Genomic DNA, 54554 nt, shown 5'->3' on the forward strand with positions numbered 1-54554 from the left:
CCTGCCGTCCTGGCTCACCCCTCGGCCTGCCTGCTACGCCGACACCGAGGACGGCGGCTACGTCGAAGACCCCGGACACGTCGAGATCCTCTCGATGCTCGCGGACCTGAACGCCACCGACAACACGTTCTTCGTGATCTACCCCGAGGACGAAGACATCGACTGGTCGATCTCGGTCCACACCCGCCCCGGAGCGTTCGGCGGCTACGAGATCGAGCACCGCGACCCCGCCACCGGCGAGCAAGCCACCACCGTCGAAGCCGACCACGCCACCATCGCCACCCACGTCCTGGACTGGCTCAGCCACCGCTGACCACTTCCGAAACACGCCCTAGAGCCGGCCTTCGGCACGGTCCAGAAGGACCTTCATAAGCCCTGCTACCGATGCCGCGCCGACGATCTGCCCGGACTCGATCAGTCCCGGGACCTCGGCGAGCGGGATCCACCGGATCTCCTCCGCCTCGTTGATATCGGGGGCAGCACCTGTGTCATGCCCGCCGCGGGCGAGGTAGATGATGTTGGGCTGGTCCACGGTGCCGACCATCGGCTGGAAGCGCAGGTACTCGCGGACCTCGCGAGGTCGCCACCCGGTCTCTTCCTCGGCCTCGCGGAAAGCAGCGGCCTGGGGTCCCTCGTTCGGGTCGAGGTAGCCACCAGGCAGCTCCCAGACCCAGGAGTCGATGATGAACCGGTGCCGCCACATCATCAGGACCCGGTCCTGGTCGTCCAGCATCAAGACCATGATCGCGGCCGGGACCCGGAGCACCCACTGCTCGAACTCCACGCCGTCGGGCAGACGCACGCTGGCGATGCTCACGTTCGCCCGACGGGTGTCATCCACCAGTCGCTCGCCCAGGATCTCCCATTGCGTCGGCCTGCTCGGCGTCACGGCGGCCTGTGCGGAAACCGCTGGGGTCGGCGTGCTGGGCGTCGAGTTGCTCGGCTGAGTGCTCACGCTCGGCAGCGTACGGCCTGCTCGTACGGAACCGCCACGGGCGGGAACCCTCATCGGCGTACGCCAGCCGTCGTTTACTCAGCGGTGTACTCCGAAGCAGGCAGTTGTCTGCTGACAACGGCTGACGCGCCGCTCCTACCAGCGAACACCCCGCCCCGGCCAGAGTTTCGGCAAAGAGCACGACACCCCGACACCTGCCGAGGACGCACCGTGAGCACTACACCCCTCAAGCCCCAGACGTTTGCTCGCTCTTCGATGCTCGTCGCATGCGATATCGACGGAACACTCCTGGAACGAGGCGGGAAGATCCCGGCGGAGACCGTGACGGCTCTGGATCTGGTGCGTGCGGCCGGACACGAGGTGGTGCTGGCGACTGGTCGGTCGTTGGTCGGATTGCTCCCCGTTGCGACAAGGCTCGGCCTGACCGAAGGATTCGCTGTCTGCTCCAACGGGGCTATGACCGTTCGCCTGGAGCGCGGTGCGGCCTCGGGCTACTCAGTTCACGAAGCCCGACGCTTCGATCCGAGCGCACTGATCGACCGGGTCCTTGGTCTAGTGCCCGGTGCGTACGTCGGGGTGGAAGAGATCGGCTGGGGCTGGCGAGTGAACGCCCTGTTCGAGCGAGGGCTGCTCAACGGGGAACAGAAGCAGGTACCTGTCGCTGACTTGTGCGCGGTGCCGGCAACCCGCGTCGCTCTACATGGTCCTGGTATCGCACAGCATGCCCAGGCCTTGGCCGAGTCCGGTGTGACGGTGACGCCGGCGGGCGCCGACTGGCTGGATGTCACCGCGCCGGAAACCAACAAAGCCTCAGCGCTCGAGCGACTGCGAGTGCACAGGAATATCCGCCCCGACGCCACGGTGGCCGTGGGGGACGGTGTCAACGACATCGACATGCTCGCCTGGGCCGATCGAGGTGTCGCGATGGGGCACGCACCAGAGGTTGTCCGGGCCGCGGCACGCGAGATCACCGGCACGATCGGTCAGCGCGGAGCAGTGGCTGTTCTGCGCTCACTACTACCGCTCAATGTCGAGACGGCCACGCTGTCGCGGCTCGCGGGCCAGCTTGCCATGGCGGTACACACTGCGTCGGGCCCGACGACATTGCGCGTCTGGCACGAGCACCACTCAGAGATAGCGCGTTGCGACACCTGGACTCTTCGCGACGGCGTACGGGAGCGGCATGGTCCGATCCCCTCCGGCTCGGGCGCAACGATGCGCGCGCTCGAACTCGCCGCTCGTGAAGCCGGTCTCGAATATCCACGAGGTGACATCGGCCGACGCCGCGCGCACTGGCGCAGCGTGCACGACGGCCGAGGCCGGGCCGGGTTTGAGCTGCCCCTGTACATGCGGCTGGATGCTCTTACTCGGACGGCCGGACAACCCGGACCCAACCCCGAGCGGCCGCCTGCGAACTCCCATTGACCAATGTGTTGCACACTGCCAACAGTCCGGGGATGATCGCCATGCACAAAGAAGTCCGTAAAGCAGTCGACGAGGCACGACGGGCCGGCTTCACCGTGCGCGAGCTGAGCGGCCATACCTGGGGTCATATCGAGTGCTCGTGCGGAGCACACGTCAAGGTGTTCTCCACCGGCCGCAACCCCGAGAACGGCGCACGGCTGATCCGCAGATTCGTCGAACAGCACAGGAAGCACGTGTGATGACCGAATACGAGTTCTCCCTAGTTCTGGAACGCGATCCCGACGACGCCCAGACCGAAGCCATCGCGGGCAACGTGCCGTCCGTGACGGGCCTGGAGGGCGGCGGACCCGTCCCACTGGCACACGTGGTCATCGACGCGGCGAACTTCGCGACAGCAGTCAACTCGACCGTGCAGCAGATCGAAGCTTGCGGCGCGCTCGTCGTGGGGCTGCAGACCGACGACCTGATCTCGATCAAGGAGATCGCCACCCGCACAGGCCGCAGCCGCGAGTCTGCGCGCCTGCTTGCGACCGGGAAGCGTGGCCCGGGAGGATTCCCCTCCCCCGTCTCCCCTGAGCCATGGAGCCTGTACTCCTGGACCGAGGTTGGAGGTTGGTTCTCCGAACACTTCCCGGAGCAGGACTTCGACCTGGACCGGCAGGCCACCGCCGCCGATCACTTCCTGCGTGGAAGGCACATCATCCGCAAGGAGCCGAACGCGGACGCCTGGGCGCAACTCTTATCCATCTGAGCAGGACGAAGCCGTGCAAGCACCACCCGACTTCTTGGAGCCGACCATCAACACGATCGCCCCGGATCTGTGGCTGACCCACGACGACATCGGCCTCGGCCCGCTCCGCGCCGACCTGGCCGAGACCTACTGGCGCTGGGAGAACTCGCTACCGGTCATGGCCGGCTACGCCCGCCAGACCCCCGAGTCCCTCACTGAACGCACCGCCGGGCTTGAAGCCCAGCTCGAAGGCAGCGCCGACCAGACCCGGTTCACCATCTACCGCCACCACGACGACGCCTGGACACCGGTCGGGATGACGTCCCTGCTCATCGACGACCGCTACCGCACCGCCGAGTTCTTCATCTACATCGGCGAACCCGACCACCGCGGGCGCGGCACCGGCACGATCGCTACCACGATGGTGCTGGACTGGGCCTTCCACGTCACCGCGCTGCGCTGCGTCTATCTTGAGGTCCTGGCGAACAACACCGCCGCCATCCGCGCCTACGAGAAGGCCGGATTCCGCACCGTCGGTACCCGACGCCGCACCGGCTCATGGCTCGGCCAACCCGCAGACGAGCTCATCATGGACGCCGTCCCTGAGGAGTACAGCGGACCGCGACTCGTCGAAGCCGCCGTCCTCGGTACCCCGCGAGCCCATCCATGACGGGTACCTCTCGGGACGCTCTGAGCGCAGTCCTACCGACATTCGGATTGCGGGTCCGTTGGGATGACCTGGAGCTCCGCCTGCCCGACGACATCGAGCTACTCGCACTCGCCGGCCTCGCCGCCGATGGTGTGCACAACCCCGAGGTCGCCCCGTTCTCCTGGCCATGGACCCGGGGCACCCACGAAGAGGTCAAGCGGAATGTCCTCGCTCACCAGTGGAAGAACCGGGGCCGGACCGCCGCCGACGACTGGGCACTGTCGCTTGCCGTGTTCCGCGACGGCGCGATCGTCGGGGAGCAACAGATCTCCGCGAAGTACTTCCGGGTCACCCGCTCGGGACTCACCGGCTCCTGGCTCGGGCTTCGACACCATGGCCAGGGCATCGGCACCCGGATGCGACTCATGGTGCTACACCTCGCCTTCGAAGGGCTCGACGCAGCAGAGATGATCAGCGAGGCGTACGACGACAATCCCGCCTCGAACGCGGTGTCCCGCCGTCTGGGATACATGGCGAACGGGTCGCGGGTCACCGCCCGCGAAGGACAGTCGGTCATCGAGCACAGCTACCGCTTGACCCGAGAGCTGTGGGACGCCCGCCCGGACGACCTGCGTGCCGAGATCGCAATCGAGGGAGGCTCGTCGGTCCGCCAGCTGTTCGGAATCGATCAACCGAAGCGATCGACTTACAGGGGGAATGCATGATCCAGAGCGATGCGCAGACCGACATCGAGGCCGACCCGACGTTGAGTCCCGAGGCCTTGCGTGAGCGGATGATCGCTGAGCTCATCGACTCGGGTGTGCTCTCGGACCCGAAGATTGAGGCAGCGTTCCGTGCAGTAGCGCGCGAGGTGTTCGCACCCACTGGCACCCCGGCAGACCTGCCATACGGGATCCACAATGCCTTGCAGACGCGGTTCGCCGACGACGGCAAGGCGCTGTCCTCGCTGTCCGCACCAACGATGCACGCGGGCAACCTGGCCCAGGCCCATGTCGAGGACGGCCAGCGCGTGCTGGAGATCGGGTCCGGCGGCCCGAACGCGGCAATGCTTGCCCACCTCGTCGGACCCACCGGCCAGGTGGTGAGTGTCGATATCGACGCAGGAGTCACCGCCCGTACACGCACCGGGCTCGCACAGCTCGGCCTCACCGACCGGGTCGAGGTCATCACCGCCGACGCCGCCGAACCCCTCGGGCGCGGTGTGTTCGATCGGATCATGGTCACCGTCTCCCCCTGGTCCCTCCCGGACACCTGGATCGAGCAGCTCGCGCCCGACGGGATCCTGGTCGTCCCCCTCCAGGTCGCCCCAGGGCTCCAGCGCATCATCGGCTTCCGCAAGAAAGACGGGCGGCTCGTCTCGGAGTCAACCGTGCCGGGCGGGTTCGTGCCGCTGCAGGGCGCGGAACTGTTCAACCCCGCCTCTGCCCAGCTGACAGGACCGTCAGGCAAGCCGGTCACGTTCACGTTCCCCGGCATCGGGATCCCTGAGCGGTTCGGAGTGTCAGACGACGTACTGGCGTCCGACCCGACCGAGGCCTGGTCCGGCGTGATCTACAAGAACCGCACCATCTGGCTCGACCTGCTCACCTACCTCCTGGTCCAGCCAGGCGCCTTCGCGATGGAAGCCGAGGACCCGGCGGACCGCGGCTCAAACATGTCGTTCTACCCGGCCCGGGTCGACGGGGCGTCGTTCGCGGCCTTGCACCGCCGCCCCGCCTCAGAGACCACGGTTGAAGTCGGCGCGATCGGCAAGGGCCCCGACGCGGCACCGCTCACCCGACGGCTCGCCGACACGATCGCCCGCTACGGCGCCGAATACCGCGGCGCCGAACCGCTGTTCCAGTGGTGGCCGACCGGCACCGAGCTCGAAGAGGTCCCGCCGCACGTGGCGCATCTGCCACGCGCGCACGGCACGCTGACCATCAGCTGGCCTGTGACGGGATGCCATATGTAGTCGCCCCGGGATGGGCGGGTAACGCGCCCTTCGCGCCCTTCAGAAGCGGAGCTCGGAGATCGCAGACAGGTCGATGCCGTACCTGCCGTAGACCTTGATCGTGTTCTCCCCGGTGAGGTCATCAGCACCGTAGCCGAGCACGCCGGCGATACGGATTACTTCCTCGGCTGACCCGGCTTCGATCTCCAGGTAAGTGGGAATCCGCGGCCAGCTGTCTATCTCGATCTCGGCGCCGTCGAGAAGGAAGCTCACCCGCTTGTTCTCCTGGTACGACTTCGCGGTGAAACCGAGTATCCCGAGCAGCACGTTGGTCTCCTCGAAGCTGTTGACGACGACCTCGGTCTCATGGGTGCCGTCGATCGCGTCGCTCTTGATCTCCTTGACCGTGAGCGTCGTTTCCTTGCCGGTGTCCCGCAGCCGGATCCACTTGGACATGTCGCCGGGCACGATGTCGTAGACATACCGGCGCATGAGCTTTTCGCCCAGTTTCTGCCCGCCCTTGTCGAGGATCGTCCGCTCGACGGCGGCTGGGTCGATGTCGAGGATCTTGCCCTCGTGCTCGATCGGCACAACAGGTCCTTTCGGTTGGTGTTCTGTGTCAGCCAGCGGCGCTGGCGGTCAACTCGCGGTACTCGGCATCCCGCAACGCCAGGATCTCCTCGCGGAGACCACTGGACAGGAACTCGTCGACGGGCTGGCACAGGTCCATGCGCTGGATGCAGACGCCTACCTGGTACTGACCGTCGCGATCGTAGTAAAGCCGGACGCCGTAGAAGCCCTCCTCGCAGTCGGTGTCGTTGTTGAACTTGCACCCGGCACACGTCTCGGGCAGGCGGACCCGTCTGATCTGCTTGAAGTACACGCGACGCCCGTCAGGCAGCCTGTACGAGGTGCGCGAACCGGAGACACCCGCGGTGACGTAGTTCGCCTCGGGAACAGCACCACGCTCGGCCAGGACTCGCTCGATCGCGTCCACCGAGGCGGACCCGTGGTCGAGCGAGTTGAGCAGGCGGACGGTCAGGTGCGGCGAGTACTCGTCGAGCAGCCGGTGCACGCGAGGCGCGTGGCTGTCGTCCAGGACGACGATGTTCGCGCTGGCCTTGACTCCGCGATCCGCACAGACGCTGATCGAGCGGTGGAGCTCCTTGATCTTCCGTTCAGCGAGCTTGGGGTTCCGGTACTTCGCGTGCTGGACCTCGGCGAGCTCGTTCGCGGTCGTCCCGAAGATCGAAAAGTTGACCCGATCAAGCCCAGCCTCCGCACAGTCCGACAGGACGTTGCCGCCGTTCTCCCCGTTGGAGGTCATGCCGACCTGGTAGCCGGCACCGGTGGCGATCTTGGTCAGTCGCGCGACGTCCCGGTGCAACGTCGGCTCGCCGCCGGTCAGGTGCACCTCGGTCAGCTCGAGCGCATCGCGCAGGTCCGCGAGCACCCGACCGAATCGCTCGTCGGCGGGAATCGGGGCGGGCAAGAACCTCGCGCCGTTGGTCGCGGCGTAGATCGACATGCGTCCGCTCGGTCCGCCGATCGTGAAGGTGCCGGCCGAACGGCCTCGGTTGTCCGCTGCGACCGGAGTGCCTTCGTTGTGGCAGAACGTGCAGGTCAGTCCGCAGGTGTCGCCAACCTTGACCCGCAGTGTCGTGTCGGGCTCGACATACGTGGGGATTCCGGGCACGGGCATGTGACTGTCCCTTCGTCGTGCATGGCTGATCACGCAGGGCCACGACATAGGCGGCGTGTGTGTCGCCGAGCGGCTCAGTGGTCGGACGGTTCAGTCCGTCTGCGTGTAACCAGCCTCACGGCGTCACCACTGGTTGGGGAACGACCGCCCGCGGCACCGTGCCCGAACGTCTGCTGTACCCACCGGCTTGCCCCCTGGCCCGGATCATCCAGTTGCGAGGGCCATCTGCATGTCTGCGTGACGGATGTGCTCAAGTTCGGGCACCATTGCCGAACCGGTGCTGAACTGCTGCCGAAGGTCGGAGGTGGGGGCCTGTCTTGAGGTCTGATGTGGGGGAACGATGACAGGCAGTGTGCACCGGTGGACCGGTCGAGAGACCAAGCAGCTTCGGCAGGCGCTTCGTATGACGCAGCGCCTGTTCGCCGAGCATCTGGGCGTCAGCGACCGAGTGGTCGCCAAGTGGGAGTCAGGGGGCACTGACTACGTTCCGCGGCCCGAGACACAGGCTCTTCTGGACACGGCGCTCGCTCGTGCTTCCGACGAACAGAGCGGGCGCTTTCACAGCCTGACGGCGCCAGGCGGCAAGCGCCTAGGTCGTGTCAGGGACGCCGCGGCCGACGCCATCCGGGTCGACTCGCACAAGTTCATGCCGGTCTTCGTCGGGCACTACCTCGCCGCCAGGCTCATGAAACGAGTCGGGCTCGAGGCGCCCGAGGCTCTTCTGGACACAGGATTCGCGCCCATCGATCACCCTGATGCCGACCAGTGCTCGCTCTATGTGCATCCCTGTGGAGTGGCCCTGTTCCACATCGTCCAGCCGCGCGAGCCCGAGACGCTCTCGGAGCTCGCCGAATGGCGGTACCGCACCTATGCGACAGACCCACCATGGGCCGCGCAGGTACTGGCGGATCTGCTCGGCGCCAACGGCCACACCGACCTGAGGCCGGAGTATGTGCTGTCCGCGTATTGGCTCCACGACTGCCCGTGGGACGACGCCCAGTACGAAACTGCTCTGCAGCTCATGGCGACACCGTCGCCGCTGGTCGATCGCAGCGACCCGAACGAGGTGAGGGTGCTCGGCGCAGAGACCGAGACGACGCTGTTGTCGTCGGGCTTCGCTCATCCGGCGGTCACGTCCATCGGAGTGCACGGAATCGCGGCAGGCTTCGTCGGATGGTCTGGGGTCTCCTATCACCCGCTGGCACTCGAGCGTGCGCTGACGATCGACGAACTCGTCGAGACCGAGGTACTCGCGCAGCTCATCTGGTGCTACTCGGCGCACATACAGAGATCCGTGGAGACCGGCCGTGACCCCGACGTCCCCGACCAATACGGCTGGCGCTTTCTGCGCGCAGCTCACTCGCGCCTGACTTCCGCCCGACCGCTGGAGACAGCCCAGCACCGCCTGATGAGAGAGGCCATCGTGAACACCAGTGGACTGACCGACATCCTGCTCGGTGCCCAAGCAGCCCTTCGAGAAGACCAGCGGTGACGAGCGTGACCAGCACCCAGCTCCGCAACCCTGCTCTCGTCGTCGTGGACGTACAGAACGGCTTCGTCAATCGGCACAGCAAGCACGTTGTCCCGGCCATCGCCGACCTCATCACAGCCTGGACGAGCCTGAAGCTTCCGGTGGTGTTCACCCGCTACCTCAACCAGCCGGGGAGCGCGTACGAAAAGTACTTCTCTTGGTCGCGCCTGATGGAATCGCCCGAGATCGACCTCGCACCTGAGATCCAGCCGCTCGCTGCCGGGCATCCTGTGATCGACAAGCTCGGGTACACCTTGTTCAGCGACGAGGGAGCAGCTCTGGTCAGTGACCAAGGCTGGAACGACCTGGTGTTCTGCGGGATCGCGACTGAGAGCTGCGTGCTGAAGTCTGCGGCCGACGCCTTTGAGCGCGGGTACGGGCCATGGGTCGTGACCGACGCCTGCGCCAGCGACGCAGGAACCGAGACCCACGAGGCCGGGCTCGCCGTCACTCGCCGCCTGATCGGACGGCGCCAGCTCGTCACCACCTCGACGCTGCTCGAATCGCTCGCGCCAACTCAAGCCGACCGATGACGTCAGAAACGGACCTGGTCATCATCGGCGGCGGACCCGCCGGATGCGCCGCAGCCGTCATGGCGGCAAGTGTCGGACTCACCAGCACCATCATCGAACCCAGGGCGCGTCTCGGCGGCGCTCTGTGGCGCATCGCCACCATCGACAACGCCCTCGGTGGGCACAGGACCGGTCCAGACCTCGCCGCAGCGGTACTCGCCGATGTCGAGCGCGCCGCGCCCGACATCGTGCACGCCGCGGTAACGCGCATCGACGCAACCGACCACTCGGTCAGCGTGACACTTGCCAGCGGGCGTCAGATCAAGGGGAAGCACGCCATCGTCGCAACCGGCGTCGCCCCCATCCAGCCGCACGACGCACCATGGATCATGGCAACCACCCCCATGAGGCTGTCTCCGCTGTGGGACGCCGATGCCGCTGGCGCCGTCGGCCAGACCTGGCTTGTCCTGGGTGCCGACCGCCCGCTCGGCACTTTTCTGCGCGCCAACCCGGCGCTCGATGTCAAGTTGCTGGTCCCGCACCCACCGTCAGATTCCTACAAGACCGATGAAGTCGCCGACGACCCACGGGTCACCTTGATCCCCGTGGACGCGCTGATGGTCGATGACGACCTTGTCGCACAGCCGGGCAACCTGCGGGGTGATCAGACATTCACCAATATCGGTGTCGCACCCGTGGCCATCCACGGACTCGTCCACGATGCGGACGGTTACTGCCCCATCGAGGGCCAGCACCCACGAGTGCACATCGCTGGCGACCTGCGCTCGTCACGCGGGCAACGTGTCCAGACCGCGATGGGGTCCGGCGCCGAGGCTGCGCTGAGTGCTTACTACGCAGGGCGAAGCTGATGGATGCGCTGCCCGCGGGACTCACATTTCAGTGTGGGCTGATCGAGCTGCGGTGTGCTCATCGCACCATGCGGATCAGCGCGAAGCCGAGGCTGTCGGTAAGCCCCGCGCCGTCCGGTGTGAACCCGTGCTTCTCGTAGAACCTACGGGCGCGCGGGTTCGCACCAGCCACCCAGAGTTCGGCGGACCGGTTGGACGGCAGAACGGTGTCGAGGAGGAGCCCGCCGATCCCGGTCCCGTGGTACTCACCGAGCACGTAGAGCGACCACAGCTCATCGTCCCGGACAGGCGGAGGAACGCCCTGCGTCGTCCGCGTCGGACCAGCCTTGGCGAAGCCCACCACCTGTTCGTCGACGACGGCGACCGAGGGGTGCCCGGCGTCGACGTCGGACAGCCGTTCGTGCCACCGCTGCGCGCGGCGCTCGACCGTGTCGGTCTCCCAGTGCTCGACCGGGAGCAGGCCGGAATAGGTCTGCACCCAGGAGGTGTGGTGCACGACGGCGATCGCCTCGGCGTCATCGGGGACCGCGGGCCGCACCAGTGGCTCGCTCATCGGCCCACGATGACACCTGACGCTCCCTGGCCGCGAGGCATTTGCGGCAGCCTCAGCACGTCGAGGCCAATCCGACTGTCCAGCACCGGCGTCCTCGCCTCGGGAACGTCCACGCCCTGACGCGGGGCGCTGCGCTCTTCCTGAGGTTCCTTCGGACCAGTACAGCGGTGGCTCCGTAGCCGAGAGAATGCCGTGGCGTCCCTCGGAGGACCGCCGATACGGTCGCGCTCATGCTCGAAATCCCGCAACGGCAGGTACGTGCTGTGTTCGACGACGCCACGATCGTCGTCTACCAGGCCTACCCACCCGCGATCGCTGACGCCGCCCTGGCAGCCGGGACGTTCGTGCCACCGTTCAAGCGCGAGCGGATGACCTGGATCAAGCCGTCGTTCCTCTGGATGATGTATCGCTCCGGCTGGGCGACCAAGCCCGGTCAGGAGCGCGTCTTGGCCGTCCGAATCACCCGCGCTGGGTTCGAGGAGGCGCTGGCGACTTCATGCCTGTCGCACTTCGACCGGTCGGTGTACGACGACGCCGCGGCCTGGACCACGCGCAAGCGCCAGTCCGAGGTGCGAGTGCAGTGGGACCCCGAGCGGACGTCGTCCGGCGGCCCCTTGCCGCACCGGTCGCTACAGGTCGGGCTCAGCGGCAGCGCCGTCAGCGCGTACATCGACGAGTGGATCGTCGGGATCGACGACGTCAATGAGCAGGTCCGCCATCTGCGCGACCTGCTGCGCTCCGATCCGGACGCTGTCGCCGCCATGCTTCCGCCGGAGGGCGCCTACCCACTTCCCGACGACGTCGCCCAGGTCATCGGTGCAACACCCACGCCGGTTGCGACCCGATGAAGCTGGCCGGGATGGCCTGAAGCACGCTGGCGGCCGACGTCGCCGTGGGCGGGCGGAAGTTCCGTGTGGTGCGCCCAGCTCCGCCGCCGCAGCACGCCCCGCTGTACAGACGAGTAGGTGGCGGGCGATGCGCACCGGCGCACACCGCCCGGGAAATGCAGCAGACCAGGATGCCGATCTCAAGCGACTGTGCCGCGAAGCAGGCCTCACGACGAGAAATAGGTGCGCGCCCCTGACCAGGGCACACGCTCCGCACACCAACAGGTGTGCGCTCCTTGGGTGTGCGGAAAGTGCGCGCACGATCTGCATGATCGCGCCCATGAACACGAAGCCGAACACTCCCCCGAAAGATCCCACGTCGCACGGCGACCCGAGCAATTCGTGCGGCCCGCGACCACCAGACACCGCGGCCAAACTGCACGAGTTGGGGGACATGGACGACCCACACATCGACCTGCGTGAACGCCATGTCCCCCAACCGCCTGGACTGCAGAATGCGCGCCCAGGGGGACGTCGCGTGGTACCTCGACGGGTACAGGTGCAAGTCACGGTGCAGGACATGGACGCCACCGATCGCATGACGCCGCCCGGCCCGCTCGGCCAGCCGGCAGAGCCACGCGGATTCACTTCACCAGAAGGCCTGCGCCAGCTCTTGCTTCGACTGCATGGCGCGGGCCCCGACGTCTGGGCCACCGATCCGGAGGCAGAGGCCCTGCTTGAGCACTGCGCCCGCCGGTTCGGTGCGCTGGCCCGCCGGTACCGGCAGACTCCGCACGACGCCGCGGTAGCCGCGTTCGAGGTGCTGCGTGCCGCCGCGACCGCGCGTGCCGTGGATCCGTGGGCGGTGGTGACCAGAGCGGTGGAACTGACCGTGCAGGCGAACGAGCGCGCCGACGCCCTGCTGTGCTCCACCGGCAAGGCCCGGCGCCTGATGTCCGGCGAGCACCATGACGTGGTCCGGTTCGGCGAGCGCGATGACGGCGACCGCTCGTGGGCAGACCACCTCGATGCGATCTCTGGTGCTCGGCGCCGGGCGTCCGCCGACGCTTCCGCCGGCCCGAGTCCAGTCAACGGTGTCACTCCCGGGGAGGTTCCGGTGGCCGTGACGAACGTCGTCGAGCTGCTCGTCGCGCTCGGCTGGCCCCGAGCCGTCGCCACGAACGGCCTGGACTACATCTGCTCCCGCTTGGTCGAGGCCGGCAACCCAGCCACCGCATTCGAGTACCTGCGGCGTGACCTGACGCCATTGACCCTGCTGGACATCCCGCACCGCTCGTGGACCGCCCTGTGCCGCATCGTCCTGGGACCCGATGATGGCCTCGGGCAGATCTCCGGTCTCCTGCGCCGTGTCCTGTCCGGCGAACCAATCGCCACTCTGCTGACGGATCAGAAGCTCGTCGGTCAGGTCGTCCGTTTCTCACCGTCAGGACACAGAGCCATCGTGCCCGCGACAGATCGATCGGCCATGACACGGACGGTGCGCAATGCCTGACGAAGCCGACGCCCTCGCCGGAGCGCTCACCGTGACCGTTGACTCGATCATCGTCGGGGCACGCCATCGCAAGGACGCTGGCGACCTTGATTCGCTCGCCGCGTCGATCGACCAGCTCGGGCTGCTGCAGCCCATCACCGTCACACCGGACCGGGTGCTGGTGTGCGGGTGGCGGCGTCTGGAGGCCGTCAAGCGCCTGGGTTGGAAGTCGATCAAGGTCTGGGTGCGCTCCGGGATCTCCGACCCGGTCACTGCTCTGCTGGCAGAACGCGACGAGAACACCCAACGGAAGGACTACACCCCGCTGGAGAAGGAAGCTCTCTACCGCGAGATCAAGGAACTACTCCGCGAAGATGCCGAGCGCCGGCAGGCCGAGACGCGGTTCGGCGGGGCGCGGCGGAATGAGAACAAGAAGACAGCCACGGTCGATGCCAGCGGTGGAGTCCACCGGACCTCACCGGGACAGCCTGAGGACAAGACAGATGCCACGCACGACCGGTCTGGACGGGGCAAAGTCCGGGAGCAGGCAGCGCTGATCGTCACCGGCAGCAAGTCGCAGAACACGCTCGAACGCCTCAGCATGCTCGTCGACCTCACTCGCGACGTCGCCCGGCCCGGCCACATCCGGAACCTCGCCACTGAGGCCCTGGCTCGGATCCAGGACGGGAACCCGGTATACCCCGAGTACGAGGCCGTACGGGCAGCTCTCGCCGCCACCGATCCGGACCAGCAGACTATCGAGCCTGTGACCGCCGACGACGTTCAGGAACTCCTGGCCACGGTCAGGAAGAACGATTACCGCCCGCACCCCTCGAACAACGACGCGGGTAAGTTCGAAGGCCGCGAGAACGATCACCCCGGCAGCAGGTTGCGGACCGCACCGGCCAGTCTTCGCCAGTGGGCCTCGATCTGGCCTGGCCTCAAAGGCTGGACCACCCAGTACGACCCCACGGTGATCGCCGCAAACGCCTCCGACACGGACTGGACCACCTTTAGCGAGGTCCTCGCGGAGACCAACGCGTTCGCCCGACGCGCGGAAGCCGTACGGAACGCAAACCAGGTGTTGCCCGACGCCGGCGTCCAGACGCTTTTCGACGCCACCGACGGCACGACGGACAGACCAGGGTGACTACGGTGCCATGGGCCAACCATGGCAGTGGAATTGATCCGACTCGGGCCACCACGGCAACTGAAAGCTGCGGGCATCGAGGACGCACGGACCTCTTCCATACGGTGGCACCCACCGACACGTGGGGTATTTGCGATTCCCGCCTTAGGAAGTACGGCCGTTCCGGCTACGCTTCGCGTGAGCCCTGCGAGCGATTTTTCGCGCGCCCGTGGCGTTCATTCGCCAACGCGCGAAACTCACGCTGACTCCAAACCGAGTGGCTACACTAGCATCACTGACATTGTCATACGCGAGGCGGAGAGCGGCCTCGGTCGGCAAGAGCAACTCACCGCTAAGTTCAGCAGCCTCGTCCTCGTGGTCCTTATTCATGACACGACAGCGACCAGCATCTGTAAGAGTGGCCGAGAACGGATGCTCCAGGACAACGTGCGAAATCTCATGGCTCGCAGTGGAGACGCGCCGTTCGGGAGCGTGCAAGTCATTCTCTACAATGAAGACACTGCCGTCAACACACGGAACCAGGGCTCCTGAAAAAACATCCGGCCTGCTCACCGCAAAGTGTTCCATCGCCTCGGGCGTGCACTCCGCCTCCGAAAGCTGGATCACGTCAACGCCGTAAAGATCAGCCAGTTCGTACGGGTCGAATCTATCATGAGCAGTAAGGTCAACTTCGCGGCGTAGTTCTAGAGCTAGCGCTTTCAGTTGCGCCTTATTCAATCTCGCTCTCCTCGTTTTGCCGATGCACGCCTCAGAGTTGCCTGAATAACTTCCTGAAGGTACTCGATATCTTCTTTATTGAGATCCTTCCGCGCTCGAAGCAATGGGGCGAGTTCGGCCATCAGTTCCGGCTGGCGAGCAGCCGCATGTTCATCCATCAGGAAGCGCTCCGCTGGGATACCCAACCATCGGACCAACGTCATAAAGCCCTCAGCATCGGGCTTATACCCATTGCGGAGCCGGGACAACAAGGATGGCGTTACACCAATCTCGCCAGCAAGTTGCCGCCAGGAGAGCGCTCTCTCGATCCGCACCTGATCGAGAGCGTCTTGGAGAGCAGGTGTGTTGATGCGCGTCTTGGCCATGCATCCTCCGATCAGAGTCAGAGGTCGTGATCTTACCACTGATGCACCGGTTTCGACCCACCGGTTGCATCTCGACACACAGCCTGCCTACTATCGGATCAGTGGTTCGATATCGGATCACAAGAGCCAAGGAGGAATCCATGCCCGTCCCCATCGGAACCACCGCACGTACCGGACAGACCTGCCCGGAGAGCGGCGTCTGGGAAGTCGTCACCGCCCCCTCGACGACGGCACCCATCGCAAAGGGGAACACCATGCCGCCGTACAACGGCGGTGCTGTCACCTGGAGGCTTATCCAGAAGGCCTGAACCCGTACACGCAGGACCGAGCACATTCGGAGCCTCCGAGAGCACTCAGCGCTATCGACCGTGATCCGGCCCGTACGGGCCGGATCACGGTCGATTTCGTTCAACCGGGCGACGGTCAGACCTCGATCCTGCACTGCATCGCCCGACCCAGGGTGCCTCGACGGCTGACCCGTTTACCGGTCTACGTCGGCCTACCAAGGCGCCAGTGCTGCCAACTCCAACATGAGATGCACACCCAACCCGGCCCCCACCCGAACAGAGGTGCTGCTACCCGACGACGAGTCCCCTCACGCAGGCAAAGCCGGGGGTTCCTTCTCACCTATTCCACAAAGCCGGAACTTGAGAGGAGCCATCATGCCGCGCACCAACCCGACGCCTGCGCACCCCACCCACCTGGTGCCGCTCTCCGCCGCCGCCGAGCACTTTCACGTGTCCGTCAAGACGCTGCGTCGCCGAATCGCAGATGGCACTATCGCGGGCTACCGAGTAGGCCGGCTCATCCGGGTCGACCTCGACGAACTTACACAGAACCTTGTGGTCGCGATCCCGACGTCACGTTCCGTGTGATCCCGGATCGATGGTGGCAGCGCGCACATTGCGACCACGGCGGCTGGACCTCCTCGCGAGGGAAGTCCAGCCACTCACGCATCAAGCAGCCCGGTCCTCGGACTTTGCACGCTCCATCTCCACCCGGATCTCTTCCCCTGCCGTCACACTCATCCGCGCCGCGAGCTCGATGTCGCGGGCGATCGTCGCCTTCTGGTACCGCAGCACCACCGTCACGTCGGAGTGCCCGCCACGCCGCATGAGCTCGGCGAGCGTTGCCCCTTCCTGCGCGATCCGGGTCAGCCCCGTGTGCCTGAGGTCATGGAACCGATATCCGTCCGGAAGTCCCGACACTGCGCCCCGAGCGGCCGCCCAGATGCCGTTCCAGCGCGACGCCGACAGGTACTGGTTACCCCGTACAGCACCCGGCACCACGGGCGCCATCCGTCCCCGCCCCACGTGCTCGTCAAGGTGCTCGCGCAACCGCTCGATCATGAGCGGAGGCACGGCCATGGACCGGCGCCCGCTGTCCGACTTCGGATCGGTGAGCTTGCCCGTGCTCCCGTTCTTCTGCCGTCGCACATGCAGGATCGCCGCGGTCCTGTCGCTGTTCCAGACGATGTCGTGCCGCTGCAGCCCCAGCACCTCCCCGCGCCGCAGCTGGCACCACGCAGCGAACAGCACGGCGATCCTCCAGGGCTGCGGCACGGCACCGTAGAGCAGGTCGACCTGAGTCGGCGTCGCGACGTCGTCCTCAGGAGTGTGCGCGTCGTCGTGCCGCACCGACTTTCGGGTCGGCGTCGGCACGTCCGGCATCTTCGCGAGCAGCCCATCACGCGCCGCCGCCCGCAGAATCATCTTCAACACGTCGACGGCGTCGCCCGCGATGCCGTTGTGCTTGGCGTCCTCCTTGAGCACCGACGGCATGGCGACGAGCTTGATCACGAGGGCACGCACCTGCTCAGTGTCGATCTCTCGCACCTTCACGTCCCCGAGCGGTGTCATGAGGTAGTTGCGCACCCGCCCTCGGTACGCGAGCACGGTGCCCGGCCGGCGGAGCTTGCCGCCCTTGCCGGGCTCGGTCGTAATGCGCTCCAGCCACCGCTCGGCGTACTCGCGGAAGGTCACGTCCCGCGCGGCTACGGCCTCAGCGGCGGCCCGACGCCGTCGGACAGCCTCGCCGGGCGGAAGCCACTCCCCTCGGCTGATCGCGGCGTGCACCCCGTTGAGCCACGCACGCGCGTCACCCTTGGTGAGAAAGGTCAGTGGCTTGTCGTCCTCGGTCCGCGCCGAGTACACCTTGTCGTCCGGACCCACATATCGTGCCTGCCAGCGCTTCGAGGGCAGCTTGCGCAGCCTGCCCCATGCCTCTCGCTTTTGCGGCCGTACCTCGGTCTTTGTGCCCATCGTCGGTTCCTTCCTGGTCGTGTCGGCGTGCCTCCTGCGTGCCTCTCAGGGAGGCAATTCGGGGCTCCTCACGTCCATAGGTGTCCACGACGCCCCAGGACGCAAAGAGGCCCGGATCCGCGGAATTCCGCAGATCCGGGCCTCTGACCAGGTTCGACTCCCGAGAAACCGGGAGACCGGTCTCAGAAGTTGATCATGTGCCCAGCAATCCCATGGATCGACTCCTGCAGCGCCTCCGACAGCGTCGGGTGGGTGTGCACGTTCCGCGCCATCTCGTCGGCCGTCAGATCCCACTTCTGCGCCAGCGTCAGCTCCGGCAGCAGCTCCGAGACGTCCGGCCCGATCATGTGCGCGCCCAGGATCTCGTTGTACTTGGCGTCCGCCACGAGCTTCACGAAGCCGGTCGGGTCGCCCAGGCCGTGCGCCTTGCCGTTGGCCATGAACGGGAAGGTGGCGACCTTGACGTCGTAGCCCTCGTCCTTGGCCTGCTGCTCGGTGAGGCCGAACGAGCCGATCTGCGGCGAGCAGAAGGTCGCGCGCGGCATCATGCGGTAGTCGCCCAGGGTCTGGGTCTCGGCCCCGCCGATGGTCTCGGCGGCGACGACGCCCTGCGCCTCCGCGACGTGCGCCAGCATGAGCTTGGCCGTGACGTCGCCGATGGCGTAGATGTGCGGCACGTTGGTGCGCATGTAGTCGTCGATGTCGATGGCGCCGCGGTCGGTGAGCTGCACGCCCGTGTTCTCGAGGCCGAAGCCGCTCACGTTGGGCGCGAAGCCGACGGCCATGAGCACCTTGTCGACCACGAGCTCGCCCGGCTTGTCGTCCTTGACGCCCTTGTAGGAGACGGTCACCGAGGAGCCGTCGTCCTTCACGGTCTGGACCGCGGTCGAGGTCAGCACCTTGATGCCGAGCTTCTTGTACTGCTTGGCGATCTCCTTGGAGACGTCCGCGTCCTCGTTCGGCAGGGCACGGTCGAGGAACTCGATGATCGTGACGTCCACGCCGTAGTTCTTCAGCACGTAGCCGAACTCCATGCCGATGGCGCCGGCGCCGACGATGGCGATCGACTTCGGCAGGTCGCGCGTGAGGATCTGCTTCTCGTAGGTGACCACGTTCTCCGACAGCTCGACGCCGGGCAGCAGGCGCACCTGCGAGCCGGTCGCGATGATCGCGTTGTCGAACGTCACGGTCTCGGTGCCGCCCTTGTTGAGGGCCACCTCGATCGTGTTCGCGTCGCGGAAGGTGCCGCGGCCGTCGTACTCGGTGATCTTGTTCTTCTTCATGAGGAAGTGCACGCCCTTGACGCGCCCGTCGGCCACGGTGCGCGACCGGTCGAAGGCCTTCCCGAAGTCGAACGTGACGTCCCCGGACATGCCGAAGAAGTCCTTCTGGTGGTTGAAGATGTGGGCCAGCTCCGCGTTGCGCAGGAGAGCCTTCGAGGGGATGCAGCCCACGTTCAGGCACACACCACCCCAGTACTTCTCCTCGATGATCGCGACGGACTTACCGAGCTGGGCAGCGCGGATGGCGGCGACGTAGCCACCGGGTCCCGCGCCGAGGAGAACGACGTCGTAGTGGGAAGCCATGGTCCAAGGGTATTAGGGCGCGCCAACCCCGGTGACGTGACGTCGGTCTCGTTGCGTGGACACGCGGGAACGCACGTCAACGCACGCTGTCGACGCCCTTGTTGGCCAGCGCGTCGGCCCGCTCGTTGCCCGGGTCGCCCGCGTGTCCCTTGACCCAGACCCAGCTCACCTGGTGCCGCGCCACCTCGGCGTCGAGCTCCTGCCAGAGGTCCACGTTCTTGACGGGCTGCTTGGACGCCGTCTTCCAGCCGTTGCGCTTCCAGCCGGCGATCCAGCTCTTCATGCCGTTCATGACGTACGACGAGTCGACGTGGATGATCACCGTGCTGGGCCGCGTGAGCGCGCGCAGCGCCTCGACGACGGCGGTCAGCTCCATGCGGTTGTTCGTGGTGACCTTCTCGCCGCCGAACAGCTCCTTCTCGTGCCCGCCGAACCGCAGCAGCGCACCCCAGCCGCCCAGCCCGGGGTTGCCCTTGCAGGCGCCGTCGGTCCACATCTCGACGGTGCCCTTGAGGGGTTCCGGCATGTCGCCGGTGCTGGCCTGCACGGTGCTGCTCTCGGTCACGGGCTCACCCTAACCGCGATGATGCTCCTATCCGCTGTCAAGCGGTCAGGAGCCAGTTGCGGTAGGCGGTGGCGAGGTCGTCGTTGCGGGTCTTGCCGAGCTCGAGGCGGGAGATGACGGCGGGCCAGACGCCGAAGTGGTCGGCGACGGTCTGCAGGGAGAGGCCCTTGCTGTGGCGTAGCGGCCGTAGGTCGTCGATCTCGGGGACGGGCTCGGGATGGACCAAGAGGTGCCAGACCTCGCGGGCGATGGCTCGTCGCAGGCACCGCAGGATGTCCTTGGTGCTCTTGCCGGTTGCTCGGAGTTTGGTCACGTAGGCCCGGGTGGTCGGGTCGTGGGACCAGCGCACCAGGGCGATCTGGTGCAGGGCGCAGTTGGCTTGCCGGTCTCCGCCGCGGTTGAGGCGGTGGCGGTTGGTGCGTCCGGAGGAGGCGGGGATGGGTGCGGTGCCGGTCAGCGCGGCGAACGCGGCCTCAGAACGCAGCCGTTCGGGGTTGTCGCCGGCGGTGACCAGGAGTGCTGCGCAGGTGACGGTCCCGAGGCCGTATGCGGCTGCCGGGGCTGGGGCGGTCTGCTTGTTCAGGATGTCGAGGTCGGTGTCGAGGTCGGTGATCTCGCCGGTCAGGTGCTGGTAGCGGCGGGCCAGGATGCGTAGGGAGCGGCTGACGGCCGCGTCGACGGACTCGGTCGCTGGTGCGGGTCGGATCGCGGCCAGGGTCTGGATGAGTGCTGGGTCCTTGAGCGGTTCGAACCGGTCTCGGAGGTGCTGGGGTGCGGTGACCAGCATGTTCTTGATCTGCTGGATCGCGGCGCTGCGGGCCTTGACCGCGCTGCGCCGCACGGCCAGCAGGTGGCGGATCTGCTCGACGCTCCCGTCCGCGCTCTTCGGAGTCGGTAGGTCGCCGGTCTCCAGGTCGGCCAGGACCTGCTGCGCGGCTGCGAACGCGTCGATCGGGTCGGACTTGCCCCGGCGGCGTTGGGCGCGCTTGGGCCGGATCACCTCGATGACCGGGACTCCGGCGGCGCGCAGCTGGCGGGTCAGGCCTGCGCCGTAGGAGTTGGTGCCCTCCACACCCACGACCCGGACGGTGCCGAACGAGGCGATGAACACGACCAGCTCGTCGTAACCGGCCGCCGTGGCCGGGACCTGCCGGTCGCCCAGGCGGACACCGCTGCGGCTCAGGACCGCGACGTGGTGGGTGTCTTTGTGGGTATCGACGCCGGCGATGATCTCGACGGTTGTCTCGGGGGTGATCTCGACAGGCGTGGCTGACATGATGAGTGGGTGCCTTCCGTTCGCGCGGAATCAGGGCACACCGGCCGGGGGCTGGGCAGACAAGACGTTGATGGGACGCGTTGACAGGCTCCTATGAAGTCATGCCCGCCCCCGGCCGACGCGCAACGGACGCGCCCCGGCCGACGAGCCGACAGATCAGCGCAAAGGCAACCCTCCGGGCACCAGTCAGTGGCAGGGTCAGACCCGCCGAACGAGGCACCTACATCATCAACGTCAGTGGTGCCGCGTAGCGTGGGGTGCAGACGTCGGACGAGAGCACCAGGCCAACGGAGGAACGGTATGAAGTTCGGTTTCATCAGCAGCTTCGGCACCATCGACGAGCACGTCGCGCTGGCCGGCGAGATCGAGGAGCACGGCTGGGACGGGTTCTTCACGTGGGACGCGGTCAGCATGGACGGCGAGTGGTCCATGCCGGTCTACGACCCGTTCGCGGTCCTGGCCGCGGTGGCGGCCCGCACCGAACGCCTCACGCTCGGCGCCATGGTGTTCGCGATACCGCGGCACCGGCCGTGGGAGCTCGCACAGCGCGCGCTCACGGTCGACCGACTCTCGGGCGGGCGGCTCGTGCTGCCCGTCGGGGTGGGCGTCGGCAACGACCGCGGCTTCACCTCGGTGCCGGGCCAGGCCACCGGCCTCAAGGAGCGCGCTCAGCAGCTCGACGAGGTCCTGGAGTGGCTGGAGCGCTCGTGGTCCGGCGAGGAGTTCGAGTTCACCGGCGAGCACATCACCACGGGCCCGTTCCGGTTCCCCGAGCGCCCGGTGAACGGCCACATCCCGGTGTGGCCCGTCGGCGTGTGGGACGCGGAGCGGCCTCCCGTGAAGAACCTGCGGCGCACGCTCCGCTGGGACGGTATCGTGCCGCAGCTGCGCGGCACGGCGGACGACCTCACGACGAAGGACATCGCCGGCCTCGTCGAGTGGCTCACCGCCCACCGCGAGGCCGACGACGACGGCCGCCCCTTCGAGGTCATCCTCCAGGGCAAGCTGTCGGCCGACCGGGGCGAGGCCGCCGAGCAGGCCGCTGCGATGGCCGAGGCGGGCGTCACGTGGTGGATCGAGTCCTGGTGGGACCCGTCCACGGACACGCCGGAGTCCCTGCGCCAGAAGGTGCGGACCGGCCCGCCCACGGTCTGAGCGCACGCGAGAGCGCCCGCCCGGCACCGGACCTCGAGGGTCCGGCGCCGGACGGGCGCCACGTGGGACGAGTCCGGTCAGACCGGCCGCGCCGCCTCGATCTCGACCGACGGCAGGTGCCGCGCCGGCAGCGTCTTGGGCCGCCAGGACGCACGGGTCTGCTCGAACGCGGTGATGTCGGCCTCGTTCTGCAGGGTGAGGCCGATGTCGTCGAGCCCCTCCATGAGGCGCCAGCGCGTGTAGTCGTCGATCTGGAAGGGCACGGTGACGTCGTCGGCCGTGGCGGTCTTGGCCTCCAGGTCGACGGTCACCTCGGTGCCCGGCTTGGTCTCCAGGATCTTCCAGAGGATCTCGATGTCCTCGGGCGAGACGATGCCCGTGACCAGGCCCTGCTTGCCCGAGTTGCCGCGGAAGATGTCGGCGAACCGGGAGGACAGCACCACGCGGAAGCCGTAGTCCTTGAGCGCCCAGACGGCGTGCTCACGCGAGGAGCCGGTGCCGAAGTCGGGGCCGGCCACCAGCACGGAGCCGGCGGAGTAGGCCTCCTGGTTGAGCACGAAGGACGGGTCGCCGCGCCAGGCGGCGAACAGCGCGTCCTCGAATCCGGTGCGCGTGACCCGCTTGAGGTACACGGCCGGGATGATCTGGTCGGTGTCGACGTTGCTGCGCCGCAGCGGCACGCCAACCCCGGTGTGGGTGGTGAACTTCTCCATGGTCAGCAGTCCTTTCAGCGCGCGACGGGCAGCGGCAGGTCGACGACGACGTTCTCGCCCAGCGGGGAGGCGCCCACGCCGTCGAGCGGCGAGCCGTCGAACGTGGTGATGTCGACGCCCTCGGGCAGGTCCAGGTCGCCCACGCTGGACAGCGTGCCCCGGATCGCCGTCGCGGCGGCGACCAGCGGCGAGACCAGGTGCGTGCGACCGCCCTTGCCCTGCCGGCCCTCGAAGTTGCGGTTCGACGTGGACGCCGACCGCTCCCCCGGCGCGAGCTGGTCGGGGTTCATGCCCAGACACATCGAGCACCCGGCGTTGCGCCACTCGGCGCCGAACTCCTTGAAGATCACGTCGAGGCCCTCGGCCTCGGCCTGCAGCCGCACCCGGGCCGACGACGGCACCACGAGCACCCGCACGTCCTGCGCCTTCTCGCGGCCCTTGACCACCTTGGCGACCGACCGGAGGTCCTCGATGCGGCCGTTCGTGCACGAGCCGATGAACACCGTGTCGACCTTGATGTCGCGCAGTGGCGTGCCGGCGTCCAGGCCCATGTACTCCAGGGCCCGCTCGGCGGCGACGCGCTCGGACTCGTCCGAGATCTCGGCGGGCACCGGCACGGCCGCCGAGAGCGGCAGGCCCTGGCCGGGGTTGGTGCCCCAGGTGACGAACGGCTCCAGGTCGGCGGCCTCCAGCACCACCTCGGCGTCGAACTGCGCGTCGTCGTCCGACCGCAGGGTCTTCCAGTACTCGACCGCCTCGTCCCAGTCCGCGCCCTCGGGCGCGTGCGGGCGGCCCTTGAGGTACTCGAACGTGGTCTCGTCCGGCGCGATCATGCCCGCGCGGGCACCGGCCTCGATCGACATGTTGCAGATGGTCATCCGGGCTTCCATCGACAGGTTCCGGATGGCCTCGCCGCGGTACTCGAGCACGTAGCCCTGGCCGCCGCCGGTGCCGATCTTGGCGATGATCGCGAGGATGATGTCCTTCGACGTCGTGCCCGCGGGCAGCGTGCCGTTGACCGTGATCGCCATAGTCTTGAACGGCGCGAGCGGCAGCGTCTGCGTGGCGAGCACGTGCTCCACCTCGGACGTGCCGATGCCGAACGCCAGCGCGCCGAACGCGCCGTGCGTGGACGTGTGCGAGTCGCCGCAGACCACGGTCAGGCCCGGCATGGTCAGGCCGAGCTGCGGGCCCACCTGGTGCACGATGCCCTGGTCGGCGTCGCCGAGGCTGTGCAGCCGCACGCCGAACTCCCGGGCGTTGGCGCGCAGCGTCTCGATCTGCGTGCGGCTCGTCGCGTCAGCGATCGGCCGGTCGATGTCGAGCGTGGGGGTGTTGTGGTCCTCGGTGGCGATCGTGAGGTCGGGACGACGCACCTGACGCCCGGCGAGGCGCAGCCCCTCGAACGCCTGCGGGCTCGTGACCTCGTGCACGAGGTGCAGGTCGATGTAGAGAAGATCGGGCGAGCCGTCCTTGCCTCGACGCACGAGGTGCGCTTCCCAGACCTTCTCTGCCAGCGTGCCGGCCATTGCGGTTCGCCTCCCTGTAAGAAACAACTTCGGGCCTCGACTTGCAATCTCACGTTCCGAGACGGCAATATCGCGGTATGGACGATACTAGCGGAGTCGGCGTCTTGGACAAGGCGGCGTCCGTCCTCGGGGCACTCGAGGCCGGTCCGGCCACCCTGGCGCAGCTCGTCTCCTCCACCGGTCTGGCTCGCCCGACGGCCCACCGCCTCGCGGTAGCCCTCGAGCATCACCGCCTGGTGGCGCGAGACATGCAGGGCCGTTTCGTGCTGGGTCCGCGCCTCAACGAGCTGGCCACGGCCGCCGGTGAGGACCGCCTCCTGGCGGCTGCGAACCCCGTGCTCATCGCGCTGCGGGACCACACGGGCGAGAGCGCACAGCTCTACCGCCGGCAGGGCGACCACCGCGTGTGCGTCGCCGCCGCCGAGCGCCCGGTGGGCCTGCGCGACTCCATCCCCGTGGGGGCCACGCTCAGCATGAGCGCGGGCTCCGCGGCGCACGTCCTGCTCGCCTGGGAGGAGCCGGACCGGCTGCATCGCGGGCTGCGCGACGCGACCTTCACGGCCACGATCCTGTCCGGCGTCCGACGCCGCGGCTGGGCCCAGTCCGTCTCGGAACGTGAGCTGGGCGTGGCGTCCGTCTCGGCGCCCGTGCGCGGTCCGTCGGGCCGTGTCGTGGCCGCCGTCAGCGTCTCCGGACCCGTCGAGCGCCTCTCCCGGCAGCCCGGCCGGCTGCACTCGGCCGCCGTCGTCGCGGCCGCGAACAAGCTCACCGAGGTGCTGCACCGCTCCGGCGAGTGACCCCCGCGGCATCGGCGGGCCGAGAGGCCGCAGGCGCCGCTGCTGTGCGCACGACGTGTGCGCGCCGTGAGCGGTCCGTGAGCGTTGGCCCGCCACGCCGGGGCTGGTGATTCCCCAGGTCCGGGTGACGTCAGTAGTGTCACCCGGGACGTGTGCACGCCGGGTGCGCACGCGCCTACGTCGGAGGATTCTGATGCCGCCTAAGGTGAGACTCATCATCATCTGGGTCGTGGTGATCTTCTTGCTCTACTCGGTCATCAACGACCCCGAGCGTTCCGCCGACGTCGTGCTTGCCCTGTGGGACGTCATCTGGGGAGCCATCGCCAACATCGGCACCTTCTTCGAGGAGCTCTTCACCGGGTCCATCGGCCGGTGACCGCATAGGGTCGGCGACGAGCATCCGACCACACCCCCGGGAGGCCGCATGAGCGTTGCAGCGGACTTCGTCCCGAACCGCGCCCTGCGGCGGTACATCCTCGCGGACGAACGGGTGATCGTCGCCACCCACCGGCACTGGGCCAAGCTCTGGGAGCCGATCCTCACGACCTCCGGAGCGTTCATCCTCGCGCTCGCGCTCCTGGTGGCCGTGGACCCCGGCGTCCGGGACAGCCTGGGCTGGGTCTGGCTGCCGTTCCTGGTGCTGGGCGCGCGCCTGCTCTACAAGTGGCTGGGCTGGCGGGCCGAGTGGTTCGTCATGACCGACCGGCGCCTGCTCCTGCTCGACGGGTTCCTGGTGCACCGCGTGGCGATGATGCCCTCGGAGAAGGTCACCGACCTCGGCTACGAACGCACTCCCCTGGGCCAGGTGCTCGGTTACGGAACCTTCATCTTCGAGACGGCTGGGCAGGACCAGGCCCTCGACCGCGTCACCTGGGTACCCCGCCCCGACGCCCGCTACCGCCTCATCATCGCCACCCTCTTCCACCCGGACGCCACCGACGCCGAGGTCGCCGCGCAGGCAGGCACGGACAACCGCCCCGTCGTGATCCAGCCGTCGGAGCCCGCCGCCGCGGTGACGCCCCCGCCCGCGCTCATGCCGCGGATCGGACGTCGCAGCAACCCGCCCACGCAGCGCATCGAGCTGCCGGTGGTGCGCGGCGAGGGCAGCCTCACGGGCGACGCCCCGGGCATGACCTCGGACGCCGAGCGCCCCCTCCCCTCCGGCCGCCCCACGGGCGCGGCACCGGGCTGGACGGGCAACGTCCTGGCGGACGGCGGCGCCCCGGCCGGGAGCACGGCCGGCGGTCCGGCGGGCGCCGGCACGGCGGGCGGCAGCTCGGCGGGCGCCCCGGGCCCCCGCACCCCGGGCACGACGGCGGACGGCGGCCCGGGCTGGTCCTCGACCGGCGCTGCGGGCCCGGCAGCAGGCAACCCCGCAACGGGCCCGGCGGTCGGCGGCGCTGCAGGCGCTGCGTCCGGTGGCGCTGCGGCCGGCGGCGGGGCGCCCGGCGGCTCGACATACGGCGGGGTGCCCGGCGCCGGGACGTCCGGCGCCGGGACGTCCGGCGGCTCGAGGTCCGGCGGCCTGGCCCCGACGCCCGGCACGGCACGGCGCCCTCGCCCCGGCGACGCCGGACACGTCCCGGGCGGCCCCACCGCCTCGGGAGACGACGAGGGCCTGTTGCCCAAGCCGTTCCTCGAGGGCGGCGACCCCAAGATCCGCTGAGCCAGGCCCGCGGGAAGACGGTTGCTCCCGAGCGTGTGTTGCTCTGAGTAGACCGTGTCGACACAGAGCAACACACCCGCGCACAACTGTCTCTCCCCGGACCGCCGCACCGCCCGCCGGGCCGGCCGGGACCGTCACCGCGAGTCCCCTCACGCCGAGGTCGGCTCGTTGTGGCGAGGTCGGTCCAGGCCTGTGCCGACCTCGCCACAACGAGCCGACCTCGCGACGAAGAGCCGACCCGCCACCATTCAGGCAACAGGAAAGGCCCGGTCCGCGTGAGACCGGGCCTTTCCGTGGTACCCCCAGCGGGATTTGAACCCGCGTTACCGCCGTGAGAGGGCGGCGTCCTAGGCCGCTAGACGATGGGGGCCTGAACTGATCCGCCGGCCGGAACCGGAAGACCTGCGTACCCCCAGCGGGATTTGAACCCGCGTTACCGCCGTGAGAGGGCGGCGTCCTAGGCCGCTAGACGATGGGGGCCTGAACTGTTGCTGCGTTACTGCGACGTGCGCTGGGGTACCAGGACTCGAACCTAGACTAAGTGGACCAGAACCACTCGTGCTGCCAATTACACCATACCCCATGGGGGTAACAGCCTCGGGATGCACCTGTCTCCGACAGGCATTCCGTGGAGGCCTTACCGCTGGAGAACATTACCTGACCTCGGACGGTGCGCAAAACCGGATTGGGGTGCCGTCCGTCACCTGCGCGCCGCCGGGCCGTAGCCCAGCGCGGCCGGGAGCTCGGCGAGCGTCTCGATGACCAGCACACCCGCGGCGCGGAGGGCATCGGGGTCCTGCGGGTCGGGGCGTGTGCCGTCAGGTCCGGCGGGGCCGCCGTAGCCCGGCCCTCGCCGGTGACCGGCCCGGTCGAGCCAGACACCCGTCAGCCCCGCCTCGTGGGCCGCCAGCGCGTCCACGGACGGCTCGTCGCCTACGTAGGCGCTCCGTGCCGGGTCGGTGCCCAGCAGCCGTGCACCCTCGAGGAACACCCGGGGGTCGGGCTTGCCGAAGCCCAGCGTGTCCACGCCCACGAGCACCGGCAGGTCGGCCAGACCGGCGAGCTTCAGCTTGCGCTCCTGCAGCTCGGCCGCGGCGTTCGTCACCACGCCCACGCGCATACCGGCGGCCAGGGCGGCGTCGACGGCGGCGCGGGCATCGTCGTGCGCCGTCCACGACTTCTCGAACGTGCCCCAGAACAGGGCGTCCCACGCCTCGAAGTCGGTCACGGGCGGGCCGTCGAACGTCTCGTGCAGCAGCACGGCGCGGTGCCGCCGCTGCGTGTCGTGGTCCATCTCGCCGCTGGTGTAGCGGCGGTAGTAGCCACCCGGGTCGGTGCGCCAGTGCGCCAGGATCTCCTGGCCGCGCTCCGGCGGCACGTGCGGCAGGTACGCGGCCCGGATGGCCTCCAGGGCCACCGCGAAGGCGCCCTTGGTGTCGACGAGGGTGTCGTCGACGTCGAACAGGATGCCGTCCGTGGTCATGCCGTCGCTCCGTTCGCCGCACCCGCCGGGACCGCCGTCGGCCCCGGGTCCTCCACCACCACGGCGGGCCGCTGCCGCCGACCCCACCACAGCAGCACCGCCGCCGTCACGAGCGTGGTCGTGATGCTCGCCGCGCCCTCCGCGGGCGCGACCTCCGTGATCAACAGCGAGTCCGCGAGCCCGTCGTAGGCGATGGCGAGCCCGAACGCGACCAGGTTGTTCGCCACGTGCAGCGCCACAGCGAGCTCGAGTCCGCCCGTACGCCACACGAGCAGGCTCGCCACCAGGCCGAACACGAGCCGGTCGGCGAACAGCCACGGGCTCTGCGCACCGTGCGCCATCGCGAACAGCAGCGCCGTCACCACCGCCGGCACGATCACGGCGAGCCACCGCCACCGCAGCAGGCTGCCCAGCCACTGCGAGGCCCAGCCCCGGAAGAAGTACTCCTCGCCGGCGGCCTGCAGCGGCGTCGTCAGCAGGATCACCACGGACAGGGCCAGCCAGCCGGCGGCAGGGGTGAGCGGCCAGAGGCCGCCGTCGTCGGCCGCTGCGGGATCGGCCGGGACCAGCGGCGAGACCAGCAGGCTGGAGGCCACCGTGAGCGGCAGCAGGAGCAGCAGCGACAGCCCGAGGCCACCGAGCACCAGCCGCCAGCGCACACGGCCCAGCACCGACGACACCAGGCCGGGGCGGCCGGCCTGCGCCCACGTCGCCACGAGGGCGACCGGGATGCCGACCGCCAGCCCGAGATTGGTCACGAGCATGCCCGCGGGCGAGACGAGGAAGGCGTCCGTGGTCGGGTCGGGCAGGTCCACGCCGAGCAGCTGCGCGACGACGAACCCCAGCGTGAGCAGCAGGATCGACCCCGCCACGACGACCAGCGCCCCCACGAGGGTGCCCAGCCCGACCAGCGGCCGCCACCACCGGTGCCGCGGGCCGCGCAGGGCCTGCGGGTACTCACGCGGCCCGACGACGGGCGCCGGCTCCGCGAACCACCCGGCAGCGGGGCCCGACGACGGCGACTGCGACCGTCCCGGCGCCGCCGGGACGGTCGCTGGCGGCTCGGTCGGGGGCGGAACGGCGTCAGGTGTCATGGCGTCGGTCACGCCTCACACGCTACAACGTCGGTGAACTGGCCCTTCGGGCCTGCCCGCCCCCGGCCGGCCGGGGTCACTCCGCGGCGAGCCGGGCGAGCGCCGCGTCCACGCGAGCGAGCGTGCGCTCGCGGCCCAGCACCTCGAGCGACTCGAACAGCGGCAGGCCGATCCGGCGCCCGGTCACCGCGACCCGTACCGGGGCCTGCGCCTTGCCGAGCTTCATGCCGTGCTGCTCGCCCACCGTGGTGACGGTGTCCTTGAGCGTCTCGGCGTCCCAGGCCGCGTCGGCGAGCGCCGCGCGCACGTCGGTGAGCAGCTCGGCGGCGCCGGCCTTCATGGCCTTGTTCCAGGAGTCCTCGTCGACGATCGGCTCGTCGAGGAAGAGGAAGTCGACGTTGTCGGTGATCTCGGACAGCAGGGCCACGCGGGTGTGCGCGAGCGGTGCGACGGCGTCGAACACCTTCTGGTCGAACTGCTCCGGCGTCCAGGGCGCGGCCGGAGCCTGGAGCCACGGGGCGCAGGCGGCGGCGAAGTCCTCGACGCTCAGGGCGCGGATGTACTCGCCGTTGAAGGCGGTGAGCTTCTTGATGTCGAAGAACGCGGACGACGAGTTGATGTCCTCGACGCGGAACCGGCGCACGAGCTCGTCGAACGGGAGGATCTCCTCGTCGTTGCCGGGCGCCCAGCCGAGCAGCATGAGGTAGTTGACCATGGCGTCGGGCAGGATGCCCTCGGCGAGGTAGTCCTCCAGCGCGACCTTGTCGCGGCGCTTGGAGAGCTTCTGCCGCTTCTCGTTGACGATCACCGGCATGTGCGCCCACTGCGGGGGCGTCTTGCCCAGGGCCTCCCAGAGCAGCTGCTGCTTGGGGGTGTTGGGCAGGTGCTCCTCGGCGCGCATGACGAGGGTGATGTTCTCGTCGATGTCGTCCACCACGTTGGCCAGCAGGAACACGGGCGAGCCGTTGCCGCGCGCGATGACGAAGTCCTCGAGGTTGGCGTTGGGGAACGTCGGGTTGCCGCGGATGAGGTCGACCACCTGGGTCTCGCCCTCGTCGGGCGTGCGGAAGCGCAGCGCGCGGCCCTCGGCGTACTCGAGCCCGCGGTCGCGGCAGAAGCCGTCGTAGCCGGTCTGCTGGCTGCCGGTGCGGGCGATGACGTCGTCGCGCGTGCAGTCGCAGTAGTACGCCTTGCCCTCGGCGTACAGGCGCTGGGCTGCCTCCTTCTGGATGCCGGCGTTCTCGGACTGGAAGTACGGGCCCTCGAAGGCCGGGTCGTCCTTGGTGATCCCCAGGGACTCCATGGCCGACAGGATGCCGTCCACCCACTCGGGCTGGTTGCGCGAGGCGTCGGTGTCCTCGATGCGCAGCACGAACGTGCCGCCCTGCTGCTTCGCCACGGCCCAGTTGAACAGGGCGGAGCGGGCGCCGCCCACGTGGAACATGCCGGTCGGGGACGGCGCGAAGCGGACACGGATCGGGGAGCTACCGGGAGCGGGAGATGTCACGCCCCAAGACTAGGCCGTGGGACCGGGTGCGGGGTTCTCGACCGCAAGACGGCCCCGGCGGTCCGACACGAGCAGGCCGACGGCGTAGGTGAGCCAGGCAGGGACCGACGCGAACAGGGCGACCTGGACCAGGAGCGCGTCCCAGTCCTCGTCGTCGCCGCGCCAGGGTGCGTCGTTCACGTAGTAGACCGCGGCGACGGCGGCGACCAGGGCGAGCGCCGTGCCCAGCACCGCGGCGGGGCCGAGGCGGGACCAGCCCAGGGCCACGGCGGCGACCAGGATCGCCGCGAGCACCAGGACGTTCACCACGAGGATGCCCAGCACGAGGTAACCGACCTGCTCGAGGTCGGCCGGGTTGGTCAGGTCGGCCAAGTCGCCACCGATGGCCACCCCGTAGACCACCCCGTAGACCACCCCGGCGAGCAGGGTCACGGCCAGGGCGACGGGCGCCAGGACCAGGAACCGCCGGATCGTCGACATGCCCACATCGTGCCTGCCGCTCGGCGGCCCGGCCACGAAAGTCACCGCGTGAGCCCGTTCTCCGAGGCCACGCGCGCGAGGGACACGAGCTCCGCGAGGTCGTCGCCGGGCAGGGCGTCGACGGGCCACCAGCGCACGTCGAGGGACTCGTCGGAGACCACGGCCTCCGCGCCCGGCGCCGCGACGGCGAGGAACCGCACGTCGAGGTGGTGCACGGGCCGGTCGGGGTCGCCGGTGCCCGGGCGGCAGAACGGCACGGCGTGCTCGTCCAGGTGCACGGGCACCGGGTCGACGGTGAGCGGCAGGCCCGACTCCTCACGTGCCTCCCGTTCGGCCGCGCCGGCCAGCGTGCGGTCGCCGGGCTCGAGGTGCCCACCGAGCTGGAACCACTGCTGCGCCTTGGCGTGCAGGGTGAGCAGCACGCGGGTGCCGTCGTGCGAGAGCACCACGGCCGACGCCGTCAGGTGGTCCGGCACCGACTCCCGGAGCACGCCGGCGCCTGGCCCTGCCGCCGCCTCCAGGTGTTCCACGTACCGGGCGCGCAGGCGCTCCTGTCCGGGGGACGGCGCGGTCCAGTCGCGCAGGGTGCGGAGGGAGTCGGCGTGCAGGGGCGCGGGTGCCTCCGTCACCTCAGCTCCGCCGGAGCACCGGGTTGGCCAGGACGCCGAGCCCCTCGACCTCGCACTCGACGCGGTCGCCGTGGTCGATCCGGCCCACCCCCGCGGGCGTGCCCGTGAGGATCACGTCACCGGGCAGCAGCGTCATCGCCTCGGAGATGTACGACACGAGGAACGGCACGTCGAACACCATGTCGCGGGTGCGGCCGTCCTGGCGCGGCTCGCCGTTCACGCGCGAGCGGACGCCGACGTCCTCCGGGTTCAGGTCCGTGTCGATCCACGGGCCGAGCGGCAGCGACGTGTCGAACCCCTTGGCGCGCGCCCACTGGCCGTCGGTGCGCTGGGCGTCGCGCGCCGTCACGTCGTTGGCGACGGTGTAGCCCAGCACGTACGACGGCGCGTTCTCCGGCGTGACGTCCTTGCACACCTTGGAGATGACCACGGCGAGCTCGGCCTCGTAGGAGACCTCCTGCGTGAAGTCCGGGATCACGATCGGGTCGTCCGGCCCGATCACCGCGGTGTTCGGCTTGAAGAAGAGCAGCGGGCTGGTCGGCACGTCGCCGCCCATCTCCTTGGCGTGGTCGGCGTAGTTCTTGCCCACGGCCACCACCTTGGAGCGTGGGATCACCGGGGCGAGCAGCCGGACGCCGTCGCCCAGCTCGATACGCTCGCCGGTCGGCATGGCCGGCATGTAGAGGGGGTCGCCGCCCAGCACGGCGAGGAAGGTCTTGCTGCCCTCCTGCTGCACGAGGGCGAAGCGGGGGTCGTCTCCGGTGGTAAATCTCGCGATACGCACGGCCTCAGCGTAAGCCGCCGCCGCATCCCCTGGCGCGAGCCGGACACTCCGCCGCTGACATCTGGTGATCCGGCGCCGAGCGCCGGAGCACCGCCGTCGAGATCTGGCGATCCAGCGCCCAGAGCCGAAGCACCGCCACCGAGATCTGGCGGTTCGGCGCTGAGATCTGGGGCTTGCGCCGAGCTCTGGCCGTGCGCCACCAGATCTCAGCGCGACCACCAGATCTCGGCGCCGCAACGCCAGATCTCAGCGAGGGAGGTGGCGCGGCAGCACCAGATCTCGGCCCCGAGGCGGCACTGCACCGAGAGCGAGAGCCAGAAGCACCGCCGCCGAGATCTGGCGGTTCGGCGCCGAGATCTGGGGCTTGCGCCGAGATCTGGCCGTGCACCGCCAGATCTCAGCGCGACCACCAGATCTCGGCGCCGCAGCACCAGATCTCAACCGGGAGACGGCGCCGCAGCACCAGATCTCAACCGGGAGGCAGCGCCGCAGCACCAGATCTCAGCCGCAAACCACCTACGCCCTGGCCAGGACCTCGCCGTTGAGCACCGCGAACCAGCCGTCCGGGGCCGCGGCCCACTCGCGCCAGCCCTGGGCGAGCTGCTCCAGGGCCACGTCGTCCGCGAGCGCCGAGTCCTGGGCCTGCACGGCGAAGTTGGACTCGGTGCAGCGCTCGGCCCAGAGGCCGCCCCACCAGGTGCGGTCGTCGGGGGTGGCGTAGCACCAGACGCTGGCGCCGGGCTCGATGGTGTCGGGGTCGAAGCCGGCGTCGCGCACCCAGGAGGCGAGGCGGCGTCCGGCGTCGGGCTCGAAACCGTAGGCGTGGGTGACCTCGTGGTAGAGGGTGTTCCACTCGGTGAGCTCGGGCGACTCGGGGTACCAGGCCATGGCGGCGTAGTCCGCGTCGCGGACGGCGACGAAGCCGCCGGGCTTGGCCACGCGCTTCATCTCGCGCAGGGCGGCCACGGGGTCGGAGAGGTGCTGCAGCAGCTGGTGGGCGAAGACGACGTCGAACGAGTCGTCCTCGAACGGGAGCTCGTAGGCGTTGGCGTGCTCGAAGGTGATGTTCTTCGTGCCGTGCGCGTCGGCGAGGCCGCGCGCGGACTCCAGCACCTCGTCGGAGGCGTCGACGCCGACGACGCTGCCCTGGGTGAGGCGCTCGGCGAGGTCGACGGTGACCGTGCCGGGGCCGCAGCCGACGTCGAGCAGCGTCATGTCGGACAGGAGGTGGGGCAGCAGGAACGCAGCGGAGTTGGCCGCCGTCCGCCGCCGGTGGGAGCGCAGCACGGACTCGTGGTGGCCGTGCGTGTAGGACTCCGACTCCTTCGTCAGGTCCTTGACCGCGCCCGGGTCGTTCCGGTCCTGGCCGGTCAGGCGGGACAGGCTGCTGGGCGCGTCGACCGCGTCGATCGGGTCGGTCCCCGCGAGCCTGTCGCTGCGGGGCGTGTGGTGCTCGTTGGTGCTGCCGGTCATGGGCGCACTGTATGTGGGTCTCGCGGGGGCGCACACCTGCGTTCTCATCCCTCGGGACGGCCGTCCGGCGGCCGGTCGACGGCGTGGCCGCGAGCGCGGGACCCGGGGAGGCGCAAGGATGCCCGCATGTCCACGCACGTCGAACGGTCCGGCCACCCTGCCGCGACCCCCGCCGCACCCCGGGTTCGGCGCCGGGTCGCCCGGAACCTGCTCGGCGGCCCCGGCCGCGTGACGGGCGCCGACCTGGCCCGGGGCATCGCGGTGCTCGGCATGTTCACGGCGCACGTGGGCGTGACGTCGGCGGACCTGGGCTCCCCGGAGGGCTGGCTGGGCCTGGCGCACGGGCGGTCGTCGATCCTGTTCGCGACGGTCGCGGGCCTGTCGCTCGCCCTGGTCACGGGCGGCACGACGCCGTTCGCGGGCGCGGCGCTGCGCACGGCCCGGGGCCGCATCCTGGTGCGGGTGGTGCTCCTGCTGGCGCTGGTGGCCGTGCTGGACCTGTTCGGCACGCGGGTGCTGCTCATCCTCGGCTTCTACGCGGCGTACTTCGTGCTGGCGCTGCCGTTCCTGCGGGTGACGCCTGCGCGGCTCGCGGCGACGGCGCTGGTCGTCGCCGTGGTGGGGCCCGTGCTCGTCTACTACGGCCCGGAGGCGCTGGCCCGGGCGGGGCTGCGCGCGCCGCACGACGGCTCGGGCGCCGCCACGGACTTCCTGCTCACCGGCCACTACCCTGCGCTGGTCTGGATGGCGTACGTGCTCGCGGGCCTGGCCGTGGGGCGCAGCGACCTGCGTTCGCCTACGCTCCAGCTCGGCCTGGTGGCGGGCGGGTTCGGGGCGGCGGCGCTGTTCTCGCTCGCGTCGGCCACCCTGGTGGCGGGGGCCGGCGGCGCGGTGACGATCGACGGGCAGGTGACCGTCACGTCGGCGCAGTACCTGGCGCAGGTGCCCGGCTGGTCCGACCCGTGGCCGCCCCTGTCGGGCCTGTACCTGGAGGGCCCGCACGACGACACGATGTTCGAGGCGCTGGGGTCCGGCGGGTTCGCGCTCGGGGTGCTCGGCCTGTGCCTGCTGCTCGGCCGGGTGGTCGAGGGCCGCGCCGCGGGCGCGGTCACCCGCGCGGTCCGGTGGGTGGTCCTCGTCGTGGTGACGCTCCTGGCCGCGGTCGGCGCCCTGGCGCTGACCGTCTACTCCGCGCAGATCGTCGCCATCTGGTGGTGGACCCGCACGTACTTCGACCTGCTCGACCCCCCGACCAACGGCCCGCTCGGCTGGATGGTGCTGATCAGCCTCGCCGCGGCGACGCTCTGGCGGGCGCTGCTCGGCCGCGGCCCGCTGGAGCGCCTGTTCTCGGGCGTCGCGCGCCGTGTGTTCCCCGCAGACCGTCACGACGCGGACCGCTAGAGCGAGACCTCGCCCACCACCGTCGTCACCGTGTCGCCGCCCACCCACACGGCGCCGTCGGCGAGCTTCTCCACGTGCACGCGGCCGCGCCGTCCCAGCGCGGTGCCCTGGGACGCCACGTACGACGACGGCAGCACGTCACCTGCGAGCCACTGCCCCAGGCCGGCGTTGAGGCTGCCGGTGACCGGGTCCTCCCCCACGCCGATGGACGGCACGAAGGCGCGCACCTCGACGGCGGGGCCGTCGTCGTCCGCTCCCGGGTACGCGCCCACCACGCCGAGCTTGAGGTCGCCCATGGCCGCGAGGTCGGGCTCCAGGGCGAGCACGGCGTCGGCGTCGCGGAGCTGGGCCGCCACCCAGCCCGGTCCGTTGTCCACCCAGGCCGCGCGGACGACGTCGGACGCCGCGATGCGCAGGGCCCGCGCGATGCGGGCCAGGTCCGCGTCGTCGACCGGGCCCGAACGGGCCAGCGGCGGCGCCGCGAACGCGAGGCGCTCGCCCCGGCGCAGCCGCACCAGGCCCACGCCGCACTCCTGCACCACGTCGGCCCCGGCGGGCACGCCGCCCGCCTCCAGCCACGCGTGGGCCGTGCCGAGCGTCGGGTGGCCGGCGAACGGCAGCTCGCCGCCCGGCGTCCAGATGCGCACGCGGTAGTCGGCGCCGCCGTCCCGGCCCGCGGGCGTGGGCGGCAGCAGGAACGTGGTCTCCGACAGGTTGGTCCAGCGGGCGAACGCGGCCATGTCGCCGTCGCTCAGGCCGTCCGCGTCGTGCACGACGGCGACCGGGTTGCCGCCCACCGGCTGCGGCGAGAAGACGTTGACCTGGCGGAAGCGGCGGCTCATGCCGGGAAGATCTCGTCCAGCTCGGCCAGGTCGTCCGCCGTCGGCGTCCAGGTCCAGGCCTGCGCGTTGGCCCGCACCTGCTCCGGGCGGGTGGCCCCCGCGATCACCGACGACACCTCCGGCCGGGACAGCAGCCACGAGAACGCGACCACCGTCTCGCTGGTGTCGCGCTCGCGGCAGAACGCGGCGAACCGGTCCAGCGCCTCCCACGGCGCGGACTCCAGCAGGTGCTTCTTCTCGTTGACCAGGCGCGTGCCGTCCGGCCGCGCACCGCCCGAGTACTTGCCCGTGAGCAGGCCGTTCGCCAGCGGGAAGTAGGGCAGCACGCCGAGGCCGTACGCGCGCGCCGCGGGCAGCACCTCCCGCTCGACGCCCCGCGACAGCAGCGAGTACTCGTTCTGCGCCGAGACGAACCGGGCGCCGCCGAGCGAGCGCGCGACATGCTCGGCGTCGGCCAGCTGCCAGCCCTTGAGGTTGGAGTGGCCCACGTAGCGCACCTTGCCCGCGCGCACCAGGTCGTCGAGCGCGGCGAGCGTCTCGTCGACCGGCGTCGCCGGGTCGGGCGTGTGCAGCTGGTAGAGGTCGATCCAGTCGGTGCCCAGCCGGCGCAGCGACGCCTCGGCCGCGCGCACGATGTACCGGCGCGAGCCGCGCGCGCCGAAGTCCGCCCCGTTCAGGCCCCGCAGGTCGAGGCCGAACTTGGTGGCGACCAGCACGTCGTCCCGGCGGCCCTTGAGGGCGCCGCCCAGCAGCTCCTCCGACAGGCCCGGGCGCACGCCGTAGCTGTCCGCGGTGTCGAAGAAGGTGACGCCCGCGTCGATCGCGGCGTCGACCAGGGCGGTGGCGCCCTCCTGGTCAGCGGTGACGGTGCCGGAGCGGCCGAGGTTGTTGCACCCGAGACCGATCACCGGGACGGACAGGCCGGAGCGCCCGAGACGGCGCTGGGGAAGGTCGGACATGGTCGCACCCTACGTCCGGGCGCGCAGGCACCGCCCGGGCCCGCCGTACCCTGGACCGGTGACCACGACCCTCGGCGAGACCGCCACGCACGACGCCGTCGTGCGCGCGCGGGTCCTGGCGCCCGAGGAGTGGCTGCCGCGCGCGGCAGCGCACGCCGAGCGGGCCGACGCCCTCACCGCCGTCTGGCGCGCGGCCCGCGCCGCGGGGCGCAAGCACGCGGTCGAGGACTTCCTGTTCACCTACTACCCCACCCGCGTGGCGCACCTGCGCCGCTGGCACCCGGGGCCGGGGGTCGCGCTCGAGCTCCCGGACGAGCCGGCGGACGACGCCGGCCGCCGCACCTGGCGCTGGTATATGGGCTCACCGGTGACCCTCGACGTGCCCGCGTTCCTCGCCGACCGCGGCGACACCGTGCGCTACGTGCACGCGCTGCTGTCGGCGACGGCGTCGCGCCCGGGCACCTTCGGCTGCTTCGGGCTGCACGAGTGGGCGATGGTCTACCGCGACCGCGAGGCGGGCCGCGACCACCGGCACCCGCTGCCCCTGCGGCTGGGCCACGCGGGCACGGACGCCGTGGTGGAGGACAACCCGGTGCGCTGCTCGCACTTCGACGCCTACCGCTTCTTCACGCCGGAGGCGACCGGCCGCAACCAGCTGCGGCCCACGCGCGCCGACCAGGTGGCCCTGGAGCAGCCCGGCTGCCTGCACGCGAACATGGACCTCTACAAGTGGTGCCTGAAGCTCGGCCCCGCGGTGCCCGGCGACCTGCTGCTCGACGCCTTCGAGCTGGCCCGAGACATCCGCTGGACCGACATGGCCGCCTCCCCCTACGACGTCTCGGAGTACGGCGTCGCCGCCGTCGCGATCGAGACGCCCCAGGGCAAGGCGGAGTACGTGCGGCGGCAGCGGTCGTTCGCCGAGCGGTCGGCGCGGCTGCGGGCCCGCCTCCTGGACGTCTGCGCGGCCCTGCTCGCCTGACGGGGGCTACGTAGGTAGGTAGTTGCCCTACTTGTTCGCGGCGCGTGCGCTTTCTAGCGTCGAAGGGTCACACCCGGCACACAGGAGCGATCCAGGAAACTTCCAACTTCACACCCGAGGTGAGCCCCATGAGAATCGCCGCACCGCGCACATCCGCCACCAGGGTCCTGCTCGGCGTCCTCGCCGTCCTGGCCCTGACCCTGACGGCGCTGGTCGCCGTACCGAACTCGATGACACCGCGGGCCGAGGCCCACGGCTGGGTGGTCTCGCCGCCGAGCCGGCAGGACCACTGCGCCAAGCGGACCGTGAGCTGGACCTGCAACGGGGTCGAGTGGGAGCCGCAGAGCGTCGAGGCGCCCAAGGGCTCGATGCTCTGCTCCGGCGGCAGCCGGTTCACCACGCTGGACAACGGCTCGCTGGCCTGGCCGCGCACCGGCATCGGCAGCACGCACACCTTCCAGTGGACGCTGACCGCCTTCCACCGCACCGCGAGCTGGGAGTACTTCGTGGACGGCCAGCTGTTCCGCACGTTCAACGACAACGGCGCCACCCCGCCACCCACGGTCACGCACACGCTCAGCGGCCTGCCGTCGGGCAACCACACGATCCTGGCCCGGTGGAACGTGTACGACACCGCCATGGCGTTCTACGCCTGCATGGACGTCAGCATCGGCGGACGCTCCGTCCCCGCCGGCCACCTGGCGGCCGCGCACCTCTGACCCTCCCGGGTCCCGGGACCTGGTCCCGGGACCCGCCCTACGGGGATGTACGTACGGATTCGCCCTCATTGTCAGGAGCGGTGCCTTTTTCCTAGGTTCGTGAGCGACGACATTTCACCCGCTCGCGCAACGGAGGCAACGCCATGAACCGTGCACGCACCCTCAGCCCGCCCCGCCGACTCCTGCTGTCCGCGCTCGCCGCGCTCGCCCTGGCGGCGGCCTTCCTCGTGACGGCGCCGCTCGCCCCGCAGGCACAGGCCCACGGCTGGATCACCAACCCGCCCAGCCGCGCCGACCACTGCGCGTCCGGTGCCGTCAGCTTCGACTGCGGCGGCCTCCAGTACGAGCCGCAGAGCGTCGAGGCCCCGAAGGGCTCCATGGAGTGCTCGGGCGGCAGCGGCTTCACGGTGGTCGACGACGACTCCCTGCCCTGGCCCCGCACCTCGGTGGGCAGCGAGGTCACCTTCCGCTGGCAGATCACCGCCCGGCACTCCACCTCCACGTGGGAGTACTTCGTGGACGGCCAGCCCTTCCGGACCGTGGACGACGGCGGCGCCCAGCCCGGCGCGACCGTCGAGCACACGCTGAGCGGCCTGCCCGCCGGTGACCACACCGTCTTCGCCCGCTGGAACATCGCCGACACCGCGATGGCGTTCTACCAGTGCGTCGACGTCAGCGTCGGCGGGTCGTCGAGCACCGCGGGCCCCATGGCGCAGCAGGGCCTGCCGGGTCTGCTCGGCGCACCGGCGGTCCGCAGCGCGGTCTGACGGCACCGCCACCAGGCACGCGCGCGGCCGCGGGCACCGTCGCTCGCGGCCGCGCGGCCCGTCCGGGCGCATGTCGCCCAGTGCCCCGCGGCGCCACGAACCAGGAGCACTTTTTCACCCGCTCTATGGGACGATGGTGGCGTGTCGAGCGCACTGGTCGGCATCAGTCCGACACCCGTCGAGGTACCGCCCGTCGTGCACGGCCTGGCCGCGCGGCTCCGGTCCGGGGCGACGGTCGTTCCCGTGTGGCGCAACGAGTACGGCGGGCTCACGGTGCGGCTGGGCCCGCTCGCGGCCCCGACCAGCAGCGCGCCGAGCAGCCCCTACCTCAAGTGGGTCCCGGACGCCTCGCCCTCCCCCGACCCCCTCGCCGAGGCCGACCGGCTCGTCTGGGCGGGCTCGTTCACCCGCGTGCCGCACGTGCTCGACGCGGGCCGGGACGCGCGGGGGTCCTGGCTGCTCACCGCCGCGGTCGAGACGGACGGCGAGGTCGCGACGTCGGCCGTCGAGCCGCGGTGGCGCCCCTACGCCGAGCGCGCGGCGATCGCGATCGGCGTGGGGCTGCGACGGTTCCACGACACCCTGCCCACCGACACGTGCCCCTTCGTGCGGACCGCGCGGATGCGCGTCGCTGCCCTCACCACCGACGCGAGCGCCCCGCTCGACGACACCGAGCGCGCCGCGCTCGACCGGGCCCTGGGCGACCCGCCGCCGCCCGACCGGCTCGTCGTGTGCCACGGCGACGCGACGGTGCCGAACACGCTCCTCGACCGGGTGGGCCGGTTCGCCGCGCACGTCGACGTGGGCGACCTGGGCGTGGGCGACCGCTGGTCCGACCTCGCGGTGACCACGCGCAGCGTGAGCCGCCGGTACGGCCCGGGCCTGGAGCCTCTGGTGCTCGCCGCCTACGGCGTGGCCCCCGACCCGGAGCGCATCGCGTACTACCGCGCGCTCTGGGACGCCGAGGAGGCGGTCCGCGCGCGGCGCGCCGCCTGACCGCGCCGCTCGTACACCCGGTGCACGACCAGCTCGACGGGCCCGCGCGGCCACCGCCGCAGCCACAGCGGCGCCACGACCAGCAGCACGGCCGAGATGCCGGCCCAGATCCCGACCACCTGCCAGGGGCCGCCGCCCGCGAGGCCGAGGCCCCAGTCGAAGCAGAGCACCGAGGCGAGCACGTTCTGCAGCACGTAGCAGGACAGCGCGGTGCGGCCGATCCCCTCGACGCCGCGGCGCAGCGGGCCCGGCGCGCGGCCGGCCCGCACCCGGCCCACGAGGGTGGTGCCGAGCGCGAGGATGCCGAGCGCCACCAGCGGCGGCACCAGGTAGCGGTCCACGAGGAACCAGCTCGGCCCGGCCCAGGCCGTGAGCGCGTTGAGCGGCACGCCGAGGCCCAGACCGGCCCACGCGAGCCGACGGCGCAGCCGTGCGCCCTCTGCCGTGGCGGCGAACAGCCCGGCGCGGACGAGCCGCGAGCCCACCACGAACAGGACCGTCGCCGAGGGGACGATCAGGAGCAGCTCCACGCGGAACAGCACGATGTCCGTCAGGCGGGCGCCCACCTGGTCGAGCCAGCTCGCCGTCGACGGCACGGCGGGCACGCCGCCCGCGGGCTCGCCCGGGACGGCGACCAGCAGCGCGGTGAGCGCGCCGATCGCCAGCACGTAGCCCGCGGCGATCGCCCCCGCCCAGGTTCGCACCACGCGGTCGCCGCGGCCGATCAGGTACGCCGCGGCCAGCGACGCGATCGCGTACCCCATGAGCACGTCGAACTCGAAGACGAGCACGTAGTGCAGCAGGCCCTCGACGAAGAGGATCGCGGCGCGCAGCACGTACCGGCCCGGCCACCGCAGCCCGCGCCGCACCATGGACCGGTACTGGAGCTCCAGGCCCACGCCGAACAGCAGCGTGAGCAGCGCCAGGAACTTGCCGTTCGACAGGGTCCGCAGCGCGGTGCGGACCGGGTCGTCCGTCTCGAACCCGCCCGTGAGCAGGGTCGCGGGACCGCCGGGCGTGGTGAACAGCCAGATGTTGCTGGCGAGGGTGCCGAGGATCGCCACGCCGCGCAGCACGTCGAGCGCGGCGATCCGGCCGCCGGGGCGTGCGGCGGCCGGCACGGCCGGTGAAGGTGCAAGCACGGGGCCCGGGGCGTCGAGGGACATGTCCCGAGCCTGGCGCGGGCGGACGCCCGCCGGCGTCGGCCGTCCGGGCGATCCGTGCCGCGACCGTGTACATCCTTCGACGGACCCGCCACCGCGAATTGAGCTCGTGACCAGGCCGGGGGTTCTGCGACCCTGGGCCCATGACGATTCCCACCGAGCCGGTGCCCGCGCCCGACCTGGTGCGCGAGCTCGCCGGCGACGGGCACCTCACGCTCGCGTGGCGCAACGAGCTCGGCGGCCTCACGTTCCGTGTGGACCCGCCGGAGCCGACGGACCCCGCCACCTTCGTCAAGTGGTCGCCCCGCACCGACCGCGCCCTGACTGAGTGGATCGACCTGGTCGACGAGGCGGCCCGGATGCGCTGGGCGGAGCCGTACACGACGGTGCCGCACGTGCTGGAGGTCGGCACCGACGGCGACGCGGACTGGCTGGTCACGGTCGCGCTCGACGCACGCTCCGCCGTCGACCCGCGCTGGCTCGCGGAGCCCGAGACCGCGGCCCGGGCCATCGGCGCGGGCCTGCGGGCGCTGCACGACAGCCTGCCCGTGGACCAGTGCCCGTGGACGTGGAGCATCGACGACCGTCTCGCCGTGGCCGAGGACCGCGCGGCCCGCGGCCACGCCGCGCCCGGCTGGTCGCCCGAGGCCCGCGCCCGGCTCGCCGACGCGCCGGAGCACGACCGGCTCGTGGTGTGCCACGGCGACGCGTGCGCGCCCAACACCCTCCTGGCCGACGACGGCGCGTGGTTCGGCCACGTGGACCTCGGCGCGCTCGGCGTGGCCGACCGCTGGGCCGACCTCGCGATCGCGACCTACAGCCTGGGCTGGAACTACGGTCCCGGCTACGACCACCTGGTCTACGAGGCGTACGGCATCGACGAGGACTCCGACCGGGTCGCCTGGTACCGCCTGCTGTGGGACCTGGGATGAGCCCTCGGACGAGCACGGACCACACGCCCCGCCTGCTCCTCGTGACCGGCCCGCCGGGGTCGGGCAAGTCGACCGTCACCGCGGCCCTCGCCGACCTCTGGGAGCCCAGCGTGCTCGTCGAGGGCGACGCCTTCTTCGCCTTCCTGCGCCGGGGCGCGATCTCGCCGTGGCTGCCCGAGTCGCACGCCCAGAACGACACGACCACGCGCGCGGCGGCCGCCGCGGCCGGCACCTTCGCGGCGGGCGGCATGGTCGTGGTGTACGACGGCGTCGTCGGCCCGTGGTTCCTGCCGGGGTTCGCGGCCGCCACCGGCGTCGACGTGCTCGACTACGTGGTGCTGCTGCCGCCCGTGGAGACCTGCCTGCACCGTGTCGCCACGCGCGCGGGCCACGGGTTCACGGACCTCGACGCGGCCCGGCACATGCACGAGGACTTCGTGCGCGCGACGGCGGACGGCGCCCCCGGCGCGGTGCTCCGCGACCCGCCGGCCGACGTGCCCGGGGTGGTCGACGCCGTCCGCGACGCGCTGCGCTCGGGCCGGTCGCGCTACGCCGTGGCGGGCTGAGCCGCCTGCCGCGCGCGGTGGGCGGCCTGCGCGTTGCGGTTGCTGCACGTGGTGGAGCAGTACCGGCGCGACCGGTTGCGCGAGAGGTCCAGGACGACGCCGGCGCAGTCGTCGTCCGCGCAGACCGCCAGGCGCGACAGCTCGTCGTCGCGGACGACGTCGATCATCGCCATCGCGGTCTCGACCAGGATGCGGGTGGCCAGCGGGGCGTCATCGGGCACGGCGTGGATGTGCCAGTCCTCCCGCGGGTGCCGCACGAGGCGGGGTACGGCGCGCGCCTCGGCCAGCATGTCGTTGACCAGGCCGGCGGCGTCGTCGCGGCCGGCTAGGAGCAGCTCGCGCAGCCGGGGCCGCAGCGCCAGGACGTCGCGCAGCTCGGCGGCGGTGCCGTCGTGCCTGCCGGTGTAGCCGTGCCGCGTGAAGAACGCGTCCAGCTCGGCGACCGTCGTGAGGGTGACCGGCGGCTCCCCCGCGTTCACGAGCTCGACGGCGGACCGGAGCGCCTCCGCGGTGTCAGATGCGAAAACCACGTTGACACATTACCCGGCCCACCCTACCGTCAGGACCTATGAGCGCAGTGACACCTGACACCGGCGGGCCGGTGGTGAGCGCGGCCGGCGCCGTCGGCCCCGCGCCCGCGCGCCGCCTGACCACCGGGCTGGTGCTGGCCGGCGTCTCGGCCGCGGCGTTCAGCCTGTCCGGGGTGTTCGCGAGCGGGCTGCTCGACACGGGCTGGAGCCCGGGCGCCATGGTGCTGGCGCGGGTGGCCCTCGCGGCCGTCGTGGTGCTGCCGCTCGGCATCCTGTCGCTGCGCGGCGACTGGGGTCCGGTGCGCCGCAACCTCGGGCTGATCTCGCTGTACGGCGCCGTCTCGGTGGCGGGCTGCCAGTTCGCCTACTTCTCCGCCGTGCAGTACATGCCGGTGGGGCCCGCCCTGCTCATCGAGTACACGGCCCCGGCGGCCGTGGTGCTCTGGTTCTGGCTGCGGCACGGCCAGCGGCCCCGGGGCGCGACGGTGCTCGGCGCGCTGCTGGCGGCGGCCGGCCTGGTGCTCGTGCTGGACCTGGTCGGCGGGGCCGGGGGCGCCATGCACCCGGCGGGCGTCGCGTGGGCCCTGCTGGCGATGCTCGGCGTCTCGACCTACTTCGTCATCAACGCGAACGTGGACACCGGCCTGCCGCCCCTGGCCCTCGCGGCGGGCGGCCTGACGACGGCGACCGTCGCGCTGGGCCTGCTCGGCGCGACCGGCCTCATGCCGCTGGAGTACAGCACCGCCTCGCCGGTCTACGGCGGCACGGAGGTGCCGTGGTGGCTGCCGATCCTCGGCCTCGGTGTCGTGACGGCCGCCCTGGCCTACGTCGCGGGCATCGCGGCGGGGCGCCTGCTGGGCCCGCGCCTGGCGTCGTTCGTGGGACTGTTCGAGGTGGTCGCGGCGATCGGCTTCGCCTGGCTGCTGCTGGGCGAGCTGCCCCGCCCGGTGCAGCTCGTGGGCGGCGTGCTGATCCTCGCCGGGGTGGTCGCGGTGCAGGCGGGCGAGAAGCGCGCACCCGCCGAACGCCCGGTGGGCTGACGGCGCGGCCCCGGCTTCACCCGCCTGCAAGAATGGGCGCACCATGACGGCGCCCTCCTCCACCTCCGCGTCCACGTTCTCCGCGACCTCTCAGCCCGCCGCCCCGCGGCCCGCCGGGACCCTGATCCCCTACCTGCCCGCGCCCACGGGCAAGGACCCGGACCCGGACGTGCTGTTCGAGAGCTTCAGCGAGTGGGCGTCGGCAGGCGGGCGGGCCCTGTACCCGCACCAGGAGGAGGCCCTCCTGGAGGTCATGACGGGTTCGCACGTCGTCCTCGCCACGCCCACCGGCTCCGGCAAGTCGATGGTCGCGATGGGCGCGCAGTTCGCCGCGCTGGCCGCGCACCGGTCCGGGCGCGGCGGCCGCACGTACTACACCGCACCCCTGAAGGCGCTCGTCAGCGAGAAGTTCTTCGACCTCGTGGCGGCGTTCGGCTCGAAGAACGTCGGCATGATGACGGGCGACTCCGCCGTCAACCCGGACGCCCCGATCATCTGCTGCACCGCGGAGATCCTGGCCAACCTCGCGCTGCGCCGCGGCACCAGCCCCACGGACGACGACGAGGGCATCGCGCAGGTGGTCATGGACGAGTTCCACTACTACGGCGACCCGCAGCGCGGCTGGGCCTGGCAGGTGCCGCTGCTGGAGCTCAAGGACACGCAGTTCATCCTGATGAGCGCCACGCTCGGCGACACGACGCGGCTGCGTGAGGACATCGAGGAGCGCACGGGCCGGCCCGTCGCGGAGGTCGCGGGCGCCGAGCGCCCCGTGCCGCTCACGTTCTCGTACGTGGTGGAGCCGCTCACCGAGGTGATCCAGGAGCTCGTGACCACGCACCGCGCCCCGGTCTACGTGGTGCACTTCACGCAGAAGGACGCCGTCGACCGCGCGCAGTCGCTGCTGTCCATGAACGTGGCGAGCAAGGCCGAGAAGGAGGCCATCGTCACCGAGATGGGCGCCTTCCGGTTCGGCACCGGGTTCGGCAAGATCCTGAGCAGGTTCCTGCGGCACGGCGTGGGCGTGCACCACGCGGGCATGCTGCCGAAGTACCGCCGGCTGGTGGAGCGCCTCACGCAGAAGGGCCTGCTCAAGGTCGTGTGCGGCACGGACACGCTGGGCGTGGGCATCAACGTGCCCATCCGCACGGTGCTGCTGACGAGCCTCGTGAAGTTCGACGGCGAGCGCATGCGGCACCTCAGCGCGCGCGAGTTCCACCAGATCGCCGGGCGCGCGGGCCGCGCCGGGTACGACACCGTGGGCGAGGTGCTGGTCATGGCGCCCGAGCACGTCATCGAGAACCGCAAGGCGCTGGCCAAGGCGGGCGACGACCCCAAGAAGCTCAAGAAGGTGGTGCGCAAGAAGGCGCCGTCGGGCGCGGTGAACTGGACCGACGCCACGTTCGAGCGGCTGCGCGACGCCGACCCCGAGCCGCTGGTCTCCCAGTTCCGGGTGAACCACGCGATGGTGCTCAACGTGCTGGCGCGCGCGTCGGCCGGCACCACCGACCCGGTGGACGCCATGCGCCACCTGCTGACCGCCAACCACGACACCGAGTCGCAGCAGGCCGAGCACGTGCGCCAGGCGTTCCGCATCTACCGGTCGCTGCGGGTGGCCGGCGTGGTGGAGAAGGTGCGGGTGCCCGACGCCGCGGGCCGCCTGCGCCCGTCGGCCCGCCTCATGGTGGACCTGCCGCGCGACTTCGCGCTGAACCAGCCGCTGTCCCCGTTCGCCCTGGCAGCCATGGACCTGCTCGACGTCGAGAGCCCGACGCACGCGCTCGACGTCGTCTCCGTCATCGAGGCCACCCTCGACGACCCCCGCCAGGTGCTCATGGGTCAGCAGAACAAGGCGCGCGGCGAGGCCGTGGCGGCGATGAAGGCCGAGGGCATCGAGTACGAGGAGCGCATGGAGCTGCTCGAGGAGGTCACGTGGCCCAAGCCGCTGGCCGACCTGCTGGAGCCCGCCTTCCAGACCTACCGCCGCAGCAACCCGTGGGTGGCGGACGCCGAGCTGTCCCCCAAGTCGGTGGTGCGCGACATGGTGGAGAAGGCCATGACCTTCGCCGAGACGGTGAGCGTGTACGGGCTGGAGCGCACCGAGGGCGTGGTGCTGCGCTACCTCGCCGACGCCTACCGGGCCGTGCGTCAGGTGGTGCCCGAGGAGCACCGCACCGAAGAGGTGCAGGAGATCATCGAGTGGCTCGGCGAGCTCGTGCGCGGCGTGGACTCCTCGTTGCTCGACGAGTGGGAGCGCTTGGCCAACCCGGTGGACGACGATGCCGACCTCGTGACCGACGGCGAGCTGGCCGACGCCGGCGCCGAGGCGCCCGTCCGGCCCGTCACGGGCAACCCGCGGGCGTTCCGGCGACTGGTCCGCAACGCGCTGTTCCGCCGGGTCGAGCTCGCGGCGCGCGAGTCGTACGGACCCCTGGCCGCCCTGGGCGGCGGGTGGGACGCCGACGCGTGGGCCGACGCCCTCGACCCGCTGTTCGAGGAGCAGGGCGACGACGCGATCGGGATCGGCCCGGAAGCCCGTTCGGCCGCGCTGCTCACGATCCTGGAGCCCGGCGCGGAGCTGCCCGCGGGCGCGGGCGGCGAGGGTGGGCGCGTGGAGCCCGGCACGTGGTGGGTACGGCAGGTGCTCGACGACGCCGACGCGAACCGCGACTGGGCTATCACCGCGCAGGTCGACCTCGCGGCGAGCGACGAGGCGGGCGAGGTCGTGCTGACGGTGCTCGAGGTCGGACAGATCTGACTTTGCCGCTCGTTTACCTTTCTTCGGGCTTGGCGTAAACTCCTTTTAATTGAGTTCCGGTCAGCAGCGCCACGAGCGCTGCCTGGACACAGGAGTGCCAATGACGACGCACCTGCGCACGCTCGCCCACCTCACCCTCGGTCTCCTCACCACCGCCGCCCTCGTCGCCACCGCGACACCGGCGCCGGCCCTCGCTCCCCCGCTCGCCGCCGACGGACCTGGTGTCGGCGCGCCCTGGGTCGTCACGCTCGGCGACTCCTACATCTCCGGCGAGGCCGGCCGCTGGGCCGGGGCCTCCAACCGTGACTACCGCCGCGCCGACGCCCTCGGCGCGAGCGCCTACCACGACAACCCGGGCGGCACGGGCGAGCTCATCCCCCGCTGCCACCGGGCGTCGTCCGCCGAGGCCTACATCGGCGGCGGCGTCAACGGGCTCAACCTCGCGTGCAGCGGCGCGAAGACCGCCACCTCGGCCGGCTCGAACTTCAAGCCCGGCATCGACTTCTGGAGCGGCTCGGCCGGCAAGGGGCAGGCGCTCATGCTCCAGGAGGCGGCCGCCACGCGGAACGTGCGCATGGTGGTGGTCTCGATCGGCGGCAACGACTTCGGGTTCGCGAGCGTGGTCCAGACGTGCGTGGTCAACTTCCTCACCTCGCCGTCGTGGTGGAAGAACTACTGCCACGACGACAGCTCCGTGGCCGCGGCCTTCACCCCCGCCAACGTCGCCGCCGTCCGCGCCCGGGTGGCCCAGGCGCTCGGCAACGTCGCCACCGCCATGAGCAACGCCGGGTACCGCGCCGACCAGTGGACCCTCGTGGTGCAGACCTACCCGTCGCCCGTGCCGAACGGTTCCGGGTTCCGCTACTCCGAGTCCGGGTACACGCGCCAGTCCACGGGCGGGTGCGGGCTCTGGAACCGGGACGCCGACTGGGCCAACGCCACGGTGCTGCCCACCATCAACGGGGCTCTGCTCGGCGCCGCCTCCGACGTCGGGCTGCCCAACGTGCGCACGCTCGACATGACGCACGCGTTCGACGGCAAGCGGCTGTGCGAGCAGGGCGTCGGCCTCTACGAGGAGGTCGGCCTGGCCGACTGGCGCACGCCCGGCGCCGTGGACCGCACCGAGTGGGTCAACCAGATCCGCACGGTCAGCACCATCGGCGACTCGCCCTACTACGTCCAGGAGTCGCTGCACCCCAGCTACTGGGGTCAGCTCGCCATGCGCAACTGCCTGCGCCAGGTGTGGAACTCGGGGGCCCCGCGCAGCGGGAGCTGCACCGTCGGCGACCTCGGCACGGCCCGCCTGACCCCGACGGGCGAACCGGCGATGCACCTGACCCCCCTGCCCTAGCCTGACCCGCCGACTGCAGACTTCCTCACCCCAGCCCCGCTGACTGCAGAGTTCCTCCCCGCGGAGCCCGCACACCCCGGAAGGAACTCTGCAGTCGGCGCGCGGCGGGAGGAACTCTGCAGTCGGCGCCGGCCCGCGGGGTCCGCCGGGGCTTTCCGCTGTCAGGTCAGCAGGGTCACCAGGCCGCGGGTCAGGGTCGCCAGGCCGCCCACGTAGGCGAGCGCCACCAGTACCCGCCGGGTGGCGCTCGCCGAGACCCGGCCGGCCAGCAGCTCGCCCACCCAGACGCCGCCGAACAGCGCGGCACCCACGACCAGCCAGGCCCACCAGGCCAGGGGCGGCAGGACGACGTCGGCCACGGTCACCTTCGCGACCACCGCGGCCACCGCGTTGGTCATGAAGAACGGCTGCGCCGTGGCGGCGAACGCGCGCGGGTCCCACCGGTCGAGCACGGAGTACACGGCCAGCGGCGGTCCGCCGATGCCCGCGGCCACGCTGCCGAACCCGCTGGCCACGCCGGTCACGAGCAGCGGCCACCGGGCGTGCTCCGGGAACGGGCGGCGCGCACCGCGCAGCCGGTTGGTGACCAGGGCCAGCGTCATCGCGACCACGACCACCAGGCCCACCACGATCTCCAGGGTGGCCGGGCTCGCGTCGCGCATGAGGAACGCGGCGGGCACGCTCGTGCTGACCGACGCCGCGACCAGCCACGCGTACCGCCGCCAGTCGACGCCGGAGAGCATGCGCCAGAGCACGACCAGCGCCATCACCGCGCCCACGGCGTTGACGAACAGGACCCCCTCCCGTGCCCCGAGCAGCAGCACGATGAACGGACCGGCCACGAGGCCGAACCCCATCCCTGCCACCCGCTGGAGAGCGCCGCCGAACAGGATGGCCAGGACGAGAAGGAGGAGGAGCACGCCCCCACGCTAACCGCGTAGTTTCCGACCGGGCTCCTCGGGATTCACCCCGGGGAACGAGATCCGCACCGCGAGACCGGTGCGCCCCGGCGCCACCGGCACGGCACAATCGCGTCGTGGCCAAGAACTCGAAGTCCGCCCGCGCCAGCCACGGGACGCCCGCCGTCGTGGCGCTGGAGAAGTCCGGGCTGCCGCACACGCTGCACCCCTACGAGCACGACCCGGCGAGCGACCTGAGCTACGGCATGGAGGCCGCCCAGGCGATCGGCGCCGACCCGGCCCAGGTGTTCAAGACGCTGCTGGCCGACGTCGACGGGAAGCTCGTGGTGGGCATCGTGCCCGTGGACCGCAAGCTGGACCTCAAGGCCCTGGCCCGCGCGGCGGGCGGCAAGAAGGCGGCGATGGCCGAGCCCGCGGCCGCCGAGCGCGCGACGGGGTACGTGGTGGGCGGCATCTCGCCGCTGGGTCAGAAGACGCGGCACACGACGGTGCTCGACGAGTCGGCCCAGGCGTACGACGTCGTGTACGTCTCGGGCGGACGGCGCGGGCTCGACGTCGGCCTCGCGCCGGCCGACCTGCTCGCCCTGACGGGCGGGACGACGGCGCCGATCGCCCGCGACTGATCCGCGGGCCGGCGCCGTCGAGGCCCGGGGTCAGGCCGCGGCGACCTGCTTGCGGTAGGTGGGCAGCAGCGCGTCGCTGGAGACGATCTGCTTGCCGAGCGGCATGAGCGAGACCGGGATGAGCTTGAGGTTGGCCCACGCCATCGGGATGCCGATGATCGAGATGACCAGCGGAATCGCGGTGATCACGTGCCCGAGCGCCAGCCACCAGCCGGCCACGATCACCCAGATCACGTTGCCGATCAGGGCGAGCGCGCCGGAGCGCGGGCTCTCGACCACCTCGCGCCCGAACGGCCACAGGGCGTACCCCGCGATGCGGAAGGACGCGATGCCGAACGGGATGGTGACGATGAGCAGGCAGCAGATGATCCCCGCGAGCATGTAGCCGACCCACAGCCCGAAGCCCGCGAAGATGACCCAGATGATGTTCAGCAGCGTCTTCATGGACCCATCCTTTCGCAGTCCGGGGGGCTCTCGGTACCGGGAACCCCCTGACCCGACCCTGAACCCCCGGGCGCGCGCCCGCCACCCGTGGCGCCGGGCCGGTCGCGGCGCTGCGGGCGGCCCGAAATAGACTCGCCCCGTGCCCGACCAGCCGCAGCCCTCGCTCCCCTCAGGATCCTCCGTCGCCGAGCGCCTCGCCGCCGTGCGGGCCCGCATCGCCGCGGCCGCCGACGCCGCCGGGCGGGACCCGGGCGAGGTGCGCCTGCTCGTCGCGACGAAGACGCAACCCGCCGAGGCCGTGCTCGAGGCGCTGGCGGCGGGTGTCGACCTGATCGGCGAGAACCGCGTGCAGGAGCTGGTGGCGAAGGCCCCGGCGGTGGCCGACCGGGTCGCGGACGGCTCGCTGGAGGTGCACATGATCGGTCACCTGCAGCGCAACAAGATCAACCAGGTGCTGGCCACGGCCACGGGCCTGGAGACGCTCGACTCGCTCGACCTCGCGCGCGCCATCTCCGACCGGTGCGTGCGCGACGACCGCACCGGCGACCGCGCGCTGGACGTGATGGTGCAGGTCAACGTCACGGGCGAGGCGAGCAAGTCCGGCGTCGTCCCGGCGGACGCCGGCGCGCTGGCCACCGCCGTCGCCGCCCTGCCGGGCCTGCGGCTCACCGGGTTCATGACCATCGGCGCGCGCCTGGACGACACGTCCGAGCAGACCGTGCGCGCCGGCTTCGCCCGCCTGCGTGCCGTCCGGGACGAGGTCGTCGCGTCCGGTGCGCCGGGCACGGCGGGCGCGACGGCCCTGTCCATGGGCATGACCGGCGACCTGCACCTGGCCGTCGCGGAGGGCGCCACGGTGGTCCGCGTCGGCACGGCGGTCTTCGGCCCGCGCCCCACCCAGCCCGCGAGGTAGCCAGCGGGGGCGCGGCGCTACCTCGGCGAGGCCGGGGGCACGCCCAGGCGGGACAAGGCGTCCCGGACCGACGTGCCCGGGGTGGCCGCCAGGGCCGCGAACGCCGTGGACCGGTCCACGCCCGCCACCAGCATGACCAGGGCGGCCCGCAGGTCGCCGTCGGTCGCGGCCAGGGCGTTCTCGCAGACGTCGGGCTCCAGGTCGGTCGCCTGCGTGAGCAGCCGCACCAGGCGGCGGCGCAGCTTGGCGTTGGTGGCGAGCACCTCGACCATGAGGTTCGAGTAGGTCTTGCCCAGGCGCACCATCACCGCGGTCGAGAAGGTGTTCAGCACCATCTTCTGGGCCGTGCCCGCCTTCATCCGGGTGGAGCCCGTGATGGCCTCGGGTCCGGTGTTCACCAGGATCGGCACGTCGGCCTTGGGCGCGAGCAGCGCGAACGGGTTGGAGGCCAGCAGCACGGTCCGGGCGCCGCGGGAGCGGCCCATGTCGAGGGCTCCCCCGACGTAGGGCGTGTTGCCGCTGGCGGCGATGCCGAAGACCATGTCGGCCGGCCCCACGTCGGACACCAGCGCGGCGCCGGCGTCGGCGTCGTCCTCCGCGCCCTCGACCGCCTTCTTGAAGGCGCCCAGCCCGCCGGCCAGGTGCGGAACGAACATCTCCTCGCCCACGCCGTAGGTGGGCAGCAGCTCGGCGGCGTCGAGCAGGCCCATGCGGCCCGACGTGCCCGACCCGACGTAGTGCACGCGCCCGCCGGCGCGGATGCCCTCCACGGCCAGGTCGACCGCCTCGACGATGCGCGGGTGCGCCGCGCGGACCGCCGCGATGACCGCGGCGTCCTCGTCGGTGATCATGCGCACCATGTCCGCCGTGGAGACCACGTCGATGTCACGGGTACGCGGGTTGCGCTCCTCGGTGGGTGAGACCGGGCGTGGCGCCGACTGTGCGTGCCGTTCGAATCCCGCCTCCGCGATCATCGGCGTGCCCCTTTCCTTCGCTGGTCCTGTGCTCTGCACTGCTGTCCGTCGTTCATCGCCCCGGTGGCCGGTCGCCCCGCAGGCGCGCGACGGCCGCGGACGCGTTCGCCCGCCCCGTCCCGCACGCCACCACGACCGCGGGGCCACCGTCACGCAGCGCCCCGAACCAGTCGCCGACCGGCCCCGGGAGGCCCGTGTGCACCACGACAAGGTCCGGCCGCACGGCCCAGAGCTGTTCCAGCCGGGCCCGTTCGGCCGAACCCGGGACGGGCTCACGGGTGATCACGACGAGCGGTTCGCGACGCGGTGCACTCTTGGACAACCGTCCAGGAAATTCTGCACCACGTTCGGGACTGCTCTTGTCGAGATCCGCCGATACACCGTACCGGGTGAATCGGGCAATAAGCACGGCAAGTCCGGTTTCATCGAGGCCGAGCTCGGCCGGGACCGGCCCGGAGGCGTCCTGACCAGGCACGTCGTCCGGGTACACCCGAGCGCCGGGCCAGGCGGCCGCGAGCGCCGTCTGGACGTGCCGGGCGGTGCGGCCGGCGGCGTGGTCCAGCCGGGTGCGCAGGTCGGCGACGTCGGGTACGGCGTCGGGCGGTAGCGGCACGAGGGGCGCAGCGCCACGCACGTGCACGACGGCGTCCGCGATCCGTCCGCCGAGGTCGGCGAGCTCCGCGAGCGCCTCCTGGGCGGCGTCGGGGCCGGTGCGCGCGCCGGCGGCGGCGCGGCGGTCGCGGATGTCGGCCACGAGGGTGCGGGTGCGGGCGGCGGACTCCTCGAGCCGGTCGACGCTCACGCGCCCGGCGGCCACGGCCGCCGCGAGGGCGTCGTACGCCTCGGTGTAGAGGGCGGGGTCGAGGCCGAGGCAGAGCAGGTCGGCCCCGGCCTCGACGGCGCGGACGGCGGCCTCGCCGACGGTGCCGGTGAGTCGGCGCAGGGCGCCCATGTCGAGGGCGTCGGTGATGATCGGGCCGTCGTGGCCGAGCTCGCGCAGCAGGCGGGTGGCGGCGGGCTCGACGGAGGCGGGCGCGGGTCCGATCGCGGGGTAGAGCACGTGGGCGGTCATGACGGCGTCGAGCCGGGACTGGTCGCGTGGGCCCTCCTCGGGGCGCAGGGCCTGCGCGAAGGGGGCGAGGTCGCGGGTGCGGACCACGTCGAGCGGTGCGTCCACGACCGGCAGCCCGACGTGGGAGTCCACGGTGGTGGCCCCGTGTCCCGGGAAGTGCTTGCCGCAGACGCCGACCC

Annotated in this window: 58 protein-coding genes and 3 tRNA genes (1 of these 61 running past the window's edge); 31 read left to right on the plus strand and 30 right to left on the minus strand. The window is 70.9% G+C overall.

From position 1 onward, the window contains the following. Positions 1-313 (plus strand): hypothetical protein (locus tag APR03_RS23340; protein WP_253839655.1); only part of this gene is annotated, 313 nt, incomplete at its 5' end. 18 nt (positions 314-331) lie between these two features. On the opposite strand, the gene APR03_RS23345 is transcribed toward APR03_RS23340, so the two are convergent. Next, entirely contained in the window at positions 332-955 is a 624-nt protein-coding gene (locus APR03_RS23345) for an NUDIX hydrolase (RefSeq protein WP_253839657.1), read from the minus strand. Positions 956-1165: 210 nt separating this feature from the next. On the opposite strand from APR03_RS23345, the gene APR03_RS23350 reads away from it, so the two are divergent. The 6 genes from APR03_RS23350 to APR03_RS23375 are packed head-to-tail and all read left to right on the plus strand — an operon-like array spanning position 1166 to position 5734. After that, positions 1166-2380 (plus strand): HAD family hydrolase, encoded by a 1215-nt coding sequence (locus APR03_RS23350; protein ID WP_253839659.1) that lies wholly within the window; start codon positions 1166-1168, stop codon positions 2378-2380. Between the two features lie 32 nt (positions 2381-2412). Continuing rightward, positions 2413-2619: a hypothetical protein gene (locus APR03_RS23355; protein ID WP_253839661.1), complete on the plus strand. Its 207-nt coding sequence runs from the start codon at positions 2413-2415 to the stop codon at positions 2617-2619. After that, a complete protein-coding gene (locus tag APR03_RS23360; protein ID WP_253839663.1) occupies positions 2619-3131 on the plus strand; it encodes a hypothetical protein in 513 nt (170 codons plus the stop codon). The genes APR03_RS23355 and APR03_RS23360 overlap by 1 nt, the downstream gene beginning before the upstream one ends. Before the next feature lie 34 nt (positions 3132-3165). Further along, the gene (locus APR03_RS23365) at positions 3166-3780 is read left to right on the plus strand and encodes a GNAT family N-acetyltransferase (RefSeq protein WP_253839665.1); all 615 of its coding nucleotides are present in this window, start codon (positions 3166-3168) and stop codon (positions 3778-3780) included. Next, positions 3777-4484 (plus strand): GNAT family N-acetyltransferase, encoded by a 708-nt coding sequence (locus APR03_RS23370; protein ID WP_253839666.1) that lies wholly within the window; start codon positions 3777-3779, stop codon positions 4482-4484. The genes APR03_RS23365 and APR03_RS23370 overlap by 4 nt, the downstream gene beginning before the upstream one ends. Beyond that, complete coding sequence (locus tag APR03_RS23375; protein ID WP_253839667.1) at positions 4481-5734, plus strand: class I SAM-dependent methyltransferase; 1254 nt, start codon at positions 4481-4483, stop codon at positions 5732-5734. Before APR03_RS23370 ends, APR03_RS23375 begins: the two co-directional genes overlap by 4 nt. A 39-nt stretch (positions 5735-5773) precedes the next feature. On the opposite strand, the gene APR03_RS23380 is transcribed toward APR03_RS23375, so the two are convergent. Both APR03_RS23380 and APR03_RS23385 read right to left on the minus strand, forming a co-directional pair. Further along, complete coding sequence (locus APR03_RS23380; protein ID WP_253839668.1) at positions 5774-6304, minus strand: class IV adenylate cyclase; 531 nt, start codon at positions 6302-6304, stop codon at positions 5774-5776. A 28-nt stretch (positions 6305-6332) separates the two neighbouring features. After that, positions 6333-7415 carry a radical SAM protein gene (locus tag APR03_RS23385; protein ID WP_253839669.1) on the minus strand — a complete coding sequence of 361 codons (1083 nt, stop codon included), beginning with the start codon at positions 7413-7415 and terminating at the stop codon, positions 6333-6335. 340 nt (positions 7416-7755) lie between these two features. On the opposite strand from APR03_RS23385, the gene APR03_RS25380 reads away from it, so the two are divergent. The 3 genes from APR03_RS25380 to APR03_RS23400 are packed head-to-tail and all read left to right on the plus strand — an operon-like array spanning position 7756 to position 10327. Then, on the plus strand, positions 7756-8907 hold the full coding sequence (locus tag APR03_RS25380) for a helix-turn-helix domain-containing protein (protein WP_308216538.1): 1152 nt from the start codon (positions 7756-7758) through the stop codon (positions 8905-8907). Beyond that, on the plus strand, positions 8904-9479 hold the full coding sequence (locus tag APR03_RS23395) for a cysteine hydrolase family protein (RefSeq protein WP_253839672.1): 576 nt from the start codon (positions 8904-8906) through the stop codon (positions 9477-9479). The genes APR03_RS25380 and APR03_RS23395 overlap by 4 nt, the downstream gene beginning before the upstream one ends. Continuing rightward, positions 9476-10327: an FAD-dependent oxidoreductase gene (locus tag APR03_RS23400; RefSeq protein ID WP_253839674.1), complete on the plus strand. Its 852-nt coding sequence runs from the start codon at positions 9476-9478 to the stop codon at positions 10325-10327. The genes APR03_RS23395 and APR03_RS23400 overlap by 4 nt, the downstream gene beginning before the upstream one ends. A gap of 58 nt (positions 10328-10385) precedes the next feature. Here APR03_RS23400 and APR03_RS23405 read toward each other — a convergent pair whose 3' ends face one another. Next, positions 10386-10880, minus strand: a complete 495-nt coding sequence (locus APR03_RS23405; RefSeq protein ID WP_253839676.1) for a GNAT family N-acetyltransferase — start codon at positions 10878-10880, stop codon at positions 10386-10388. A 230-nt stretch (positions 10881-11110) separates the two neighbouring features. Between APR03_RS23405 and APR03_RS23410 the strand changes: the two genes are divergently transcribed. The 3 genes from APR03_RS23410 (at position 11111) to APR03_RS23420 (ending at position 14349) form a co-directional block, all read left to right on the plus strand. Continuing rightward, positions 11111-11728 (plus strand): DUF4291 domain-containing protein, encoded by a 618-nt coding sequence (locus APR03_RS23410; RefSeq protein ID WP_253839677.1) that lies wholly within the window; start codon positions 11111-11113, stop codon positions 11726-11728. A 559-nt stretch (positions 11729-12287) separates the two neighbouring features. Continuing rightward, entirely contained in the window at positions 12288-13220 is a 933-nt protein-coding gene (locus APR03_RS23415; protein ID WP_253839678.1) for a hypothetical protein, read from the plus strand. Further along, positions 13213-14349: a ParB N-terminal domain-containing protein gene (locus APR03_RS23420; RefSeq protein WP_253839679.1), complete on the plus strand. Its 1137-nt coding sequence runs from the start codon at positions 13213-13215 to the stop codon at positions 14347-14349. Before APR03_RS23415 ends, APR03_RS23420 begins: the two co-directional genes overlap by 8 nt. Before the next feature lie 144 nt (positions 14350-14493). Here APR03_RS23420 and APR03_RS25480 read toward each other — a convergent pair whose 3' ends face one another. Both APR03_RS25480 and APR03_RS23425 read right to left on the minus strand, forming a co-directional pair. Beyond that, positions 14494-14916, minus strand: a complete 423-nt coding sequence (locus tag APR03_RS25480) for an ImmA/IrrE family metallo-endopeptidase (protein ID WP_372494989.1) — start codon at positions 14914-14916, stop codon at positions 14494-14496. Between the two features lie 146 nt (positions 14917-15062). Beyond that, a complete protein-coding gene (locus APR03_RS23425; RefSeq protein WP_253839680.1) occupies positions 15063-15431 on the minus strand; it encodes a helix-turn-helix domain-containing protein in 369 nt (122 codons plus the stop codon). A gap of 140 nt (positions 15432-15571) precedes the next feature. Here APR03_RS23425 and APR03_RS23430 point away from each other — a divergent pair, with 140 nt between their 5' ends. After that, positions 15572-15739 (plus strand): hypothetical protein, encoded by a 168-nt coding sequence (locus APR03_RS23430; protein WP_253839681.1) that lies wholly within the window; start codon positions 15572-15574, stop codon positions 15737-15739. Between the two features lie 354 nt (positions 15740-16093). After that, entirely contained in the window at positions 16094-16306 is a 213-nt protein-coding gene (locus APR03_RS23435; RefSeq protein ID WP_253839682.1) for a helix-turn-helix domain-containing protein, read from the plus strand. Positions 16307-16387: 81 nt separating this feature from the next. Here APR03_RS23435 and APR03_RS23440 read toward each other — a convergent pair whose 3' ends face one another. The 4 genes from APR03_RS23440 to APR03_RS23455 all read right to left on the minus strand — a co-directional run bounded on the left by APR03_RS23440 (position 16388) and on the right by APR03_RS23455 (position 21119). Next, positions 16388-17692 (minus strand): tyrosine-type recombinase/integrase, encoded by a 1305-nt coding sequence (locus APR03_RS23440; protein ID WP_253839683.1) that lies wholly within the window; start codon positions 17690-17692, stop codon positions 16388-16390. A 182-nt stretch (positions 17693-17874) separates the two neighbouring features. Further along, positions 17875-19278, minus strand: coding sequence for a dihydrolipoyl dehydrogenase (gene lpdA, locus APR03_RS23445; RefSeq protein ID WP_253839685.1), 1404 nt, complete (start codon positions 19276-19278; stop codon positions 17875-17877). A gap of 76 nt (positions 19279-19354) precedes the next feature. After that, positions 19355-19804, minus strand: coding sequence for a ribonuclease HI (rnhA, locus tag APR03_RS23450; RefSeq protein ID WP_308216539.1), 450 nt, complete (start codon positions 19802-19804; stop codon positions 19355-19357). A 76-nt stretch (positions 19805-19880) separates the two neighbouring features. Further along, on the minus strand, positions 19881-21119 hold the full coding sequence (locus APR03_RS23455; protein ID WP_253839686.1) for an IS110 family RNA-guided transposase: 1239 nt from the start codon (positions 21117-21119) through the stop codon (positions 19881-19883). Positions 21120-21419: 300 nt separating this feature from the next. On the opposite strand from APR03_RS23455, the gene APR03_RS23460 reads away from it, so the two are divergent. Then, entirely contained in the window at positions 21420-22274 is an 855-nt protein-coding gene (locus tag APR03_RS23460; protein WP_253839687.1) for an LLM class flavin-dependent oxidoreductase, read from the plus strand. Positions 22275-22351: 77 nt separating this feature from the next. On the opposite strand, the gene leuD is transcribed toward APR03_RS23460, so the two are convergent. Next, complete coding sequence (leuD, locus tag APR03_RS23465) at positions 22352-22987, minus strand: 3-isopropylmalate dehydratase small subunit (protein ID WP_253839688.1); 636 nt, start codon at positions 22985-22987, stop codon at positions 22352-22354. A gap of 14 nt (positions 22988-23001) precedes the next feature. After that, positions 23002-24516 carry a 3-isopropylmalate dehydratase large subunit gene (gene leuC / locus APR03_RS23470; RefSeq protein ID WP_253839690.1) on the minus strand — a complete coding sequence of 505 codons (1515 nt, stop codon included), beginning with the start codon at positions 24514-24516 and terminating at the stop codon, positions 23002-23004. A gap of 77 nt (positions 24517-24593) precedes the next feature. Here leuC and APR03_RS23475 point away from each other — a divergent pair, with 77 nt between their 5' ends. The 3 genes from APR03_RS23475 (at position 24594) to APR03_RS25070 (ending at position 26979) form a co-directional block, all read left to right on the plus strand. After that, positions 24594-25313, plus strand: a complete 720-nt coding sequence (locus APR03_RS23475) for an IclR family transcriptional regulator (protein ID WP_026365378.1) — start codon at positions 24594-24596, stop codon at positions 25311-25313. Positions 25314-25518: 205 nt separating this feature from the next. Further along, positions 25519-25689, plus strand: coding sequence for a hypothetical protein (locus APR03_RS23480; protein ID WP_020013705.1), 171 nt, complete (start codon positions 25519-25521; stop codon positions 25687-25689). A 48-nt stretch (positions 25690-25737) separates the two neighbouring features. Then, a complete protein-coding gene (locus tag APR03_RS25070; protein WP_275977944.1) occupies positions 25738-26979 on the plus strand; it encodes a PH domain-containing protein in 1242 nt (413 codons plus the stop codon). 294 nt (positions 26980-27273) lie between these two features. Here the strand turns inward: APR03_RS25070 and APR03_RS23490 are convergent. The 10 genes from APR03_RS23490 to APR03_RS23535 all read right to left on the minus strand — a co-directional run bounded on the left by APR03_RS23490 (position 27274) and on the right by APR03_RS23535 (position 34429). Next, positions 27274-27349 (minus strand) — tRNA-Glu (locus tag APR03_RS23490). 37 nt (positions 27350-27386) lie between these two features. Further along, a tRNA-Glu gene (locus APR03_RS23495) sits at positions 27387-27459 on the minus strand. A gap of 31 nt (positions 27460-27490) precedes the next feature. Continuing rightward, positions 27491-27562 (minus strand) — tRNA-Gln (locus APR03_RS23500). Between the two features lie 117 nt (positions 27563-27679). Continuing rightward, positions 27680-28462, minus strand: a complete 783-nt coding sequence (locus tag APR03_RS23505) for an HAD family hydrolase (protein ID WP_253839691.1) — start codon at positions 28460-28462, stop codon at positions 27680-27682. Next, positions 28459-29568: a CPBP family intramembrane glutamic endopeptidase gene (locus APR03_RS23510; protein WP_253839692.1), complete on the minus strand. Its 1110-nt coding sequence runs from the start codon at positions 29566-29568 to the stop codon at positions 28459-28461. Before APR03_RS23510 ends, APR03_RS23505 begins: the two co-directional genes overlap by 4 nt. A 64-nt stretch (positions 29569-29632) precedes the next feature. Beyond that, positions 29633-31063 carry a glutamate--tRNA ligase gene (gene gltX, locus APR03_RS23515; protein WP_253839693.1) on the minus strand — a complete coding sequence of 477 codons (1431 nt, stop codon included), beginning with the start codon at positions 31061-31063 and terminating at the stop codon, positions 29633-29635. 9 nt (positions 31064-31072) lie between these two features. Next, the gene (locus APR03_RS23520; protein WP_253839694.1) at positions 31073-31543 is read right to left on the minus strand and encodes a hypothetical protein; all 471 of its coding nucleotides are present in this window, start codon (positions 31541-31543) and stop codon (positions 31073-31075) included. Between the two features lie 41 nt (positions 31544-31584). Then, the gene (locus APR03_RS23525) at positions 31585-32172 is read right to left on the minus strand and encodes an NUDIX hydrolase (protein ID WP_253839695.1); all 588 of its coding nucleotides are present in this window, start codon (positions 32170-32172) and stop codon (positions 31585-31587) included. 1 nt (position 32173) lies between these two features. Further along, positions 32174-32956 carry a fumarylacetoacetate hydrolase family protein gene (locus tag APR03_RS23530; RefSeq protein WP_253839696.1) on the minus strand — a complete coding sequence of 261 codons (783 nt, stop codon included), beginning with the start codon at positions 32954-32956 and terminating at the stop codon, positions 32174-32176. A 516-nt stretch (positions 32957-33472) separates the two neighbouring features. Further along, positions 33473-34429 (minus strand): class I SAM-dependent methyltransferase, encoded by a 957-nt coding sequence (locus tag APR03_RS23535; RefSeq protein WP_253839697.1) that lies wholly within the window; start codon positions 34427-34429, stop codon positions 33473-33475. Positions 34430-34555: 126 nt separating this feature from the next. Between APR03_RS23535 and APR03_RS23540 the strand changes: the two genes are divergently transcribed. Beyond that, a complete protein-coding gene (locus APR03_RS23540; protein ID WP_253839699.1) occupies positions 34556-35830 on the plus strand; it encodes a heparan-alpha-glucosaminide N-acetyltransferase domain-containing protein in 1275 nt (424 codons plus the stop codon). On the opposite strand, the gene APR03_RS23545 is transcribed toward APR03_RS23540, so the two are convergent. After that, positions 35827-36672 (minus strand): PhzF family phenazine biosynthesis protein, encoded by an 846-nt coding sequence (locus APR03_RS23545; protein WP_253839701.1) that lies wholly within the window; start codon positions 36670-36672, stop codon positions 35827-35829. The genes APR03_RS23540 and APR03_RS23545 overlap by 4 nt on opposite strands. Next, positions 36669-37631, minus strand: a complete 963-nt coding sequence (locus APR03_RS23550; RefSeq protein ID WP_253839702.1) for an aldo/keto reductase — start codon at positions 37629-37631, stop codon at positions 36669-36671. Before APR03_RS23550 ends, APR03_RS23545 begins: the two co-directional genes overlap by 4 nt. Before the next feature lie 58 nt (positions 37632-37689). Between APR03_RS23550 and APR03_RS23555 the strand changes: the two genes are divergently transcribed. The 4 genes from APR03_RS23555 to APR03_RS23570 all read left to right on the plus strand — a co-directional run bounded on the left by APR03_RS23555 (position 37690) and on the right by APR03_RS23570 (position 41092). Next, positions 37690-38610, plus strand: a complete 921-nt coding sequence (locus tag APR03_RS23555) for a 3-methyladenine DNA glycosylase (protein ID WP_253839703.1) — start codon at positions 37690-37692, stop codon at positions 38608-38610. A gap of 128 nt (positions 38611-38738) precedes the next feature. Beyond that, entirely contained in the window at positions 38739-39329 is a 591-nt protein-coding gene (locus APR03_RS23560; RefSeq protein WP_253839705.1) for a lytic polysaccharide monooxygenase auxiliary activity family 9 protein, read from the plus strand. A gap of 143 nt (positions 39330-39472) precedes the next feature. Then, positions 39473-40096 (plus strand): lytic polysaccharide monooxygenase auxiliary activity family 9 protein, encoded by a 624-nt coding sequence (locus APR03_RS23565; RefSeq protein ID WP_253839706.1) that lies wholly within the window; start codon positions 39473-39475, stop codon positions 40094-40096. A 141-nt stretch (positions 40097-40237) separates the two neighbouring features. Next, positions 40238-41092, plus strand: coding sequence for an aminoglycoside 3'-phosphotransferase (locus APR03_RS23570; RefSeq protein WP_253839707.1), 855 nt, complete (start codon positions 40238-40240; stop codon positions 41090-41092). On the opposite strand, the gene APR03_RS23575 is transcribed toward APR03_RS23570, so the two are convergent. After that, positions 41038-42258, minus strand: a complete 1221-nt coding sequence (locus APR03_RS23575) for a DUF418 domain-containing protein (RefSeq protein WP_253839708.1) — start codon at positions 42256-42258, stop codon at positions 41038-41040. The genes APR03_RS23570 and APR03_RS23575 overlap by 55 nt on opposite strands. Positions 42259-42398: 140 nt before the next feature. Here APR03_RS23575 and APR03_RS23580 point away from each other — a divergent pair, with 140 nt between their 5' ends. Both APR03_RS23580 and APR03_RS23585 read left to right on the plus strand, forming a co-directional pair. Next, entirely contained in the window at positions 42399-43187 is a 789-nt protein-coding gene (locus tag APR03_RS23580) for an aminoglycoside 3'-phosphotransferase (protein ID WP_253839709.1), read from the plus strand. After that, entirely contained in the window at positions 43184-43753 is a 570-nt protein-coding gene (locus tag APR03_RS23585; RefSeq protein WP_253839710.1) for an AAA family ATPase, read from the plus strand. The genes APR03_RS23580 and APR03_RS23585 overlap by 4 nt, the downstream gene beginning before the upstream one ends. On the opposite strand, the gene APR03_RS23590 is transcribed toward APR03_RS23585, so the two are convergent. Then, complete coding sequence (locus APR03_RS23590; protein ID WP_253839711.1) at positions 43735-44283, minus strand: CGNR zinc finger domain-containing protein; 549 nt, start codon at positions 44281-44283, stop codon at positions 43735-43737. The two genes, APR03_RS23585 and APR03_RS23590, sit on opposite strands and share 19 nt — an antisense overlap. Before the next feature lie 38 nt (positions 44284-44321). Here APR03_RS23590 and APR03_RS23595 point away from each other — a divergent pair, with 38 nt between their 5' ends. The 3 genes from APR03_RS23595 to APR03_RS23605 all read left to right on the plus strand — a co-directional run bounded on the left by APR03_RS23595 (position 44322) and on the right by APR03_RS23605 (position 49429). Further along, a complete protein-coding gene (locus APR03_RS23595) occupies positions 44322-45323 on the plus strand; it encodes an EamA family transporter (protein WP_253839713.1) in 1002 nt (333 codons plus the stop codon). Positions 45324-45366: 43 nt separating this feature from the next. Beyond that, positions 45367-48078: a DEAD/DEAH box helicase gene (locus APR03_RS23600; protein ID WP_253839716.1), complete on the plus strand. Its 2712-nt coding sequence runs from the start codon at positions 45367-45369 to the stop codon at positions 48076-48078. 100 nt (positions 48079-48178) lie between these two features. Beyond that, positions 48179-49429: an SGNH/GDSL hydrolase family protein gene (locus tag APR03_RS23605; RefSeq protein ID WP_253839717.1), complete on the plus strand. Its 1251-nt coding sequence runs from the start codon at positions 48179-48181 to the stop codon at positions 49427-49429. Positions 49430-49590: 161 nt separating this feature from the next. Here the strand turns inward: APR03_RS23605 and APR03_RS23610 are convergent, their stop codons facing one another. Beyond that, a complete protein-coding gene (locus APR03_RS23610; protein ID WP_229785632.1) occupies positions 49591-50349 on the minus strand; it encodes a sulfite exporter TauE/SafE family protein in 759 nt (252 codons plus the stop codon). A gap of 116 nt (positions 50350-50465) precedes the next feature. Between APR03_RS23610 and ybaK the strand changes: the two genes are divergently transcribed. After that, the gene (gene ybaK, locus APR03_RS23615; RefSeq protein ID WP_253839719.1) at positions 50466-50972 is read left to right on the plus strand and encodes a Cys-tRNA(Pro) deacylase; all 507 of its coding nucleotides are present in this window, start codon (positions 50466-50468) and stop codon (positions 50970-50972) included. 30 nt (positions 50973-51002) lie between these two features. On the opposite strand, the gene APR03_RS23620 is transcribed toward ybaK, so the two are convergent. Continuing rightward, a complete protein-coding gene (locus APR03_RS23620; protein WP_253839722.1) occupies positions 51003-51416 on the minus strand; it encodes a YccF domain-containing protein in 414 nt (137 codons plus the stop codon). A 139-nt stretch (positions 51417-51555) separates the two neighbouring features. On the opposite strand from APR03_RS23620, the gene APR03_RS23625 reads away from it, so the two are divergent. Further along, positions 51556-52329, plus strand: coding sequence for a YggS family pyridoxal phosphate-dependent enzyme (locus APR03_RS23625; RefSeq protein WP_253839724.1), 774 nt, complete (start codon positions 51556-51558; stop codon positions 52327-52329). A 17-nt stretch (positions 52330-52346) separates the two neighbouring features. On the opposite strand, the gene murQ is transcribed toward APR03_RS23625, so the two are convergent. Further along, on the minus strand, positions 52347-53303 hold the full coding sequence (murQ, locus tag APR03_RS23630; protein ID WP_253839726.1) for an N-acetylmuramic acid 6-phosphate etherase: 957 nt from the start codon (positions 53301-53303) through the stop codon (positions 52347-52349). Between the two features lie 52 nt (positions 53304-53355). Further along, on the minus strand, positions 53356-54554 hold the 3' portion of the coding sequence (locus tag APR03_RS23635; protein WP_253839728.1) for a glycoside hydrolase family 3 N-terminal domain-containing protein. It continues 499 nt past the right edge of the window; only the last 1199 of its 1698 coding nucleotides appear in the window; the start codon falls outside the window, past its right edge — the gene reads right to left on this strand; its stop codon occupies positions 53356-53358.

The sequence above is a fragment of the Promicromonospora thailandica genome (assembly GCF_024171955.1).
GTDB lineage: Bacteria > Actinomycetota > Actinomycetes > Actinomycetales > Cellulomonadaceae > Promicromonospora > Promicromonospora thailandica.

Coding starts and splice junctions, on each gene's coding strand:
- APR03_RS23355 (WP_253839661.1), top strand. CDS start 2,413: ATGATCGCCATGCACAAAGAAGTCCGTAAAGCAGTCGACGAGGCACGA.
- APR03_RS23360 (WP_253839663.1), top strand. CDS start 2,619: ATGACCGAATACGAGTTCTCCCTAGTTCTGGAACGCGATCCCGACGAC.
- APR03_RS23370 (WP_253839666.1), top strand. CDS start 3,777: ATGACGGGTACCTCTCGGGACGCTCTGAGCGCAGTCCTACCGACATTC.
- APR03_RS23375 (WP_253839667.1), top strand. CDS start 4,481: ATGATCCAGAGCGATGCGCAGACCGACATCGAGGCCGACCCGACGTTG.
- APR03_RS23385 (WP_253839669.1), bottom strand. CDS start 7,415: ATGCCCGTGCCCGGAATCCCCACGTATGTCGAGCCCGACACGACACTG.
- APR03_RS25380 (WP_308216538.1), top strand. CDS start 7,756: ATGACAGGCAGTGTGCACCGGTGGACCGGTCGAGAGACCAAGCAGCTT.
- APR03_RS23400 (WP_253839674.1), top strand. CDS start 9,476: ATGACGTCAGAAACGGACCTGGTCATCATCGGCGGCGGACCCGCCGGA.
- APR03_RS23405 (WP_253839676.1), bottom strand. CDS start 10,880: ATGAGCGAGCCACTGGTGCGGCCCGCGGTCCCCGATGACGCCGAGGCG.
- APR03_RS23410 (WP_253839677.1), top strand. CDS start 11,111: ATGCTCGAAATCCCGCAACGGCAGGTACGTGCTGTGTTCGACGACGCC.
- APR03_RS23415 (WP_253839678.1), top strand. CDS start 12,288: ATGGACGCCACCGATCGCATGACGCCGCCCGGCCCGCTCGGCCAGCCG.
- APR03_RS23420 (WP_253839679.1), top strand. CDS start 13,213: ATGCCTGACGAAGCCGACGCCCTCGCCGGAGCGCTCACCGTGACCGTT.
- APR03_RS25480 (WP_372494989.1), bottom strand. CDS start 14,916: ATGGAACACTTTGCGGTGAGCAGGCCGGATGTTTTTTCAGGAGCCCTG.
- APR03_RS23425 (WP_253839680.1), bottom strand. CDS start 15,431: ATGGCCAAGACGCGCATCAACACACCTGCTCTCCAAGACGCTCTCGAT.
- APR03_RS23430 (WP_253839681.1), top strand. CDS start 15,572: ATGCCCGTCCCCATCGGAACCACCGCACGTACCGGACAGACCTGCCCG.
- APR03_RS23435 (WP_253839682.1), top strand. CDS start 16,094: ATGCCGCGCACCAACCCGACGCCTGCGCACCCCACCCACCTGGTGCCG.
- APR03_RS23440 (WP_253839683.1), bottom strand. CDS start 17,692: ATGGGCACAAAGACCGAGGTACGGCCGCAAAAGCGAGAGGCATGGGGC.
- lpdA (WP_253839685.1), bottom strand. CDS start 19,278: ATGGCTTCCCACTACGACGTCGTTCTCCTCGGCGCGGGACCCGGTGGC.
- rnhA (WP_308216539.1), bottom strand. CDS start 19,804: ATGCCGGAACCCCTCAAGGGCACCGTCGAGATGTGGACCGACGGCGCC.
- APR03_RS23455 (WP_253839686.1), bottom strand. CDS start 21,119: ATGTCAGCCACGCCTGTCGAGATCACCCCCGAGACAACCGTCGAGATC.
- APR03_RS23460 (WP_253839687.1), top strand. CDS start 21,420: ATGAAGTTCGGTTTCATCAGCAGCTTCGGCACCATCGACGAGCACGTC.
- leuD (WP_253839688.1), bottom strand. CDS start 22,987: ATGGAGAAGTTCACCACCCACACCGGGGTTGGCGTGCCGCTGCGGCGC.
- leuC (WP_253839690.1), bottom strand. CDS start 24,516: ATGGCCGGCACGCTGGCAGAGAAGGTCTGGGAAGCGCACCTCGTGCGT.
- APR03_RS23475 (WP_026365378.1), top strand. CDS start 24,594: ATGGACGATACTAGCGGAGTCGGCGTCTTGGACAAGGCGGCGTCCGTC.
- APR03_RS25070 (WP_275977944.1), top strand. CDS start 25,738: ATGAGCGTTGCAGCGGACTTCGTCCCGAACCGCGCCCTGCGGCGGTAC.
- APR03_RS23505 (WP_253839691.1), bottom strand. CDS start 28,462: ATGACCACGGACGGCATCCTGTTCGACGTCGACGACACCCTCGTCGAC.
- APR03_RS23520 (WP_253839694.1), bottom strand. CDS start 31,543: ATGTCGACGATCCGGCGGTTCCTGGTCCTGGCGCCCGTCGCCCTGGCC.
- APR03_RS23535 (WP_253839697.1), bottom strand. CDS start 34,429: ATGACCGGCAGCACCAACGAGCACCACACGCCCCGCAGCGACAGGCTC.
- APR03_RS23540 (WP_253839699.1), top strand. CDS start 34,556: ATGTCCACGCACGTCGAACGGTCCGGCCACCCTGCCGCGACCCCCGCC.
- APR03_RS23545 (WP_253839701.1), bottom strand. CDS start 36,672: ATGAGCCGCCGCTTCCGCCAGGTCAACGTCTTCTCGCCGCAGCCGGTG.
- APR03_RS23550 (WP_253839702.1), bottom strand. CDS start 37,631: ATGTCCGACCTTCCCCAGCGCCGTCTCGGGCGCTCCGGCCTGTCCGTC.
- APR03_RS23560 (WP_253839705.1), top strand. CDS start 38,739: ATGAGAATCGCCGCACCGCGCACATCCGCCACCAGGGTCCTGCTCGGC.
- APR03_RS23565 (WP_253839706.1), top strand. CDS start 39,473: ATGAACCGTGCACGCACCCTCAGCCCGCCCCGCCGACTCCTGCTGTCC.
- APR03_RS23575 (WP_253839708.1), bottom strand. CDS start 42,258: ATGTCCCTCGACGCCCCGGGCCCCGTGCTTGCACCTTCACCGGCCGTG.
- APR03_RS23580 (WP_253839709.1), top strand. CDS start 42,399: ATGACGATTCCCACCGAGCCGGTGCCCGCGCCCGACCTGGTGCGCGAG.
- APR03_RS23585 (WP_253839710.1), top strand. CDS start 43,184: ATGAGCCCTCGGACGAGCACGGACCACACGCCCCGCCTGCTCCTCGTG.
- APR03_RS23595 (WP_253839713.1), top strand. CDS start 44,322: ATGAGCGCAGTGACACCTGACACCGGCGGGCCGGTGGTGAGCGCGGCC.
- APR03_RS23600 (WP_253839716.1), top strand. CDS start 45,367: ATGACGGCGCCCTCCTCCACCTCCGCGTCCACGTTCTCCGCGACCTCT.
- APR03_RS23605 (WP_253839717.1), top strand. CDS start 48,179: ATGACGACGCACCTGCGCACGCTCGCCCACCTCACCCTCGGTCTCCTC.
- APR03_RS23620 (WP_253839722.1), bottom strand. CDS start 51,416: ATGAAGACGCTGCTGAACATCATCTGGGTCATCTTCGCGGGCTTCGGG.
- murQ (WP_253839726.1), bottom strand. CDS start 53,303: ATGATCGCGGAGGCGGGATTCGAACGGCACGCACAGTCGGCGCCACGC.